Raw genomic sequence first — 57,181 nt, 5'->3', positions numbered from 1 at the left:
CGCTGACGGTGCTATTTCGAGCGTGAAGGCGACAGGTTTACCTGCCGCCTGAAGGCGCTCCTGTCACTCAAGCGCGATTTGAGCCTGCCCGCATGCTGCCCAAACCCAGCATCAAGCCTGTGCGGCAAACGCCGGGCGGGTGAGGTTGTCCGCTTCGCCGTCGGTGCACAACACTTCGTCTTCGATACGGACACCGCCGTAGGGGCGGAAGAAGTCCACGCGGTCCCAGTTCACGCTGGCCGCGTTGCCGGCCTTCTTCACTTCATCCAGCAGCATGTCGATGAAATACAGTCCCGGTTCAATGGTCACCACCATGCCCGGCTCCAGTACGCGGGTCATGCGCAGGTACGGGTGGCCAGTGGGGCGCTCGACGCGGCCGCCGTTCTCGCCTGCGGCGAAGCCAGCCACGTCATGTACCTGGGCGCCGATCAAATGACCGATGCCATGCGGGAAGAATGCCGCGCTGACGCCGGTGGCCAGGGCGGCTTCCGGTGAGACGTTGATCACCCCGAAATCCTTGAGGATGCCCATCAACGACAGGTGTGCATCGACGTGCAGCTGCTTGTAGTCGAAACCAGCGCGCACCGCCTGGCACATCTTGAGCTGCGCGGCGTCCACCGCGTTGATCAAGGCCTGGAACTCGTCATGGCCGGTGCTGGCATAGGTGCGGGTGATGTCGCTGGCATAGCCATACGCCGAGGCACCGGCGTCGATCAGGAAGCTGCGCAGCGGCTGCGGTGCCTGCTTGCCCAGGTCGGTGTAATGCAGCACGGCCGCATGCTCGTTGAGGCCGATGATGTTGCCGTAGGGCAGTTCATTGGCGTCCTGGCCAACGGCGCTGCAGTACGCCATGTGGATATCGAACTCGCTGGCGCCTGCACGGAACGCTGCCTCGGCTGCGCGGTGGCCGCGTACTGCGTGCACCTGGGCCTGGCGCATCAATGCGATTTCGTAAGGCGTCTTGTAGCCGCGGTGCCAATCCAGGTAGTTGATGACCACGTCAGGATTATTCGGCGCATAGCCGCCCAGTGCGCTTTGTGCTTCGCCAAGGATGGCGCAGCGGCTGGGGTCCTTCGGCAACAGCGCCAGCGCTTCTTCCGGCTTGCGGATGATATGGATATCGAAATGCTCCACCCACCAGCCGCTGGGCGCATCCGGCACCACGTGCCAGTAGTCGAACGGCTGGTAGAACACCAACGTCGGGCGCTTGCCGGGGGTGTGGATCAGCCAGCTGTAAGGCAGCTTGGTCAGCGGCAGCCAGGTCTTGAACTGCGGGTTGACCGCGTAGGGGTAGTCGCGGTCGTCAAACACCTGGTAATGCTGGGTGCCACTGGGGATGACCAGATGGTCGAAGCCGGCGCGCGCCAGTGCCGTGTTGGCGCGGTCGGTGAGCACGCCCAGGTGCTGGGAATACAGGGTGCCGGGATCTTGCTGGTTCATCGCGGTGGCTCGCTTGCAGGTGCGTGATGCGGAGCGCTGATTTTGCCGCAATCGCCCGCCTGCCGCTGTGCCGTTTTCGGCACTCAGGCTGGCGGTAGGCGATCCTCTATCCAGCGTTGGAGCTGCTCGCGCTGGCCTTTGTCCAAGGTCAGGAAGCGGAAGCCAGCCCACGATTGGTCGGGCGCATGCGTGGGTTCGCACCACAACAGATGAACGCCGACGTCGATCTGCAGTTGCCCGCCGCGGCCATCGGCAATAGCGAACTGCAGCTGGTACAGGGCATCTTCCTGCAACGCCACGGAGGTGATCAGCAGCATGCCGGTTTCGGATATGTTGCCGAGCCGGCCGATCTGGGCGCCGGTCATCTGGTCGCGTACCGGCACCATTTCAGGGACCTGCAATCGCGGCGCGCGGCGGGTGTTGGTGATCATGCGGACTCCCCGTCATTGGAGGCTTGGCCGGCAATCGAGCGCAATGCGCGCACGGTGGCCTGCCAGGCACGGTCGATCAGGCGGCCACGGTCTTCGGTGACGATGCGCAGCTGGCCCTTGGCCATCAATCGCGACAGCGAATCGAGGGAGTGTTCGGAAACCTTCTGGCCGCGTTGGTTGACGAACAGGGCGTTGTCGGTAATCAGGCTGTACCAGGACAGGCGCTGGCGGCGGTTGTCGCCCTGTTGGTTGACGGTGAATTCAAACCAGGTGCCGAACGGCAACGTACGCAGTAGGCGGTGGTGCGCCTCTTCCTCGTCGCTGCGCATCGGCTGGGCTTTTTTGCGGCGGCCCTCTTCTTCGTCAGGGTCGCCGGCTTCGCCCAGGCGCGCGCGCGCCTTGAGCCTGGCGGCCAGTTCGGTGCGGGAGACAAGCGTGTCTTCGCCACCGGGTGTGGAAAGCCGCCGCGAGATCGCCGCCGCCTCGTCCTGGTGGTAACCCACCTGCAGCAGTGCTTGTTCGATTTCTTCGCCGAAGGCCGCGTCAGCCGCGCCGCCGGGCGCCATGCCGGTGATTTCGCTGATGCGGCGCGTGGCCTGCTCGCGCTGCAGCCATTCGTTCGAGCCTTCGCCCTGACGCAGCAGCGTGAGAGTGAGCACGTCGGCCCATGCCTTGCGCAGCAGGGTCTGCACGAACTTCGGCAGCTCGGTGGTCTGGCACAGCTCGTCGATGGTGTGATTGGCCAATTGTTTGGCCGCTTCCAGACGTTCCTTGCCACGCGCGGCTTCTATCTGCCGGCGCTCGGCCATCTCAGCGCGTCGTGCCGCAGCGCGCAGATGCCCCTGAATGTGATCGTTGGCTTCGACAAAGACTGCTTCGTCGCCCTGGTAGTCGGTGACCACCTTGTTGACCGCATCTTTGAGCTTGAGCAGCAGCAGCGGATCGCTGTCTTCGTCGCTGAGCCAGACCGCGCCGGACTCGGCCACCGCGTTGAGCAGCTCACGTGCCGGGTGCTGGTCGCGCAGGAAGAATTCCTGGTCGCCAATGGCGGCGCGGGCCAGGGGTACCTGCAAACGTTGCAACAGATCGGCGGCCGGGCCTTCGGTACGGACTTCGCGCTGCAGCTGGGAATACAACATGCCCAGCAGATCCATCGTGTCGGCGTCCTGCACCGAGAGCGTTGCGGCCGGGCCGTGTTCTGCCTTGACCTGAGACAGCAGTGCGTCGCGGATGTCGGCAATGCTGTGGCGGCTACCAGATGACGCTGCTGGCGCCTGCAGTTTGCCCAGCACGCTCATCGCCACCTGGCTGGACACGGGCACCGCCGGTGCGCTTGCGTTGGTCGCCGGGGCATGCCCGGTGCCGGATTGCAGCTGCGTGCCGCCGTGCTGCGGCATTGAACCGCCGGTGCCTGCAGCCCCCAACATTCCTGCTGAACCGGCAACCGCGCCTACGGCTGCGGCAGCGCCCATGGTGCCGGCTCCCACCGAACCACCGGCGGCCATCGTCAGTGCGTGACGGGCGGCATCCAGCAAGGTGTGCAGGCCGTCCATGTTTGCGGGATTGGCCCCGCTGCCCGTTGCGGCCGACGGCGGCGCAGCCTGAGCTCCACCGTGTCCGGCAGCACCGGGTTGGATGGCGCCTTGGAGTTCACTGGAAATGCTGGCCCATGACGCGGCCGGTGCTTGGCCTTGCCAGCTGGTCAGCGGTGCCTGACCGGCGCGGGCCGGCGCACCACTGGCATCGGTATGACTGCCCGCAGCGCCTGCACCGCGCGGTGCGGAAGGGCGGGGCAGGTGCGGGCGGTAGATCAGGCCGGGCAGCACGCCCTCGCGTTCGAGCAGGATGTTCAGGCGATCGATCAACTCGGCATGGCGTGCCATGACCATGCGATCAAAAACTTGATACAGCACCAGCTGAGCATCGAGGTTGAGCTGCATCTGTTCGCCGCAATCACGCAAAGCGCGGCACAGTGCGTACGGGCCCAGCGGTAAACGCTCGGGATCGAACGCCGGCTGCGCCGCCAGCACTGCGAAACGTTGGCCGAGCAGCAGCAACGGGCTGGTGACGCGGAAGGATTCGCGCCGTGCCATTTCGTGCAGCACGATGTCACGGTCGATATCGGTGTCTTCGACCAGCGTCATTGATTTGAACGTGGCCGCATGCGCTTCGGCGCTGGGCTTGGGCGGCTCTTTGAATGCCGCCAATTGCCCTGCCAAGGCGTCCAGGAAAATGTCCGGCAACTGTTCGGCATGCTCACGCAGCACCCGCAGTTGCGCGTAGACATCGGATTGGGTCTGGCTGTTGTGGGCCATCTCCGCGCGCTTGAACAAGGCGCGCTCAAAGTCGATGGCGGTCAGCTGCAGCGGTGTGCGCAGGACTTCGTCGGTAACCTGGAACGTACTTTCCAGTAGTTGACGTACGCGGGCAGGCGCCGGCGTAGCCGCGACCCGAGCCATTGCCTGGCTGGATGAACGTGGTGCAGTCCCTGACATCCTGGTTCCTTCCCCCTTAATGGGCGAGTTCTATCATTTTTGTGATGCGATCACCACTTTGGTGGTGTGCTCACGCCAAGAATAATTCCACCACATCATTGGTGAAGCGGCGGCCGAGATCGGTGGGTGTCCAGTGGTCATTGCTGTTTGCAAGCCAGCCACGGGCGATTGCGGTGTCCAGTGCTGGCTGCAGCACGCTGCGCTGCAAACCGGTGCGGGATTCAAAATCGCGCAGGGTGAAGCCTTCGTGCAGTCGCAGCAGGTTGAGCATGTACTCGAACGGCAGGCGGTCCGCGCTGATCACATCGTCGCCTCCGATGGACGCTGCCGTGCCGGCGGTATCCATGAAGGTTTGCGGGTGCTTGTGCTTCCAGCGGCGCAGCACGTGCTGCTCGGCGCCGGAGCTGATCTTGCCGTGCGCGCCGGCACCAATGCCGAGGTAGTCGCCGAAGCGCCAGTAATTGAGGTTGTGCGCGCACTGGTAGCCGTCGCGCGCATAGGCGCTGACTTCGTAGTGGCCATAACCGGCCTGGGCAAGCAGGGCCTGGCAGTGCTCCTGGATATCCCACGCGCTGTCTTCGTCGGGAATGCCCTGCGGCGGCCGTGCGAAGAACACCGTGTTCGGCTCCAGCGTGAGCTGGTAGTGCGAGATGTGAGTGGGGTTCAGTGCGAAGGCGCGCTCCAGATCGTGCTCGGCTTGCGCCAACGTCTGCTGCGGCAATGCGTACATCAGGTCGATGTTGAAGTTGTTGTAACCGGCGTCCTGCGCCAGCTTCACCGCGCGCTCGGCTTCGCCACTGTCGTGGATGCGACCCAGGCGCTTGAGCGCCTCATCATTGAAGGTTTGGATGCCGAAGCTGATGCGGTTCACCCCGGCTGCGCGGTAACGGTCGAAGCGGCCATGCTCGGCGGTGCCCGGGTTGGTCTCCAGCGTCACTTCCAGATTCGGTGCGAAACGCAGCCGTGCGCTGGCCGCTTGAAGGAAACGATCGATGGCTTCCGGCGGGAACAGGCTGGGCGTGCCACCGCCGAAGAAAACGCTGCTGACCACTCGCCCCCAGACCAGTGGCAGATCCTGATCCAAGTCACGGATCAGCGCGTCGATGTAGGCATCGAAAGGAAGCTCGCCTTTGGCGGCATGCGAGTTGAAATCGCAATACGGACATTTGCGCACGCACCAGGGCAGGTGCACGTAGAGCGACAACGGCGGCGGCACCAGCCGCAGGCCGGCGTCGTGGCCGTGATCGTCCGAACAGCTTTCGCCGGGAAGGTGGTTGCAGTGGTCGTGGGAGTGCGGCATGGCTGGCAGGGTGGACGAAGGAGTGGAAAGCCGTGGTGACGCTGGCGTCATTGCCCGCTCAGCAGGCTTGGATCGACGAGCGAGCGCGGCTGCACACGCAACACCGCCGCAGCGACGTCACGGAACAACGTCGATGGCCCTTGGTAGCTGCCAATCTCGTTGTCCATGAGGCGGTGGCGAGCGGGCCGGGTGCCGTTGCGCATGTGCAGATACAGACCAGAGACCATGGCTTTGCGTTTATCGGCGAAGTTGTCGTGGCGGACTTCGAGTACGTCGTGCAGTGGCACCTGACGCCAGCGGTGCAAGGTGGCGATGTTGTGATAACGCAGGTGCCCAGCGCTTTCATCGAGCACGACGCGTTGCCAGATGATGGGGGCGGCAATCAATGAAATGGCCAGCGCACAGCCCAGTGCCCAGAGGGGGAGTGCCAGCCAGGACTGTTCGCCGTCATAGGCAAGCAGGCCTCCCACGATCGCACCGCTGATGCCGCCCAGAATGGCGACCAACTGCACGAGTGCCATGCGGGTCCGATAGTGACGTGCCTTCATGCGTTGATCTCCTGAGTCAACCGAGTTTGAGTTGGGCCAGCCGTTGCTTGAATTGTTGCAGGGCGATGGCGCGGTGGCTGAGGGTGTTCTTCAGCACCGGCTCCATTTCTGCGGCGGTCAGGCCGTGCACCGGATCGAGAAACACCGGGTTGTAACCGAAGCCGTTGCTGCCGCGCAGTTCATCGATGATGCGGCCTTCCCAGCTGCCTTCGCAGATCAGCGGTTGCGGATCGTTGGCATGGCGCAGTAGCACGATCACCGCGTAAAAACGCGCAGTGCGGCGCTCGGTCGGCACATCACGCAATGCATCCAGCAATTTGGTGTTGTTGGCAGCATCGTTGGTGGGGCTGCCGGCATAGCGCGCGCTGTACAGGCCGGGCGCGCCATCGAGTGCGTCAACGATCAGGCCCGAGTCGTCGGCCAGTGCGGGCAGGCCGGTGACGTCACAGGCGTGACGCGCCTTGATCAGCGCGTTCTCGACGAACGTCAAACCGGTTTCCGGCACGTCACTGACGCCGAGCTCAGCCTGCGGCACGATCTGCAACGGCAGCTCGGCGAGCATGGCCTGCAATTCCTTCAATTTGCCGGCGTTGCCGCTGGCCAGTACCAGTTTCATTGCTTGGGCTCCAACAAGTCCCAGGTATTGCCGTATAGGTCACGGAACACGGCGACCGTGGCATAGGGTTCTTCGCGCGGGGCTTCGAGAAATTCCACGCCGCGCTCGGTCATGGCGGCGTGGTCGCGCCAGAAGTCATCGGTGTTCAGAAAGAAGCCCACGCGGCCACCGGTCTGGTTGCCGATACGGCTGCGTTGCTCCTCGTCGCTGGCGCGTGCCAACAACAACGCAGCAGCATTGTTGTCAGTCGGGCCAACTACGATCCAGCGCTTGCGGCCCTGGTCGATGTCTTCCAACAACTGGAAGCCCAGTTTCCCGGTGTACCAGGCAATCGCCTCGTCGTAATCGGCGACGACCAGCGTAACCAGGGCGATGCGTCGGCTCATGCCTGCGTCAGTGCTGCCTGCTGCGCGTCGAACAGCTCGCGGATGCCTTTTTCAGCCAGCACCAGCAGCGCGTCCAGTTCATCGCGACGGAAGGCGTGGCCTTCGGCGGTGCCCTGCAGCTCGATGAAACCGCCGCCATCATTCATGACGACATTCATGTCGGTATCGCAATCGCTGTCTTCGGCGTAATCCAGGTCCAGCACCGGCTGGCCCTTGTACACGCCAACCGATACCGCCGCGACCGCGCCGAAGATCGGGTTGCGCTTGATGTCGCCGCGCTTGAGCAGCACGTTCACCGCGTCCACCAAGGCCACGTAGGCGCCAGTGATGGCGGCGGTACGGGTGCCGCCATCGGCCTGCAGGACGTCGCAGTCCAGGGTGATGGTGCGCTCACCCAGCGCATTGCGGTCGATGCAGGCGCGCAGGGTGCGGCCGATCAGGCGCTGGATTTCCAGGGTGCGTCCGCCCTGCTTGCCACGCGCCGCTTCGCGGTCTGAGCGGGTGTGGGTGGCGCGCGGCAGCATGCCGTACTCGGCGGTGACCCAGCCTTCGCCCTTGCCGCGCAGGAAACCCGGTACGCGGTTTTCGATACTGGCGGTGCACAGCACGCGGGTATCACCGAAGCTCACCAGCACCGAGCCTTCGGCATGGCGGGTGAAGGCGCGTTCGATGGTGACGGTGCGCAGCTGATCGGCCTGGCGGCCGCTGGGACGGGAAAAGGTCATGGGAAGTCCGGATTGCGTAGGTGTGCAGGGGGCGCCCGGGCGGTCAATTGGCCAGCGTCCGGGGGCGCCTAGGGTACCATTCGCCCTTTGCAACGCACCGGAATTCCACATGATTCGAAGCATGACTGCCTATGCCGGCGGTGAACGTGTCACGCCCTGGGGCACCCTCGGCTGCGAGATGCGCTCGGTCAACCACCGTTTCCTTGAAGTGGGGGTGCGGCTGCCGGAAGAACTGCGCGCACTGGAGCCGCAGCTGCGCGAGCGCGTGGCCGGGCGGATCAGCCGCGGCAAGCTGGACCTGGTGATGCGCCTGCGGGTGCCCGAGGCGGCCACGACGCTGAACGTCAACAACGCGCTGGTCGAGCAGCTGGGCGACTTGGCCCTGCGCCTGCACTCGCGCTTCCCAGGCATGCGTGTGCAGTTCACCGAGTTGTTGCAGTACCCCGGCGTGCTGCGGACAGAGGCCACCGACGGGGCGGCGTTGCAGGTCGAGGCGCTGGCGCTGCTGGACGAGGTGATCGACGGCTTCGTGCAGTCCCGCGAGCGTGAAGGCGACAAGCTGGCCACGGCCATCAGTGAGCGCGTGGACAGCATCGAGCGCATCGCTGCCGACGTGCACGAGCTGATCCCGCTGATCCGTGAAGGCCAGCGCGCCAAGTTGGCCGCACGTCTGGCGGATCTGCCGCACCCGGTGGACCCGGGGCGCGCCGAGCAGGAGCTGGTGATGTGGCTGCAGAAGCTGGATGTGGACGAAGAGCTGGACCGTTTGAACAGCCACATCAGTGAAATCCGCCGCGTACTCAAGCAGCGCGAGCCGGTCGGCCGTCGCCTGGACTTCCTGCTGCAGGAGTTCAATCGCGAATCCAATACGCTGGGCTCCAAGTCGGTGGACAGCCGCACCTCCAACGCCTCGGTGGAGCTGAAAGTGCTGATCGACCAGATCCGCGAGCAGGTGCAGAACATCGAGTAAGTGCGTCCTGCGCGAGTGCAGGGGTTGATTGCCAGCGTGCAGGAGCCGAGCTTCTCTCTCTCAAGCAGGAATAGCGTCCTCTCCAGCCTGTGGGGTTTGAGCCCCCCTCCTGCTTGCGGGAGAGGGGTTGGGGTGAGGGGAAGCTGTTGGCTCCCAAAGCCCCCATCCGCCCTTCGAGCACCTCCCCTGCACGCGGGAGAACGGATGGTTCGCTGCGGGCGGCTGCCTTAAAAGAGTGGCCCCACATTTCAAGTGCCGCCGGCATGCCAGACAGGCCTCCGCCAGCTGCGTGATATCCTTCGCTGCCATTTCAAGTGGCCCAGCAGTTCCATGCGCGGAACTCTTTACATCGTTGCCGCCCCGTCCGGGGCTGGTAAAAGCAGCATCGTCAACGCCACGCTGGCGCGCGATCCGCATATTTCCCTGTCCATCTCCTTCACCTCGCGGGCCATGCGTCCGGGCGAGGAGAACGGCAAGCATTACCACTTCGTCAGTGCCGCCGAGTTCGAGCGGATGATCGCAGCAGGTGATTTCTTCGAGCACGCGCTGGTGCATGGCGACTGGAAGGGCACCGCCAGGCAGTCGGTCGAGCCACAGCTGGCTTCGGGCAAGGACGTACTGCTGGAGATTGATTGGCAGGGCGCCCGGCAGGTACGCGACAAGGTGGCTGGCGCGGTCAGCGTCTTCATCCTGCCGCCATCGCGACAGGCGCTGGACGAGCGCATGCGCAAGCGCGGGCAGGACAGTGAGGCCGTCATGGCTCAGCGTCTGGCCGCCGCCCGAGAGGAAATGCTGCATTACGACGAGTTTGACTACGTCATCGTCAACGAGGATTTCGACACCGCTGTGGGTGAAATGTGCGCGATTTTCGCGGCCAGCCGCCTGCGCCGAGAGCCCCAGCAAAAGCGTCATGCCCAGCTGATTGCCTCGTTGTTGAGCCCCGAAAGCCAAGCAAGCGATTGATTCGAAAGGGGCTGTTCAGACGTCGACTTGATTTCCGACCGGCCCAACCCCTACAATCCGTCCCCTTTCCCTCATTCGTTCGAGCGGCCGTATAGGTCGCCGGGAGCCCGCATGGCCCGCATTACCGTAGAAGATTGTCTGGAAGTCGTTAACAACCGTTTCGAGCTGGTCATGATGGCGTCCAAGCGCGCCCGCCAGTTGGCCAATGGTGTCCAGGCGACCATCGACAACAGCGAAACCGAGGACAAGCCGACCGTGTTGGCGCTGCGCGAAATCGCAGCCCGCAAGATCGACAACACCTTGATCGAGGAAGTCGAGAAGGCCGAGCGTGAGCGCGTTGAGCGCGAAGCGCTGGAATGGGCCGCCGCTGAAGTGGTCGCCGACGAAGACATGTCCAAGAACGACGAGTGATCGTTTAGATCAAACGTGTCGCTGGACAACTGGAACAGCCCGCCTTGTGCGGGCTGTTCTGTTTTGTAGGGTTTGCCGAAGTACGCCCGCTGGCATAGTCTTTCGGCATGAACCCAGGCCCCACCGCCCAGGTAGCCACGCCAGCGGGCGGGGCGGTACCTGACTATGTACTCCAACTCGAACGCGCAGCCAGCTACCTGCCCGCCGAGCAGCTGCCATTGCTGCGTCGCGCCTGGGAAGTGGGTGCCTCTGCGCACGCGGGCCAGACCCGCAAGTCCGGTGAGCCCTACATCACCCATCCGGTCGCCGTGGCGCGCATCCTGGCCGAGCTTGGCCTGGATGTGGAAGCACTGATCGCTGCGATTCTGCACGACACGATCGAGGACACCCCGCTGACCGGCGAGGAGCTGGCCGGCGAGTTCGGGCAGGCCGTGGCCGACCTGGTGGATGGTGTCACCAAGCTGGACAAGCTCAAGTTCCGTGACCGTCAGGAAGCGGCCGCAGAAAGCTTCCGCAAGATGTTGCTGGCGATGTCGCGCGACCTGCGCGTGATCATGATCAAACTGGCTGACCGCTTGCACAATATGCGCACCCTCGGTGCGCAGAGTGCCGAGGCGCGGCGCCGCATCGCGCTGGAAACGCTGGACATCTACGCGCCCATTGCCCAGCGCCTGGGCATGAACCTGATCAAGTCCGAGTTGCAGAACCTGGGCTTCCGCGCGTTGTACCCGTGGCGCCACGCCATCATCGAAAAGCACATCCGCAGCCAGCCGGTGGTGCGGCGTGAGTCGATGGCGCAGGTGGAAGTGCAACTGTCTCAGCGCCTGGCGCGGGAAGGACTGGAGCACCGTCTGATCAGCCGGATCAAGACGCCCTGGAGCATCTACACCAAGATGCACGAGGAGAATAAAAGCTTCGACCAGGTGATGGATGTCTTTGGCTTCCGTCTGGTCGTGCGCAACGTCCCCAATTGTTACCACGCACTGGGCGCGGTGCATGCCACATTCAAACCGCTGGACGGGCGCTTCCGCGACTTCATCGCCATTCCCAAGGCCAACGGTTACCAGTCGCTGCACACGGTGCTGTTTGGGCCGTACGGCTCGCCGATTGAAGTGCAGATCCGCACCGAGGAAATGGACCTGATCGCCGAACGCGGCGTGGCCGCGCACTGGACCTACAAGTTTGGTGGCGATACGCCCAACAGCGCGCAGAGCCGTGCGCATGCGTGGATCGTTGATCTGATCGACTCGCAGCGTACTGCCGGTTCGTCGCTGGAATTCCTGGACAACGTCAAGGTCGACCTGTTCCCGGACGAGGTCTATCTGTTCACGCCGAAGGGCAAGATCCTGGCGTTGCCGCGCAATTCCACCGCGCTGGATTTCGCCTATGCCGTGCACACCGACGTGGGCAACCGCGCGGTGGCTTCGCGCGTGGACAAAAAGCTGGTGCCGCTGCGCACGCGTCTGGTGAGCGGGCAGAGCGTGGAGATCATCACCGCGCGTTCGGCTTCGCCCAAGCCGCAGTGGCTGGAGTTCGTGGTCAGCAGCAAGGCACGTACCGCCATCCGCCACCAGCTCAAACAGCTGGAACACGAAGACGCCGTGCAGCTGGGCCACAGCATGCTCGACCGCGCGCTGGAAGCGATGGACAGTTCCATCGAGCGCCTGCCGAAGGGGCGTCTGGATGCGTTCCTCAACGAACACCGCTACCCGCGTCTGGAAGCCTTCCTGGCCGACGTGGCGCTGGGCAACTGGATGCCAACGCAGGCGGCACAGGCATTGATGGCCTATGCCGAGCTGCGCGGTGGCAACGGCCACGCCAGCCGCATGCAGGAAAAGATCCTGATCAACGGCAGCGAGCGCGGTGTGGTCAGCTTCGCCAATTGTTGTCAGCCCATTCCCGGCGACGACATCATGGGTTACCACACCGCGGGCAAGGGCATCGTGGTGCATCGACTGGATTGCCCCAATCTGGCCGAGTTGCGCAAGACACCTGACCGCTGGGTACCGATTGGCTGGGACACGAGCGTGGTCGGTGACTACGACACCGCGCTGGTGGTCGAAGTGGAGAACGGTACCGGCGTGCTGGCGCAGTTGGCGGCAGCCATCGCGCAGAGCCATTCCAACATCGAGCGCGTGGATTACCTGGACCGCGACTTCAACGCGGCAGTGCTGTGCTTCAACATCCAGGTCCGTGACCGCAATCATCTGGCGGAAGTGATGCGCCGCCTGCGCAGGTTGTCGGTGGTGCAGACAGTGCGCCGGCAGTAAGCCGGTCCGCGCGAAAGGCGCACCTGCGCGACCGGTAAGTGTCGCTGTGCTTCCGTCTGTGCGCCGCTTGGCTGCGTTTTACCGGCAGGGGGGCGATTGCCGCGCGAGCTCCGCATGTTTTCCACAGCGGATGTGCGGCAGTGGGCGCACAAGGTGTGGATAACCCTCGGTAGCCCTTATGGGCTGGGCCTCTTCAGGATGTGGTGAAAATTTGTCCACATGTGCAGATGCGGCAAGGTGGTCTTGATTGGGGTGTGCTTCCGGCATCGCGCCGGGTGATTGCCGCAAGGAAGGAACATCGGATCGCATGATCTTCCCCGTCATCCGCTGAAGCCATTCGGGCACGTGAAGTCCCGGCTGGTCTTTTTGCTGCCACTCGCCCGCCCGCCGGTTTTCCACAGCGCATGTGCGATACCTAGCGCAGAAGCTGTGGATAAGGCGCGCTGGCCCTTGCTGGGTGGGCCTTTTCAAGAGGTGGTGATAATTTGTCCATGTGCATGAATGGCGTGGTCCGGTGCCAGCCGGTGCCATGGGCGGGCGCTACAATGGCCAACCTTTTTCCCAGTGGAGCTGTCCATGTCCCGCCAGATCATCAACACCACCAACGCCCCGGCCGCCATCGGCCCGTATTCGCAGGCCGTGCGCGCCGGCAATACCGTGTACTTCTCCGGCCAGATTCCGTTGGACCCGGCCACCGGTGACATCGTCGCTGGCGACGTGACTGCGCAGGCCCGTCGTGCATTCGACAACCTCAAGGCGGTGGCTGAAGAAGCCGGCGGCTCGCTGGACAAGATGGTCCGTCTGGGCCTGTACCTGACCGACCTGGGTGAGTTCGCCAAGGTCAATGCGGTGATGCAGGAATACTTCCAGGCACCGTTCCCGGCTCGCTCCACCATCGAAGTGTCAGGCTTGCCGAAGGGCGCCGCGTTTGAAGTCGATGCGGTGATGATCCTCGACTGATCGAGGCCTCAGGCCAGATGACGCCGGGTCTCGCTCGGCGTCTGCCCGGTCCAGCGTTTGTACGCGCGCCTGAACTCGCGCGCGTCGTTGAAACCCAGTTGATTGCCGATGGCCGCAATGGCCAGTTCCGGGTTCTGCAGCAGTTCCAGCGCACGTTCGCTGCGCACACGGTCATGCACTTCGCTGAAGCTGGTTTCCTCGTCGGCCAGCTGTCGACGCAGGGTGCGTTCGCTCAGGTGCAGGGCCAGTGCTACCTCACTCATTTGTGGGTTGTCGCGCAGCTGCGGGCGCAACAAGCGCTCCACGGCGGCGGTGGTTTCGCCGCGCGATGACAAGGTGGCCAACTGCGCACGGCACAGCGACAAGGCCTGCTGTGATGTCACCGGGTTGTAGCTGGCGAACGGTAGTTCCATCCAGTGCTGGCCCAGCACCATTGCATGGCGGGGTTGCTCGAATTGGATGTCGCAGCGGAACAGCGTGCGGTACTTCTCCGCATGTGGTGGCGCTGGGTAACCCAGTTCCAGTCGCAACGGGGTGAACGTATCGCCGGCCAGTTCGCGGCCCAGCATCAGGATGCTGGAGAACATTTCCTCGCACAGGAATGGCAGCAGGTCGTGCGCCTCTTCCGGTGCGGTAGCGATGACCGCCAGGGTCTGGTCGCTCAGGTCTTCCAGGCACAGCGCCATCAGCGGGCCGAGGTTGCGCTGGTAGTCCAGCCCGATCCGCACGGCATCGCCGAAAGTGGGTGCCGTCTTCATCGCCAGACCCAGTAAACCGAAGTTGCCGCCGTTCTGGTTGCCGCCCATGGCCAGGCCAACGCCGTCGATGGGAAGGGTGGGGAGGGCGCGGCGGATCACCTCAATCGCCTGCCGGTAGGAAATGCGTGTCAACGGATCGTTGAGTTGCTCGATGCTCAAACGCTGCCCGGCCAGCCAGTTTTCACTGTTGACGTTGTACTCCGCAGCGAGCAGCAGCAGCCCGCACAGCATGTTGGTTGGGACGTTGGCGATGGATAGCCTGTCACCGTTTCCTGATTTCCGTTGCATCGAAGCTCCCTCAAGCTTGTCCGCTATACCCCCCCAAGTATGCCGGTCCTGCCCTTCGCGTGAACACTTCCTGAAGCCCAGACTGCATCCACCATCTGTAGGCGTATGGGGAGAGGATTCATGCAGCGCAGCATTACCTTGGCGATTGCCGCCACATTGAGCGTGTTGGCGGCGGGCTGCCAGAAGCAGGCGCCACAGGTCCCGGAGGTCGCGGCGGCGGACGGGGCATTTGCGGCCACGCTGCAGGAGCGCCTGCTCGATGCCAAGCCGGGCGACGTGATCGAGATCCCCGCTGGCAAGCATCAGTTCGAGCGCAGCCTGAGCCTGCGCGCGGATGGGGTGACCATTCGTGGCGCCGGTAGAGACCAGACCGTACTCAGCTTCAAGGGCCAGAAAGCGGGCGCCGAAGGACTGTTGGTCAACGGCGACAACTTCACCATCGAGAACCTCACCATTGAGGACTCCAAGGGCGACGGGCTGAAGATCAGCGAGTCCGAACACATCACCATCCGCGGCATCAAGGTGCAGTGGACCGGCGGCCCCAGCACCAAGAACGGCGCCTACGGCATCTACCCGGTGCTGACCAAGAACGTGCTGATTGAAGACACCATTTCCATTGGTGCCTCCGACGCCGGCATCTATGTGGGCCAGTCCGACGGGGTGATCGTGCGCAACAGCCGCGCCGAGCAGAACGTGGCCGGCATCGAGGTGGAAAACACCCGCAATGCGGATGTTTACGACAACGTGGCTACCGGCAATACCGGCGGCATCCTGGTGTTCAACATGCCGGGCCTGTCGCAACAGGGCGCCAACATCCGCGTGTTCAACAACAAAGTCATCGCCAACAATCACGCCAACTTCGGTGCCAAGGGCACGCCGGTGGCCAGCGTGCCGGCCGGGTCGGGCATCGTCATCAATTCCAACGATGACATCGAGGTGTTCGACAACGAGGTGCGCGACAACGCCACCACCAACATCATCATCTCCAGTGTGTATTCCACCGGCTACAAGGACAGCAGCGCATCGCCCAACTTCGACCCGTACCCGGAGCGCATCTACGTGCACAACAACAGGCTGTCCGGCGGTGGCGATTCACCGGATGGCTTTGACCTGAAAGCGCTGAAGGTGGCGATGTATGGGTTGACCGGAAATTTCCCGGACGTGCTGTGGGATGGCTACTACAACAAGGAGCGCGTGGTGGACGGGGTCAAGGTGGGCCCGCAGATCTGCCTGCGCAACATCAGCGGCGTGATCAATGCCGACGGCCCGGGCGGCTACAAGAACCCGAGCAAGGATGCCAAGCCGTTCGACTGCGAGTTGCCGCGTTTGCCGGCCATCGACCTCAAGCGTGGTTGAGGGCCCGGCATGCAGAAGCTGATGGTGCGGATGGGAGTATTGGCCGGGCTGCTGTTGGCGCTGGCCGGTTGTGGCAAGCCGCAGGTGCATTTCTTCGCTGACGGGCAACCGCCGACGCTGGATGAGTGGCATGTGCTGCGCATCGACGGCGGTAAGTTGCGGCTCAATGAAGGTGTGGTGCCCTATGACCTGAACACGCCGTTGTTCAGCGACTACGCGCACAAGTTGCGAACCGTGTGGATGCCGAAAGGTGAGGCCGCTGGTTACCAACCCGAGCATGCGTTCGATTTCCCGGTTGGCACCATTCTCAGCAAGACGTTTTATTACCCGCTGCCTTCTGGCGGCGCGGCGGATGGCAAGTCGGTCGCACGCACGCCGCCGTCGCAGTCGGTGCTGCAGGATGAAAGTCTGGATCTGTCCAAGGTGCACCTGATCGAAACCCGGCTGCTGGTACATCGCAAGGAAGGTTGGGTGGCGCTGCCTTATGTGTGGAACCGCGAGCAGACGGCGGCCACGCTGCAGCGCACCGGCGCAACCGTGGAGCTGGAGCTGGTGGATGACGCCGGTGCGCGCGAAGCGTTCTCGTATCAGGTGCCGGACCAGAACCAATGCGCCGGTTGCCACATCACCGACAACCGCTCGCGAAAGCTGTTGCCGATCGGACCGAAGGCGCGTCATTTGAACCGCGATTTCGACTATGCCGATGGGCGTGAGAACCAATTGGCGCATCTGACACGGGTGGGGTATCTCGCGGGTGTGCCGGCTGCGGCGCAGCTGCCGCGTCTGGCCGATGCCACCAACCCGCAGGCACCGCTGGAAGCGCGCGCACGTGCCTATCTGGACGTGAACTGTGGCCATTGCCACAGCCGTACCGGCCCGGCCATCACCTCGGGGCTGTGGCTGGATGCGCCGACCAACGACCACCTCAAGCTCGGCCTTTGCAAGCAGCCCATCGCGGCCGGCAAGGGCACGGGCAATCGTTTGTATGACGTGCTGCCTGGCGATGCCGATGCTTCGATCATTGCCTACCGCATGGACAGCGATGATCCGGCGGTGATGATGCCGGAGGTGGGCAGGGCGGTGGTTCACAAGGAAGGCGTGGCGTTGATCCGCGAATGGATCAACGCGCTGGAAGGAAGTTGCGATACGACGGCCGGCGCGGTGCCGGTCAACAAGACGGGACCGCCGGCGATTTGAGCCGGCTTTCACCCACTGCTTTGGGAGAGAGGCGATGCGAGTGAAACAACGGAGTCTGGTAACTGGGCTGCAGCGGGCAATTGCCGGGCTGATGGTGTTGGGGGCGAGTGGGGTGGCCATGGCGCAATCGGCCAAGGAGGATGCCGATGCAGCCACCACGCTGGATAGGATCACCGTCACCGCGCAGAGCCGCGAGCAGGAGCTCAAGGACGTACCCATCGCTTTGCAGGTGCTGGACCAGAACCTGCTCAGCGATGTGGCGGCGGAAAACCTCGGTGACATCGACGCGTTCGTGCCGGGCCTGGTCATTGATGCGGTGCAGCCGACGCAGCCCTCATTCCGCCTGCGCGGCGTGGAGACCAGTGATTTCGGCATCGGCACGGATCCGGCGGTGGGGATCTTCGTTGATGGCGTGTACGGCGGGCGCGGTGGCGGCGTGTTGTTGCCCTTCGTTGATGTCGAACGCATCGAAGTCTTGAAGGGGCCGCAAGGCACCTTGTTCGGCCGCAACACCGCTGCCGGCGCTATCTCGCTGGTCACGCGTCGGCCGCAGGCTGAAACCGAAGCGCGCGCCACGGTGCGGGTGGGGAATTACGGCAAGAAATACGCCGATGCGATGTGGAACATCCCCACTGGCGATCACTCGGCGTTGCGCTTCAACGCGCTGATCAACACCAGCGACGGTTGGTTCCAGGACGGTGCCACCGGCAAGGACCTGGGCGGCGAGAACGTCTGGGCCACGCGCGCGGCCTGGCAGGTGACCTTCGGTGACAACACCACCGCCTACGTCAGCTGGGATCACGAAAGCCTGGACCAGAACGGCCGCGTCACCACCGGCATCGTCGAGCTGCCGCCGTACCCGCAGCGCCCGACGGTGCCGGCGAATTCGGACGACTTCCTCGACCCGCGCAAGACACCCACCTACAGCGATGCCGACAACGCCGAGTGGCGCACCTTTGACGGCGTCAACCTGATCGTTGACCACGCGTTGAGCTGGGGCAACCTGACCTCAACCACGGCGTGGCGTCAGTACGACTCGACGAACCACACCGAGGAAGACGCCACCAACCGCTTCGACCTGTACGTGGATTCGGTCAACACCGAGAGCAACGAAACCTTCTACCAGGAGTTCAAGTTCTCCGGCAGCAATGAGCACATCGATTGGGTGGGCGGGGTCAGCTATTTCAAGGAGGACGCCGACCAGACCAGCCAGGTCAACACCAATACCGAGGCGGTGGACAACATCGTGCGAAATCTCGGGATTGCCCCCACGCCTGATGGCAGTCTGTTTGGCTTCACCTCGATGCTCGCGCAGATGAATGGCATCCCGATATCGCTGGTGGGCGAGCGCTGGAACGAGCGCTTCACCAATACGCTGGCGACCACATCGTATGCCGCGTTCGGTGATGTGATCTGGAAAGCCACGGATCGCCTCAACCTGACCTTCGGCCTGCGCTACACGCGCGATGAGAAAGACTTCACCTGGCTCAACACACCGCGCAACGCACCGGGGCTGGAAGGCAAGCTGGACACGCTGGAAGCCATCGGCTTCTTCCAGGCGCTGGAGAGCATGGGCATCCCGATTACCCGCGAGTTGCTCACCTTCGACATGGCTTTCATCGACCCACCCGCCATGGTCAACAAAGGCCAGAAGGTGCGTGACAAGAAGAGTTGGAGCGACTGGAGCCCGCGCTTCGTCATCGACTACCACCTCAACGACGACACCATGGTGTTCGCCTCGTTGGCCAAGGGCTACAAGGCCGGCGGATTCAACGCACTGCAGATCGGCCCGGCGTTCGAGAACGAAGATGTCTGGAACGTGGAAATGGGCATCAAGCAGGCGTTCGACCGCTTTTCGTACAACGCCTCGCTATTCCACTACCGCTACGACAATCGCCAGGCGATCCGCTTGATTGATCCGGACCCGAACAATCCGGTGGACATCCCGCGCTATGTCTTCGATACCGGTGACCTGGAAGCGACCGGCATCGATTTCGACATGCGCTGGAAAGTTACCGATGGCTTCACTTTGGACGCGCAGGCAGAGTGGATCGACTCCAAGTACAAGAACTACATCACGCCGGAAGGCACTGACCTGGATGGCGCAGCAACCGGCGAGCCGCGCTTCAGCGCATCGGCGGGTGCGGCTTACCAAGTGGAGTTGGGCGAGAACGGCAGGTTGCGTCTGTCGGCCCGTCACGCCTATCGCGGTCGCACGCGTTGCAATGCTGCGTCCGATCTGCAGGGCGATTGCGGCGTGAACAAGCTGCTGGATGTGGGGGAAGCGCGTGAGCGCACCGACCTGCGCATCAACTGGACGTCACCGCAGGGCTATTGGAACTGGGCGGTGTACGGCAACAACGTGTTCGACAACCAGTACGTGCGCGGCCTCAATACCTACGGCCGTGGCCCGCTGGGCGTCGTGGGCGCCACCATCACCGAGCCACGCACCTACGGTTTGGAAATGACCGTGAAGTTCTAACGCAGCAATGCTTAAGCCCCTCTCCCGTTCATGGGTGAGAGGGGCGGCTTGCGAACCGCCGGTTCGCAGCCGGTCGAACGCCCTTGTGCTGGCGCAAGGGCGGGGGCGCGGAGCGGGGGTTGGGATGAGGGCAACCTCTGACATTTGAAGTAATGCTGCTCAAAGCCCTTCTCCCGTGTGCGGGAGAGGGGTTGGGGTGATGGCAGCCTCTGAAGTTTGAAGCAATGCTGCTCAAAGCCCCTCTCCCGTGTGCGGGAGAGGGGTTGGGGTGAGGGCAGCCGTTGAAGCTTCTCGCGATGCGCTCAGAGAGGGATGAGGTCAGGCTTCCACCACCATTCGGGGAAAGGAAACCCCGGCGTCTTCGGGCGTCGGGGTTTCTGTTTTGCGTCCATGACGGCATCCTTGTCGCATGTCTGCCCGCCGTGATGCTGTTTCCCTTGATCTATCTGCCGAACCCCTCAGTCATCTGGCGGGGGTGGGGCCGCGCGTGGCTGCCAAGCTGGAAGCGCGTGGGCTGACCACGTTGCAGGATCTGTGGCTGCATCTTCCGCTGCGTTACGAGGACCGCACCACGCTGCTGCCCATCCGTGCCTTGAAGGCCGGCATGGCTGCGCAGGTCGAAGGCCGCGTTGAAGCGGTGGAGCGCGGCTTCCGCTATCGCCCCGTGCTGCGCGTTGCGGTGAGCGATGACTCCGGCGCCACCCTGGTGCTGCGTTTCTTCCATTTCCGTGCCGCACAGGTGGCGCAATTCGCGGTGGGCACGCGCTTGCGTTGCTACGGCACGCCACGCCCGGGCCAGCACGGATTGGAAATCGTTCATCCCAGCTACCGTGTGCTGGGCGATGGCGACGATGACGGGCTTGGCGATGTGCTCGATCCCATCTATCCGGCCGTAGAGGGCATAGGCCCGGCCAGCCTGCGCAAATTGATCAGCCAGGCGCTGGACCGGCTACCCGACGCTGCGACCCTGGAATTGTTGCCCCCGGCATTGCTGGCCGATCTCAACCTGCCATCGCTGCGTGAGGCCATGCTGACCATGCATCGCCCACCGGCGGGTGCTGATATCGCTGCGCTGTCAGCGGGCACACATCCGGCGCAACAGCGCTTGGCGATGGAAGAACTACTCGCCCACCATCTCAGCCTGCGTCGCCAGCGCATCGCCCTGCAGAAGCATCGTGCGCCGTCGCTGCGTGGTCGCGATGGACTGGTAAAAGCACTGCTCGACTCCCTGCCATTTCGTCTCACTGGCGCGCAGCAACGTGTCTTTGATGAAATCCGCAAGGATCTGGCACGTGCGCACCCCATGTTGCGTCTGGTGCAGGGGGATGTCGGCTCCGGCAAAACCGTGGTCGCCGCCCTGGCGGGCATGCTGGCGGTGGAACGCGGCAAGCAGGTGGCGCTGGCCGCTCCCACCGAGTTGCTGGCCGAGCAGCATCTGCTCAATCTGCGTGCATGGCTGGAGCCTTTGGGCGTGCGCGTGACCTGGCTGGCCGGCAAAGTCACCGGCAAGGCGCGCAGCAAGGTGCTGGAGGATGTTGCTTCTGGCCATGCGCAGGTCGTGGTGGGTACGCACGCGCTGATGCAGGAGGCGGTGGTGTTCAACGATCTGGCGCTGGCCATCGTCGATGAACAACATCGCTTCGGTGTGCATCAGCGTCTGGCATTGCGGGACAAGGGCGCCAGCGCCGGCATCGTGCCGCATCAGCTGGTGATGACCGCAACACCCATTCCCCGCACCCTGGCCATGGCGGCGTATTCGGACCTGGATGTATCGGCCATTGATGAGTTGCCACCCGGCCGCACGCCGGTGCAGACCATCGTGATCAGCGCCGAGCGCCGCCCTGAGCTGGTAGAACGCATCCGTGTTGCCTGTCAGCAGGGGCGGCAGGTCTATTGGGTATGCACCTTGATCGACGAAAGCGATGAAGTGGTGGCCACCGCCGCGCAGAACACCTTTGAAGCGTTGTCCGCACAATTGCCGGAACTGCGCGTGGGCCTGGTGCACGGCCGCATGAAGGCCGCCGAGAAACAATCGGCAATGCAGTCCTTCAAATCCGCGCAGACCGATCTGCTGGTCGCCACCACCGTCATCGAAGTCGGCGTGGATGTACCCAATGCCTCCTTGATGATCATCGAGAATGCAGAGCGCCTCGGTCTGGCCCAGCTACATCAGCTACGCGGGCGCGTGGGGCGCGGTGCGACGGCGTCCAGCTGCGTGCTGATGTATCAGGCGCCGCTGTCCAACATGGCGCGGGAGCGGCTGGAAACGATGCGGCATACCTCCGACGGCTTCCTGATCGCCGAAAAAGACCTGGAACTGCGTGGCCCCGGTGAACTGCTGGGCACGCGTCAGACCGGTCTGGCTGAATTCCGCGTGGCCGACTTGGCGCGCGATGCTGGCATGTTGCCAATGGTGCATGCCTTGTCCGAGCGGCTGCTGAGTGAGGCCCCGGAACTGGCCGAGCGCATTGTTCGCCGCTGGATTGGCGGCGCGGTGCGATACGCATCGGCCTGATCGTGTGCTTCCCCTGTCATGGTTGAGATGACAGACTCCCTTGCCAACCAGAGTGAAGCAGAAGATGAGCAAGAAGATACCGTTGCTGATTGATACCGACCCGGGCGTTGACGATGCATTGGCGCTGTTGATGGCCTTTGCCGACGAACGCCACGACGTGGTCGGGTTGACGGTGGCGGCGGGCAACGTCGGGCTGGACTACACCGTGCGCAACGCATTGAAGCTGTGTGAGGTGGCCGGTCGTGACGATGTGCCGGTGTTCGCCGGTACGCCTGATCCGCTGGTCTATCCGGCCGAGGACGCAGCCCATGTGCACGGCCGCGATGGTTTCGGTGACGTGGACCTGGCTCCCAGCGCACGCAAGGCTGAAGCCGAGCACGCCGCACTGGCGATCCTGCGTCTGTCACATACCTATGCAGGCGAATTGACACTGGTCGCGCTTGGCCCGCTGACCAACATCGCACTGGCGCTCAAGCTCGACCCGACCCTGCCGCAGCGGCTGAAGCGCTTTCTGGTAATGGGGGGGGCAATCAACGGCCACGGCAACATCACCCCAGTGGCCGAGTTCAACATCGCCTTTGATCCGGAAGCGGCGCACATCGTGTTCACTGCATTTCCGCATACCGAAGTCGCCGATTGGGAGGCAACCATCGCCCACGGTCTGATGCATCGCGATGTGGAGAAGTGGCTGGCCGCCGATACCGACAAAGCGCGTTTCTACGAACTGATTTCGCGCAAGACCCGTTTGTGGTCGGAAGACAGCCGTGGTGAGCATTGGTATGCGGCCGACGCTCTGGCCATGGCCTGGGCGCTGCAGCCGGAAGGCGGCATCCACGTGGAGCAGCGCCCCTTGTCGATCGAACTGACTGGCAACCGCAGCCGCGGCGCCACGGTGGTGGACTGGAACCGCCAGACCGGTGCCCCCGACAACACCACCTTGTTGATTGGCTACGACCAGGGCCGGTTCGAGGCCCAGGTGCGCGGCGCATTGGGGCTTTGAGGTCCCGCGCAAATTCCGGCTTGCCTTCCCGAGCAAGCCGGGACTATAATGCCGCTCTTGACCACCAGCCCATACGGTGCGAGCCCATGAAGGCCGATATCCATCCTGATTACCATAGCGTCGTGTTTCATGACGTCACTTCCGATTTCAAGTTCCTGACCCGTTCGACCATGTCCTCCAAAGACACGGTCAAGTGGGAAGATGGCGAAGAGTATCCGCTGATCAAGGTGGAAATCTCCTCGGCTTCGCATCCGTTCTATACGGGCAAGCACAAGGTCATCGACACCAGCGGTCGTATCGACAAGTTCCAGAAGCGCTACGCGCGCTAATAGAGCTGTTGTTGTCCGCAAGAGCAACGGCCGCGATTTTCGCGGCCGTTGTTTTGTGCCATCTGCAATAAATCTGAATCCTTTCCAAACATTGCCGGCTACGGTTGCGACGCTGTGTCGCATCGGTACGCGATCTATAAGACTTTGGTCTTCGCAATCTGGAAATGTTGCTGTGCGATAATGGCGCGTACCGCGGTGGAAAACTGCGGATTTCATTCACGCGTCTGCCCATCACCTCTCTACCTGGACAGGCGCCTTTCACTTGAGGAGCGCACACTGTGTCCGATCTTGATCAGGTCACGCTCAACGCCGGCGACACGTCGGTCGTTCTGCCTGTCGTCAAACCCGTTCTGGGCAATAACTGTGTCGATATCTCGAAGCTGACCAAGGAAACCGGTCTCTTCACCTACGACTCGGGCTATACCGCCACCGCCAGCTGCAAGTCGGCCATCACCTATATCGATGGCGACAACGGCGTGCTGCTGTATCGCGGTTATCCGATTGAGCAATTGGCCGACAAGTCCAGCTTCGTCGAAGTTTCCTACCTGCTGATCAACGGCGAGCGTCCGAGCGCCGAGCAGCTGAAGGCCTTCGAGGCCGAATTGAGCGCCGAAGCTGGTGTGGATGAATCGATCAATACGCTGATCGGCAGCTTTGCCAAGGACGCGCATCCGATGGCGATCCTGGCTGCCTCGATCGCGCAGCTGTCGGCCAAGTACCACGGCTCGCTGGATCTGTCTGACGCTGAGCAGCGCCGTCAGGCGGCTGTGCGCCTGATCGCCAAGGTGCCGACCCTGTCCGCACTGATCTATCGCCACGGCAAGGGCCTGCCGGCCAACACGCCGGACACCTCGCTGGACTACGTCAGTCGCTTCCTGAAGCAGACCTTCGAGTCGGCTGATGGCAAGTACGACTTGAACAAGGACGTGGTCAAGGCGCTGGACCTGCTGTTCGTCCTGCACGCCGACCATGAGCAGAACGCTTCGACCTCGACCGTGCGTCTGGTCGGTTCCACCGGCGCCAACCCGTACGCTTCGGTGGCCGCTGGCGTGACCGCACTGTGGGGCCCGGCGCATGGCGGTGCCAACGAAGCCGTGCTGAAGATGCTGGAAGAAATCGGTTCTGCCGACAATGTCGAGTCCGCCGTGCTCAAGGCCAAGGACAAGACCTCGGGCTTCCGCCTGATGGGCTTCGGTCACCGCGTCTACAAGAACTTCGACCCGCGTGCCAAGGTCATCGGCGAGATGACCAAGCAGGTGCTGGGCCAGCTGGGCGTGCAGGATCCGTTGCTCGATGTCGCCATCAAGCTGGAGCAGGCCGCGCTGCAGGACGACTACTTCGTCGCCCGCAAGCTGTACCCGAACGTCGATTTCTACAGCGGCATCATCTACAAGGCGCTGAACATTCCGACGGAAATGTTCACCGTGATGTTTGCGCTGGGCCGCACCGCTGGTTGGGTGTCGCATTGGCTCGAGCAGCAGGTCGATCCGGAAATGAAGATCGGCCGTCCGCGCCAGGTCTATACCGGCCACGACGTGCGCGACTACAAGTAATGGCATCGGCGTAGCGATACGCCGGTTCCATCACAGCAAAGGCCCCGCAATGCGGGGCTTTTGTCGTTTTGGATGTGGTTGTTTGCAGGAATGCTGTAGGTCATGAAGATGGCAGGGTGAGTGTTTCTCGCCATGACTGTCTTCAGTAGGACGCGCGTCTTTTCAATCTGGAGGATTGGTGGCCTCATGGTCATGATGCACGCGCGTGCACAACGCCTGCTATGCATAGCCCGGGGAGGTCACGTGCACCCGCGGTTTTCCGCGTGCTGTTCGATGTGCCGCATGTGCGCTCGTCACGATGTGCCCGATCAATTCCCGCGGCTGACTGATTTCCAGTTTCCCCGGGCATGCACTAGGCAGCGACATCAGCCTGCTTGCGGGAATGACGGTCGGGCGGTTTGCGTTGCTTCTACAGCGATGATTGTTCGACGACCAGCAGCTGCCGCACCTGGGCCAGCGTTGCGCGGGGCAGGGGCTTGCCGTCGTCGCTGGAAACCGGGGGTTGTCGCAGTGCGTCTTCGGGCAGGATGATCAGCTCGAAGGCGATGCCATCGGCGGCGAATTCCCAGCCCGGGAAATGCTGCTTTGTCGCGTGGCCGGCCAGTTGCAGCGACCAGGTGCGTGCTTCGGCGGGGATGCGTTGGTCGTGCAGAAAGTGCTGCACCGTCTCGGCGTCGTCGCAATGCAGATGCAGGATGACCGGGCTATTGTCGTCGGCCAGGCCGGTGAACACCGGCCCGCTCAGGCGTGGTTGGAATGCCTGCAGGAACTGCATTGCCTGCAGGGCGGATTCACGCCGTAACTGCAGCGCGCCGGGTTGGGTGGTGGAGGCAAACAGGCGTTGATGCTCACGCAGGGCCTGTTCGATGTCGGCCAGGCGCGGCCATAGCGATTCCTGATGTATGCCCAGACGGGCAGCTGCCTTGCGACGGGCATGCTCGACATCCTGGATGCCACTTTCGACGATGAGCCGTGCGGCCTCCTGAGCGATGCGCTGGCGGCCGCGTGCGTTGCGCTGGATGGTCTGCGGTGTGGATGGCATCGATCAGCTCCCCGGGGTTGCGGGCCGATTGTAGGCAGACGGCGGGTCATGCGTCCCGCCGCCTGTCAGTGCCGCTTAGAAGATATCGAACGCGGCGTCGTCCGCCTGCTGCTGGTGCTGCTCGAAATCGAACTCCTGAACGCGCTCCAGATCCTCGGTTTTGACCCATTCGGTAGCGCCGTTGAGAGAGGCTTCCACCATGCCTGACGGCGGATCGTTCTTGGCGATCGGGGCGTCCTTCAGTGCGGTGCGCATGTAGTCGATCCAGATCGGCAATGCCGCCTTGCCGCCGTATTCGCGGTAGCCCAGCGAGCGGAAGTCATCACGGCCCACCCACACGGTGGTCGCCAGCGGGCCGCCGAAACCGGAGAACCAGGCGTCACGGTGGTCGTTGGTCGAGCCGGTCTTGCCGCCCACGTCTTCGCGGCCAAGCACCTTGGCCTGCACGCCGGTGCCGCGTTGGACCACGTCGCGCATCATCGACACCAGCTGGTAAGCAGTGCGTTCGTCGATGGCGCGCGGAGCGATACGGGCATCCGGATTGACCGGCTTGGCCGGTTCAGCGGCTACCGGTGCGGATTCGGGTTTGACGGGAGCCGGCTTGGCCTCAGCACCAAAGTTGAAACCGTCCACCACCTGGTTCACCGGCGTGGCGCCGGTACCGCTCGCGCCACCACAGCCGCGGCAGGCCAGGGCAGGGTTTTCCTTGAAGATGACGATGCCGTCGCGGTCCTTGACCTCATCCACCACCCAGGTGTCCACGCGCGACCCACCGTTGGCAAATACGGCATAGCCGCGTGCCACCGACAGCGGGGTCAGCGAAGCGGTACCTAGCGACATCGACAGGTTCGGCGGCAACTCGGCTTCCTGGAAGCCGAACTCGCTGATGTATTTGCGCGCGTAGTCCACGCCGATGCTGTCGAGCAGGCGCACCGAAACCAGGTTGCGTGACTGCACCAGTGCCTCACGCAGGCGCATCGGGCCGCGGAAGCCGCCGCCGTCGTTCTGGGGCTGCCAGGTCTTGCCGCGACGGTCGCGGAACACCACCGGCGCATCGAGCACGATCGAAGCCGGGTTGAAACCCTTGTCGAACGCGGCTGCGTATATAAACGGCTTGAAGCTCGAACCGGGCTGGCGACGTGCCTGCGTGGCGCGGTTGAATTTGTTACCGGCGAAGCTGAAGCCGCCCACGAGTGCGCGCAACGCACCGGTGTCGACATCCAGTGACACCAGCGAGCCCTGGCCGCGCGGGATCTGGTCAATCAGCCATTCGCCTTCCTTCGCACCGGCCCGTACCCGGATCATGTCGCCGCGGGTGACCAGCTTGGCCGGCGTGCGGTTGGTCCAGCGGCTGGAAGCAACCGGCAGTGCGAGTTCGCTACGGTCAGCCAGGACCACGGTGATGCTGCCATCGGCATGCGTGGCCGAGACTACGGCCGGTTGCAGGCCGGACTGCGCCGGAATGCTGGCGATGTGCCGTGCCAGCGCTGTCGCGTCGGCATCGGCCGTGACGTCGAAGTGCTGCTCCACGCCGTGCCAACCATGGCGGTGGTCATACAGGATCAGGCCGTCACGAATGGCGGTCGTGGCGGCCTCCTGCAGGGTGCCGTTGATGGTGGTAGTGACGTGGTAGCCCTTGTTGAGCACGTCGCCGCCGTACTTGGCGATCATCTCCTGGCGCACCATTTCAGCCACGTACGGCGCGTAGATCTCCACCGGTGGCTCATGTGGCGTGGCGTGCATCGGTACGGCCTTGGCTGCATCAGCTTCGGCCTGGGAAATGAATTTCAGCTCCGCCATGCGTTGCAGGACGTAATTGTCGCGGCGTTGACGGGCGCGCTCGGGGTTGCTGATCGGGTTGCCGCTGGAGGGGAACTTGGGAATGCCGGCCAGCGAGGCCATTTCGTCCAGGTCCAGCTCGGCCAGCTTCTTGCCGTAGTAGTACTCGGCAGCTGCACCCACGCCATAGGCGCGGTTGCCGAAGAAGCTCTTGTTCAAATACAGCTCGAATATCTCGTCCTTGCTCAGTTCCTTCTCGATCTTACGAGCGAGAAGGATTTCGGCCACTTTTCGGGTGTAGCTGTATTCGGAACTGAGAAAAAACTGGCGCGCCACCTGCTGGGTGATGGTCGAACCGCCCGGAACGCGCTTGGCATCGGTGGTTGCCAGCAACCAGATCGCGCGGCCCACGCCTTTGTAATCGACGCCGTCGTGCTCGTAGAAGCGGGCATCCTCGGTGGCGAGGAAGGCTTGCTTCAGGCGTTCGGGGACGTCCTTCATCTGGATGGGATAGCGCCGGGTCTCGCCGAACACCGCCATCAATTTCCCTTCACTGTCATAGACATACATGGGCTCCTGCAGCTCGACATCGCGCAGGGTCTGTACGTCAGGGAGCTTGGAAGAGACAACGTAATAGAGAGAGCCGGCGGCAATCGCACCCACCAGAGACAGGGCGATGAAGATGGCCAACAGCCAGCGAAGCCAGCGACGGAAACGTGGCATCCAAAAGTTCCCAATTGCGGATTTTGTGGCCGCAGAGTATAGATTACGCAGGGGAACGGCTGGGGCCGTGTCCTGGGGAGAGTAGGGGGAAGCCGCTTAGTGCGTGATGCGTATCGCGTCTCGTGCTCTGAACGGTTGCCAACTGCTGAAATTCAGTTATTAATGCGCGGGCGCAACAAGTGCGCCCAAGTGCCCGTCGGCAGGGGAGAAACCGTGGGGCTTATCCCAAAAAGTCAGACGCCAATCATTGGTGTCGACATCAGCTCGACTGCGGTCAAGCTGCTTCAGCTTTCCCGCAATGGGAATCGGTTTCGCGTGGAACATTACGCCGTGGAACCGCTTCCGCCCAATGCGGTGGTAGAAAAGAACATTGTTGAAGTCGAGGCCGTCGGAGAGGCAATCCGCCGCGCTGTGGCCCGTTCTGGCAGCAAGGCAAAGAACGCGGCTGCCGCAGTGGCCGGTTCGGCGGTGATCACCAAGGTGATCCCGATGCCGGCGGACCTGGACGAGAACGACATGGAAGCGCAGGTCGAGCTGGAGGCGGTGAACTACATCCCGTATCCGATCGAGGAAGTGAACCTCGATTTTGAAGTGCTCGGTCTGGTTCCCAACAATCCGGAAATGGTGCAGGTGCTGTTGGCTGCGTCACGTTCGGAGAACGTCGAGCTGCGCCAATCGGCGCTGGAACTGGGCGGTCTGGTTGCCAAGGTGATGGACGTGGAAGCGTTCGCGGTCGAGAACGCATTTGCGCTCGTGGCCAGTGAATTGCCGGTCGCCAGTGATTCGGTGGTGGCGTTGGTGGATATCGGCGCGACCATGACCACGCTCAATGTTCTGCGTGGTGGCCGTAGCCTCTATAGCCGCGAGCAGGTCTTCGGTGGCAAGCAGCTCACCGATGAAGTGATGCGCCGTTATGGCCTTAGCTACGAAGAAGCCGGTCTGGCCAAGCGCCAGGGTGGCTTGCCGGAAAGCTACGAGGTCGAGGTGTTGGAGCCGTTCAAGGAAGCGACGGTGCAGCAGATCAGCCGCCTGTTGCAGTTCTTCTATGCCGGCAGCGAGTTCAACCGCGTTGATCACATTGTCCTGGCCGGCGGCTGCGCTGCGTTGACCGGGTTGCCGACGATGGTGGAAGAGCAACTGGGTGTGGCGACGTCGGTGGCCAATCCGTTGGCGCAGATGACGTTGGGCCCGAAGGTGCAGGCGCACGCGCTTGCCCAGGACGCACCGGCTTTGATGATCGCAACGGGTCTGGCCATGAGGGGGTTTGACTGATGGCACGGATCAATCTTCTGCCGTGGCGCGAAGAGCGCCGCAAACAACGGCAGCGCGAGTTCTACGGCATGTTGGGGTTTGCGGCACTGGCAGGCGTGATCCTGTCGGGCCTGCTGTGGTTCTACTACAGCCAGCAGATCAGCGGCCAGAACGACCGCAATGCGTTCCTTGAGACGGAAATTGCCAAGGTCAAGGAGCAGAACAAGGAAATCGAGCGCCTCGACAAGCAGAAAGCACGTCTGCTTGCCCGCAAGGCCGTGATCGAAGAACTGCAGGGCAAGCGTTCGCAGATGGTGCACCTGTTCGACTCGCTGGTACGCACCATCCCCGATGGCGTCGTGCTCACCGCGCTCAAGCAGGAAGGCGACATCCTCACCCTGGAAGGCCGCACCCAATCCAATGCACGTGTCAGTACCTACATGCGCAATCTGGAGGGGTCTGGCTGGATGAGTAGTCCGGAGCTTTCGATCATTGAAGCCAAGGCACAGGAAACCGGCGGTGCGGTGATTGATATCAAGTCGCTGCCCTACGTGTTCACGCTGAAGGTGAAGTTGCCGGCGCCAGGTGAAAACCTTGCACAACAGCCCGCCGCCGATGGTGCAGCAGCGGTTGTTGAACCCGCAGCGGCTACCCCGGCCACGCCTGAGGCGCCCAAGGCAGCAGCGGAGCCGGCGGCAGCCGAGCCGAAGGAGGCTCGCTCGTGAGCAAGAAATTCAACACCAAAGAACTGGATTTCAACAACATCGGCAATTGGCCACAAAAGGCCAAGATGATCTTCTGCGCATTGTTGGCTCTGTTGATCGTGGTGCTGTCGTTCCTGCTGGTGGTTCGCGGTCAGATGAATGACCTGGAATCGCTGGAAAGCAAGGAAGTCACGCTGCGTGGCGATTTCGAACGCGAACAGCAGCGTGCCGCCAATCTGGAACCGTTGAAGCAGCAGCTCGCGCAGATGGAGCAGGTGTTGCAGCAGATGCTGCGCCAACTGCCCAGCAAGACCGAGATGCCGGACCTGATCATCGACGTCTCGCAGACGGCGCTGTCCAGTGGTCTGAACAACGAGTTGTTCCAGCCCGGTGCCGAATCGCTGAAGGAGTTCTACGCCGAGAAGCCGATCGCATTGCGCCTGGTGGGCAGCTACCACCAATTCGGTGCATTCGTCAGCGGCGTGGCATCGCTGCCGCGCGTGGTGATCCTCACCATGCACGACATCAACCTCAAGCCGAAGGACCCCAAGGGCGTGATTGCCCGAGGTGGTGCGCTGGAGCTGTCGGGTACGGTCAAAACCTACCGCTACCTGGACGACGCCGAGTTGGAGGACCAGGAAAAACTGGCCGAAGCAGCGAAGAACGCTGAGAAGAAGGGAGGCAAGTAAGGCATGAGCAGAACTTCTTCTCTCGTCCTGGGAATGGTGTGCATGGCGGCGCTTGCCGGCTGCACACGGGGAGTGACCAGTACACCTGGTGACGCCCCCGACCTGGAAAAATACGTGGCCGACGTGCGTGCACGTGAGGCCGAGGCGTTGCCGGCATTGCCGGTGATGCAGCAGTTCGAGACTTTCGAGTACGCCGCGCAGGGCATGCGTGATCCGTTCAGTGACGCCTGGGTGTCTGCCGATGGAGGCAACCAGTTGCGGCCTGACCCGGACCGTCGCAAGGAGCCGCTGGAGGCGTTCCCGCTCGACAGCCTGGACATGGTGGGCACGATTGGCGGCGGCGCGGGTGCCGTAGCCCTGGTGATGGGGCCGGACAAGGTCACCTATCGCGTGCGTCCCGGGGTGTACATGGGCCAGAGCGATGGTCGTGTCACCGGTGTCCGTGAAGACGGGATTGAACTGATTGAACTGGTGCCCGATGGCGCTGGCGGCTGGCTGGAACGTCCTGCGTCTTTGGCGCTGGACGATCGTTGATTGATTAGGGGATAGCACGATGACTTTTACCAAAGCCCTGAGCCGGCGTCCCATTCGGCGCCAAGCACTGGTCCACGTCTGCGCCTTGGGAGTGGCGTTGGCAGTGGTGTGCGGCTCTTCGTATGCGGCACAGCCGCTGGCTGCCGGTGGCGTACCCGCCGCAGGTACCCAGCAGGCGGCTTCTGCGATTTCAGTAACCAAGATCGACTTCAAGCGGGGAGAGGACGGCGCGGGTCGTTTGATCCTGCAGTTCGATGGTCAGGGGGCAAGCCCGGACCTGCGCACTCAGGGCAACAGCGTGGTGGTGGACGTGGGCAATGCCACGTTGCCAGCCGAGCTGCAGCGCCCGCTCAACGTCGTGGATTTCGCCACGCCGGTGCAGCGCATCGACGCCAAGCCTTCGGGCCAAGGCGCGCAGTTGGTGCTGAGCACCACCGGTTTGTTTGATTCGCTGGCTTACCAGACCGGCAACGAGTACGTGGTCGAGATCTCGCCGCGTCAGCCGGAACTGGCAACCGGTGCAGTCACCGCCAAGACCGTGGCACAGGCTGCCGCGACGGTTGCGGCCCGTGGCTATAGCGGCCGTCCGGTGACCTTCAACTTCCAGGACGTGCCGGTGCGTACCGTCCTGCAGTTGATTGCCGAGGAATCCAACCTCAACGTGGTGGCTTCTGACACGGTGCAGGGCAACGTGACGTTGCGCCTGGTCAACGTGCCGTGGGATCAGGCCATGGACATCGTGTTGCGGGCCAAGGGCCTGGACAAGCGCCGCGATGGCGGTGTGATCTGGGTGGCACCGCAGCCGGAGTTGGCCAAGTTCGAGCAGGATAAGGAAGACGCACGTATCGCGATCGAGAACCGCCAGGATCTCATCACCGATTACGTGCAGATCAACTACCACAACGCCGAAGCGATCTTCAAAGCGCTGACTGAAGCCAAGGGTATTGGCAACAACAGCGGTGGCAGCGGTGGCGGTGGCGGTAGCGGTAGTAATGACAAGCAGGAGAATGGTTTCCTGTCGCCGCGCGGCATGCTGGTTGCTGACGAGCGCACCAATACGCTGATGATCAGCGACATCCCGAAGAAGGTCGCGCAGATGCGCGAGCTGATCAAGGTGATCGACCGCCCGGTCGACCAGGTGCTGATCGAAGGCCGTATTGTCATTGCGTCGGATACGTTTGCGCGTGATCTGGGTGCGCGGTTTGGTATCCAGGGACGGCGCATCGGTGATCGTTCGCAGGCCATCAGCGGTTCGTTGGATGCGCACAAGGACATCATCGAAAATGGCGAAGTTTCGACCAAAGGTCTGAACGTCAACCTGCCCGCCAAGATCTTTACCGAGAATCCGGCCGGCGCCATTGCTTACACCCTGCTGGGGCGTAACTTCTCGCTGGACGTGGAACTGTCGGCGATGCAGGAAGAGGGCCGTGGTGAGGTGGTGTCCAACCCGCGTATCGTCACTGCCAACCAGCGTGAAGGCGTGATCAAGCAGGGTAAGGAAATCGGCTACGTCACCATCACCGCCAGCGGCGCTGGTGGCGTCGCAACGCCGAACGTGCAGTTCAAGGAAGTGTTGCTGGAGCTGAAGGTCACGCCGACCATCACCCAGGACAACCGCGTCTTCCTGAACATGAACGTCAAGAAGGACGAGGTTGATCGCTACATGGAGGTGGATAACTTCGGTGTGGTGCCGATCATCAACCGCCGCGAAGTGAATACGGCGGTGCTGGTGGAAGACGGCCAGACCGTGGTCATCGGTGGCGTATATGAGTTCACCGACCGCAGCAGCGTGGCCAAGGTGCCATTCCTGGGCGATATCCCGTTCCTGGGCAATCTGTTCAAGAAGCGCGGCCGCCAAAAGGACAAGGCTGAGCTGCTGGTGTTCGTGACGCCGAAGATCCTGCGTGTGGCCAAGGCTGCCGAGTAATCCTTTGCGTATGTGTTGAGAAAGGGCCGCCCAGTGCGGCCCTTTTTCGTTGTCAGCTGCCGTTTGAACCATTTCATCGAAGATCGGTCAAACTGCGCCTATGAACCTGCCTCCCCAGTTTCCCTCACAGACGGAGGTGCCGGCCCTCGACACGGGCCTGCACCAGGAATTCACCGCGCTGCGCGATGCGCTATCCAGCGAGATCGTCGGCCAGTCGCTGCTGGTCGAGCGGCTGCTGATTGCGCTGTTGGCCGATGGCCACCTGTTGGTCGAGGGCGCCCCGGGATTGGCCAAGACCACGGCGATCCGGGCATTGGCGTCGCGGGTGGATGCCTCCTTCGCGCGTATCCAGTTCACGCCGGACCTGCTGCCAGCCGATCTCACCGGTACCGATATCTGGCGTGCGCAGGAAGGGCGCTTCGAGTTCCAGGCCGGTCCGATCTTCCATCCGATCCTGCTGGCCGACGAAATCAACCGTGCGCCGGCCAAGGTGCAGTCCGCGTTGCTGGAAGCCATGGGTGAGCGGCAGGTGACGGTGGGGCGCAGCACCTATCCGCTACCGGACGTGTTTCTGGTGATGGCCACGCAGAATCCGATCGAGCAGGAAGGCACGTTCCCGTTGCCTGAAGCGCAGTTGGACCGCTTCCTGATGCATGTCCGCATCGGTTACCCCGATGCCAGCGCGGAAACCGAAATCCTGCGCTTGGCTCGCGAGCGGGCCCTGCAGGCCATCCAGCACAAGCCGGCGACGCTACAGAAACTGTCCCTGGAGAAGATCCAACAGGCCCGCAGAGCGGTGCTTGAACTGCACATGGCGCCTCAGCTGGAGCGTTATCTGGTGGCATTGGTATTGGCGTCGCGCGATGCCAGTGGCTATGACGCCGGCCTCGCAAAGCGCATTGCGTGGGGTGCAAGCCCACGTGGGTCCATCTCTTTGGAGCGCTGCGCGCGGGCCCGCGCCTGGTTGGCCGGGCGCGACTTCGTGACCCCAGACGACATCCGCGCTGTGGCGCCCGATGTACTGCGGCACCGCGTACTGCCCAGCTACGAAGCAGCGGCGGAAGGCTGGGACGGCGAGCGGCTGGTTGCGGCCCTGCTCGATTGCGTGCCCCTGCCTTGAGGCATGCCCGGTGTGCGGTGTTTCTCCTTTGAATCTGCCTGACTCCCCAAGCGAGGCCTGTGATGACTAAGCAGGCCTCTGGCGTGTCTGTGCGCGCTGACCATAGCGACGAGCTGCATGCAGGTATCCGCCCGCAGCTGGCTGAATTGATTGCCCTGCGCCGGGCGGCGATGCAGGGGCGACAGGCGCGGCGTGGGCACTACGCGGTGAGCGGACGTGCGGCATCGACGATGCGCGGACGCGGCATGGAATACGCCGAGTCACGGGAATATGTGGCAGGCGACGATGCGCGCCATATCGATTGGAAACTCACCGCGCGTACTGACGCCACACACACCAAAACGTTTCAGACCGAGCGCGAACGGGTCACCTTGTTGGTGGCCGATACCGCCGCTGCGCTGTACTTCGGAACCCGTGTGCGCTTCAAATCGGTGCAGGCCGCTCGCGCGGGTGCTGTCGCGACATGGTCGGCGCTACGCGACGGTGATCGCTTGGCCGCGTTGCGCGGCAGCCGACAGCAATCGCTGGTGCCGCCTGCCGGTGGAACGCGCGGGGCATTGCGTGTGCTGGATGCCCTGACGCGCTGGTATGCCGAGCCGCAGGCCGACGATGCCGGACTGCAGTTTGCGCTGGAGCGTGCCGCGCGGGTGTTGCACCCGGGCGCGCGTGCGGTGGTGTTGGCCGATCCGGCCAGCGCTTCTGCGGTACCGGCTGCGGTGTGGTCGGCATTGTCCATGCATGTGGAAGTGCAGTTGCTGCTGCTGGTGGATCCACTGGAAATATCGCCGCCGCAATGTGTGTTGCCCGTGGCAACCTCCGCGGGGCGGATGCGCTTTGACCTGGGCTCTGAGGCGGTGCGTAGCGCGTGGCATGAAGCATTGATCGGGCCGGTGGAAGCACTGGTGCGGCAGCTGCCCGGCCGCCGCATTCGCGTCAGCACCTTGTGCAGCGATGACGCCAGTGATGCCTGGTTGGGCACTGCTGGCCTCCGGAGTCCCGCATGATCGCCGCGCAACTGCCACTACGGGATGTGCACTTGCCTGCGTCACCAGGTTGGTGGCCGTTGGCGTCGGGTTGGTGGCTGGTGATTGCGGCGGTGCTGTTGATCGTGTCGGTAACTACCGCGTTGTATTTGATTCGGCAACGACGGTTGCGACGTTGGGCACAGGTGTTTGATCAACAACTGGCGGCGACCGAAAACGGCCCCTCCCGCTTGGCTGCCGCCTCTGAATTGTTGCGTCGTGCATCACGCTGGGTCGATACGCAGGCGGTATTGCTGCACGGAGATGCGTGGCTGCGTTTCCTCGATGGGGCCAAGGGCACGGCCTTCAGTAATGGCGAGGGGCGAGTGCTGCTGGAAGGCGGCTTCCGTCCACAGATGGACGCAGAGACGGTTGAGCGTGCGTGCCGATTGGCGCGGACACGTTTTCTTGAATTGATGGCGGGGAAGCGCTGATGCAGGCGTTGCTCGACATGATGCCGGGTTGGTGGCCGGAGTTTGCCTGGCCCTGGTTGTGGCTGCTGCTGCCCTTGCCAGTGTTGATGCGCTGGTGGCCGTTACGCGATGAGAATACGCCGGCGTTGCGCGTGCCTTATGACCCCGCTCGACTGCAGTTGCAGGATGCGCAGCGGCGCGGCGGTGCCTGGTTGGGCGCGATGCTGCTATGGCTGGCCTGGGTGTTTCTGTGTGCAGCGGCGGCGCGACCGCAGCAACTGGGTGAACCGGTAGAGCCGCCACGCGAAGCGCGGCAGATGATGCTGGCGGTGGACCTGTCCGGCAGCATGGAAGAGCCGGACATGCAGCTCGGCGGCCGCATTGTGGATCGCCTCACCGCGGCCAAAGCGGTGCTCGCCGACTTCCTGGATCGCCGTGAGGGCGATCGCATCGGCCTGGTGGTATTCGGGCAACGCGCCTACGCGCTCACTCCGCTGACCGCCGACCGGGCCACCGTGCGTGAACAACTGCGCGACAGTGTGGTGGGGCTGGCTGGTCGCGAGACGGCGCTGGGTGATGCAATCGCACTGTCGGTCAAACGCCTGCGTGAGCAACCGGAAGGGCAGCGTGTGGTGATCATGCTCACCGACGGTCTCAACACCGCCGGCGTTCTGGAACCGCTGAAGGCAGCGGAGCTGGCCAAGGCCGAGGGTGTGCGGGTTTACACGGTGGCCTTTGGTGGCACCGGGCAGGCGTCGTTGTTCGGGGTGCAGTTACCCGGAGGCGAAGACCCGGTGGATGAAGAAACGCTGTCCAAAATCGCCAGTGAAACCGGCGGTCGTTTCTTCCGTGCCCGCGATACCGACGAACTGGCCGGTATCTACGTTGAACTGGATCGCCTGGAGCCGGTGCAAAGTGCGGGCCCGGCAGTGCGCCCGCGCATCGAGCGCTACGGCTGGCCATTGGCCGTGGCCCTGTTGCTCGGTGTACTGGGGCTGGCATGGCGGGGGCTGCGCGCATGAATCTTTGGCAGCAGCTGCACTTTCTGCGTCCGGAATGGCTATGGGCGCTGTTGCTGGTGCCGGTGGCCTTGCTGGGTAGCAGTTACCTGCAGCGACGTCGCAGCCGTTGGCATGAAGCGGTGGACGCACACTTGTTGTCACATCTGCTCACCGGAACTGGCGGGCGTCGATGGTGGGGGCGCGTGGCGTTGTCGCTCGGTTTGCTGCTGGCGGCGCTTGCACTGGCTGGGCCGAGTTGGCGACAAGTGGAGCAGCCGTTATGGGAAACGAAGACGCCGTTGGTCATTGTGTTGGACCTTTCCAGCAGCATCCGCGCCACCGATCTGCCACCGTCACGACTGCTGCAGGTGCGGGCCAAGCTCGCCACGTTGCTGCGTGAACGCAAAGGTGGCGAAGTGGCGTTGATTGCCTATGCATGGGAGCCCTTCACCGTGGCACCCCTCACCGACGACGCGGCCAATGTCGCGTTGTTTCTGGATGCATTGGCGCCGGAAGTAATGCCGTTGGACGGGCAGAAGACGGACCGCGCCTTGGCATGGGCGGGCGATCTGTTGAAGCAGTCCGGTGCGCGCAATGGTGACGTGCTGTTGCTGACCGATCATGCCGATGCAGCCGCCGTGGCTGCAGCAGCACAGTTGCGTGCGGCCGGTCATGAGGTTTCGGTACTGGGTCTGGGCAGCCTGCAGGGCGCCTCTTACCGCGATTCGCGCGGTGGCATCGAGCATGCGCATCTGGATGAGACATCGCTGCGGGCGCTGGCAGTTGCCGGTGGTGGCCGCTACCAACGTATCGCCAGTACCAATGCTGACCTGCAGGCGTTGGAAGTATTGCAGCCGCAAGAACAAAGCAGCGGCCGGCAGCAGAGCGAGCAGGGAAAATCCTGGCAGGACGAAGGCTATTGGTTGTTGTTGCCGCTGTTGTTGCTGGCGTTGTTCGCCTTCCGACGCCCGCGTCGGGTGCTGCCGATGCTCGCATTGTGCGCGTTGCTGCCGATGATGCAGCCGGCGTCCGCTGCCGAGCAGGGCGAGTGGTGGCAACGTGCGGATCAGCGCCAACATCAGCGGCTGAGCGAAGGCGTTGATGCGTATCGGCAAGGTGATTTCGCTACCGCGCAGAAGCGGTTCGAGGGCATCGACTCTGACCAGGGGTGGTACAACCTCGGCAATGCGCTGGCGCGTCAGGGCCGTTTGGATGACGCCATCAAGGCCTATGACCGCGCGTTGAAGCTGCATCCGGGCATGGAAGATGCCGTTGCCAATCGCGCAGCGGTCGATGCCGCGCGCAAGCGCAAGTCGCAGCAGGATCAGCAGCAGGGCGACAAGGGCAAGCAGAAGCCGCAGCAGGGTCAGGACTCCCAAGGTCAACAGAAACCGAATCCACAGCAGGGCCAGCAGCAACAAGGCCAGCAGCAGCAAAGTCAGCAGAATCCCTCCCAGCAGGGCCAGCCACACTCGTCTGACAGCAACGATCCCGGTCAGAAAGGGCAGCAACCGCCCGCAGGTGCAGAAGGCAAGCCGCGCCAGGAACAGGGCGAGCCGGAAGGCGAAGACGCAGGCAAACAGCAGCAGGCTGACCAAGCCCAGCGTGAGCGCATGCAGGAAGCCATGCGCCAGCGCCAGGCACAGGAAGGAAAGGAAACAGATGCCGCTGCCGCGGCACGCGCGGCGATGACGCCGCAGCAACGCGAGCAGCAACAGGCAGTGGAGGCATGGATGCAGCGCGTACCGGATGAACCGGGCGATTTGTTGAAGGCGAAATTCCAGCTCGAATACGAGCGACGGATGCGGGAACGGCGATGAGCACAGGCAGCAGGTACCGGCAATTCAACCGATGGGCGCTGTTGTGTCTGCTCGCCTGGGTGAGTGTGGGCATGGCACATGCGCAGACGCGCGCGTGGCTGGACCGGGACAGCGTCAATCAGGGCGAAACCGTCACCCTCAATATTGAAACCGACCAGAGTGCAGCGCCGGACTACACCCCGCTGCGTGCGGATTTCGCATTGAGCAACCAGAGCAGCAACCGGCAGATGCAGATGCGCAATGGTGCGGTCAGCAACACGTCGCTGTTCGCGGTTGCGCTGTCGCCACAACGCACCGGTACGTTGGTGATTCCCGCATTGCGTGTGGGCAACGCGCAGACCGCGCCGATGCAATTGGTGGTGGCGCAGGCGCCTATCGCCAGCCGTGACAGCAATGCGCTGGCCTTCATTGAAACCGAGGTAGACGTCACGCAGCCCTACGTGCAGCAAAGCGTGGGCGTGGTGGTGCGTTTGTTCTTCGCCACCCAGCTGGCTTCCGGTGAACTGGTGTTGGATACGCCAGCCGGCGCCTCGCTGCAGCGGGTGGGCGATGACCGAACCTCAACGCGTGAGGTTGGCGGCCGTCGTTACAACGTGGTCGAGCGTCGCTTCCTGTTGGTACCCGAACGCAGTGGCCCACTACAGGTAAAGGGCGCGCGTTTCAGCGGGCAGGGTGTGGGCGGTTTCTTTGACGATTTCTTTGGTCGTGACAGCGGCCAGCTCAGTGCGCGCGGGCCGGATCAGACACTGAACGTGCTGGCCACGCCGGCGAATGCGCCGCAGCCATGGCTGCCGCTGAAAGGCCTGCAACTGCGCTACACCGCCGCGCCAAAACAGGGCCGCACCGGTGAAGCGACCACCATCGTGGTCGAAGTCACGGCCAACGGCGTGACCAAGGCGCAGTTCCCCGAGCTGCCGGTGCCCTCGCTGGGCGACAGCGCGCAGGTATTTGCTGAGCCACCGCAGTACGACGAAACCTTCAACGGTGGTAGTCCGCAGTTGAAGCTGACGCGGCGGTATTCCGTCGTGCCGCAACAGGCGGGCACGCTGACTGTGCCGGGTATCGCCATGGATTGGTGGGATGTGCAGGCCGGGCAGGCACGCACCGCCACGCTGCCCGACCTGCAACTGGAAGTGACGCAGGGCGCTGGCGGCATTGCTGCGCCGCCGCTGGTGCAGCCGGCACCGGCCGCTTCGGCGGTGCCGGACGAAGCCCTGACCGTTGCGGGGTCTGCAACGTCAGCGATGCGGCCATGGTTGTGGCCGGCACTGGCCGCAGGCTTCGCCTTGTTGTGGCTGGTCACCCTTATCTGGGGACTGTCACGGCGGAGCGTGGCTGCTGAGGGCGAGCGTGATGTCCCGCGCAACGCCGACGCGCATGGCGCGCGTTACAGCCTGGCCGATCTACGTCGTGCCTTGGATACGGGTGGTCTGGATGAGGTTGTCCACATTCTTGCGGCAATGGCAGGCGTGGAGAACCTGGATGCAGTGATGGCCAAGTTGGACGATGAATCGCAGCGTCAGGCGCTGGAGCGCATGCAGCGGGCGCGCTGGGCGGGCGAGGGCGATGTGGCCGCAGCCCGGGCACGCCTGCGTGAGGTTTTCCGACAGGGGCCGCAGTGGCGCGGCAGGGTAATGGCGGAAAAACCCGTGCTTGACCCTCTATATCCACGATGAAAGCGGAAAAGACCGCTGTATAGCGTCTGTTAAGCTGAATAATTCTCTGGAGGGAAACCCACGATGGCCAATGCAGCAACGCCACGCGCGAAAATGCCGTTCCACTGGAAGATCGGGATCGGCTTCGGCATCGGCCTGCTGTTAGGTCTGATCGTGCATACGCTGAGCCCGGGTGCGCCGTGGGTGCACGCGGTGACCACATATCTGACGACACCGGTATCGGGGTTGTTCCTGAGCCTGATCTTCATGCTCATCGTGCCGCTGATCTTCTCGGCACTGGTGATGGGTGTGTCGGAGATGGGCGACATCCGCTCGCTGGGCCGCATCGGCTGGAAGTCGCTGGCTTACACCATTGTGTTGTCCGGCGTGGCGGTGCTGATCGGACTGGTGCTGGTCAACCTGTTCAAACCCGGTGCGGGCGTGGACCCGGCCGTGGCGGCGCAGCTGTTGGCCGAGAACGCTGAGCGCAGCAAGGAGATCGTGGCCGGTGTGGGCTCCCAGCCCAAAGGCCTGGAGATGCTGCTGTCGATCGTGCCGAACAACGTGCTCGAAGCGGCCTCTGACAACGGCAAGATCCTGTCGCTGATGTTCTTCGCCTTGATGCTGGGCATCGGCATGGTGCTGTCGCCGGCCGAAAAGGTAGCCACGCTGCGCAAGGCCATCGAGGGTTTGTTTGAAATCTCGATGACCCTGATCAACCTGGTCATCCGCCTGGCGCCGTATGCGGTGGCCTGCTTCATGTTCAACTTGGCAGCCATCTTCGGCTTCAGTCTGTTGATCAAGCTGGGTGCCTACGTGGGCGTGGTGGTACTGGCGCTGGCGTTGCATATGTTTGTCAGCTACGGCATTGCGGTGAAGTTGGCCGGGCGTTCGCCGCTGAAGTTTTTCCGGCAGACGCAGGAAGCCACCTTGATGGCGTTTTCCACGGCGTCATCCAATGCCACCTTGCCAACCGCGCTGCGGGTGGCTGACCAAATGGGTTTCCCGCACAAAGTTTCGCGCTTTGTACTGACCGTGGGTGCCACCGCCAACCAGAACGGTACTGCCCTGTTCGAGGGTGTGACGGTGATCTTCCTGGCGCAGTTCTTCGGCGTGGACCTGAGCATCGGCCAGCAGTTCATGGTGATGGTGGTCTGCATCCTGGGTGGTATTGGCACGGCCGGCGTACCCTCGGGCTCGCTGCCGGTGGTCGCGCTGATCTGTGCGATGGTCGGCGTGAATCCGGTGGGTATCGGCCTGATCCTGGGCGTCAACCACTTCCTGGACATGTGCCGTACCGCGCTTAATGTCACGGGCGATCTGGCCCTGACCGCGTTGGTGGCGCGTGGTGAAAGCGATGAGAACATGGCTCGACAGCCTTCCAGCGACTGAGTCCACCGCCCGATTGCGAGCCGGAATGGCCACCTGAACAGGTGGCCATTCTGCTTTGTGTAGATGCCGGAAGGAGGCGCTTTGGGCGGGCGTTTTGGCCTGAACCGCGCGGTGGCTTGTGGGACAATAGGCCGCCCGCAGTTCCGCGGGAGCCTCCCGATTCCGACGAAACCATGACGCAGCCCTCCCGCCGCCAGTTGGCGAACGCCATCCGTTTTCTTGCCGCTGATGCGGTCGAAGCCGCCAAGTCCGGTCATCCCGGCATGCCGATGGGCATGGCCGATATCGCCGAAGTGCTCTGGAACGACTATCACCGCCACAACCCGAACAACCCGAACTGGTTCAACCGCGACCGTTTCGTGCTGTCCAACGGGCACGGCTCGATGCTGCACTACGCATTGCTGCACCTGAGCGGCTACGACCTGCCGATCGAGCAGCTCAAGGCCTTCCGCCAGCTGGGCAGCAAGACCGCCGGTCACCCGGAGCATCACGAAACCCCGGGCGTTGAAACCACTACCGGTCCGCTGGGCCAGGGTCTGGCGAACGCCGTGGGCTTCGCGCTGGCCGAGAAGCTGCTGTCCCAGCGCTACAACCGCCCGGAATTCGAAGTCGTCGATCACCGCACCTGGGTGTTCATGGGCGACGGCTGCCTGATGGAAGGCATCTCGCACGAAGCCGCATCGCTGGCCGGCACCTGGGGCCTGAGCAAGCTGGTGTGCTTCTGGGATGACAACAACATCTCCATCGATGGTGAAGTGGAAGGCTGGTTCACCGACGACACGCCGGCACGTTTTGAGTCCTATGGCTGGAACGTGGTGCGTGGCGTGGACGGCCACGACCCGGAAAGCATCAAGGCCGGCATTGAGCAGGCGCTGTCGCAGTTCGACAAGCCGACCCTGATCTGCTGCAAGACCACCATTGGTTTTGGCTCGCCGAACAAGGCCGGCCAGGAATCCAGCCACGGTGCACCGCTGGGCAAGGACGAACTGGAAGCTACCCGCAAGGCGCTGCAGTGGCCATATGGCCCGTTTGAAATCCCGGAAGAAATCTACGCCGGCTGGCGTGCAGGCGGTACCGGCACGCTGCGTCAGGCCGAGTGGGAGCAACTGTTCGACAAGTATGCCGCGCAGTTCCCGGCTGAAGCCGAAGACCTGACCCGTCGTTCGCACGGTGAGCTGCCGGCTGACTTCATTGCCCAGGCCGATGCCTACATCGCCCAGGTGCAAGCCGAAGCGCCGAACATCGCTTCGCGCAAGGCGTCGCAGAACGCAATCCAGGCCTTCGCGCCGCTGCTGCCGGAAATCATTGGTGGCTCGGCCGATCTGGCCGGCTCCAACCTGACCCTGTGGAAGGGCGCGCAGACCGTGGTCGGCGAAGATCCGAATGCAAACTACGTGCACTACGGCGTGCGTGAGTTCGGCATGAGCGCCATCGCCAACGGTCTGGCGCTGCACGGTGGTTTCCTGCCGTTCGACGCCACCTTCCTGGTGTTCAGCGACTACGCTCGCAACGCGTTGCGCATGAGCGCGCTGATCCCGGCGCACGTCATCCACGTGTTCACCCACGACTCCATCGGTCTGGGCGAAGACGGCCCGACCCACCAGCCGGTGGAGCACGTGTCCTCGCTGCGTTACATCCCCAACAACGATGTGTGGCGCCCGTGCGACGCCGCCGAATCGGCGGTCAGCTGGAAGGCTGCCATCGTGCGCAAGGACGGTCCGAGCTGCCTGATCTTCAGCCGCCAGAACCTGGCGCCGCAGCAGCGTACTGCCGAGCAGGTCAAGCAGATCGAACGCGGCGGCTACGTGCTGGCCGATGCGGCCGGTACGCCGGACGTGATCCTGATTGGCACCGGCTCGGAGATTGGTTTGGCCATGGCGGCCAAGGCGGAGCTCGACGCTGCTGGCATCAAGACCCGTGTGGTGTCGATGCCGTGCACCGACGTGTTCGATCGCCAGGACGCGGCTTACCGTGAATCCGTGCTGCCCAACGCGGTGCGTAACCGCGTGGCAGTGGAAGCCGGCGTTACCGGTTTCTGGCGCCAGTACGTGGGCCTGGACGGTGCGGTGATCGGCCTGGATACGTTTGGTGCCTCGGCACCGGCCGACAAGCTGTACCAGCACTTCGGCATCACCACCGAAGCGGTGGTTGCTGCTGCCAAGGCGAACCTGCCGGGCTGATTCCGGCTGGCGGTGCTGAGGTAAGGAAAAGGCCGGGGATTTCCCCGGCCTTTTTCGTTCCTGATTTTTCGGTAATACGGATCAGGTGTTTGCCGAGGGTGGTTTAACGTCGGCGTGGGGTGGCGCAGCGCTTGTTAGATCGCCGCGCAGAATGCGTATGGAGCACGGGTGAAACGTGCGGCGCCGGAATGTGGCGCGCCGTGTTTGGGAAGTGGCTGCTGCGACGTTGGTGCATTTTTTCTTCTCGATGCCGCTCGTAAGCCGGGCTGGAGTGGAAACGGACGACTCGCGTGCAGCATCAGTGATGCAGGACGTTTGCCAGCGCCAGTCGCAACAAGCGCGCGTTGAGCCGTTCGCTGAAGGTCTTGGGCGACTCCAGACTCATCCGCTGCAGGTACATTGCGTCGTTCTCGCCAGCAGATTGGCGCAGTGCGGCCAGCACGGTATGCAGCTTGGCACGCCGTGTGCGGGTGTTGGCTTTGAGCCAGGTGAGTGCGCGCAGCAAGTCCTGTTCGAGCGGAGTGAAATCACTGCCCAGCGGATAATCCGGCAGGCTGCCATCGGCGCGGAACGGGGCCAATGCAGCGCGAAGGACGCTGGCCTGATTGCGTTGCCAAGCCTCTGGCGAAGCGAACGTACTGTCCAACTTCTTCGCGGCCTTGGCTTGGTCCAGCAACGAAGCCTGGAATGCACTATCGGTAATGCCGGTCATTGCAATGACGCAGTCTTCGTCGGAGCGGTTGCGCAGATCGGCAATGCCGTACTCGTTGATGAAGATGTCGCGGAGGTGGCGTGGGATCGTGGTGTGGCCGTAGTTCCAGCGCACGTTGGATTGCGGTTTGCCTGCATCGTCGCGCACTGCACGGAACATCAGGATGCTGCGTGCATCCGGCAGTGCGTGTGCCATCGCCACGAAGTTGTACTGGCCGCCAACACCGGAGACCACGCGTCCATCTTCCAGCGCATCGGAGGCCGCGGCACCCAGGGCGGTGGCGATCATGCAGGAGTTGAAAAAGCGCGCGTCGCGGCGCTGCAAGCGCTCAAGGGTCTCATTGCCGCCATAGAGTTGATTGATCTCGCTGATGCGGCGCATGCCGATCGCGCGACGTTCGTCTTCAGGCAGGTGTCGCAGCCAATCGTAGAATTCCGGAGAACCGAGATAGAAGGCGCCGTGCAGGTACTCGCCTTCGGCAGCGAGCGTGGCGTAGTCGGAGCCATACGCACTGCCATTGGCCAGACGCTGCATCACTGCCAAGTCGTCATGTACTTTGCGGCGGATCACACCACTCTGTACCAGCACGCGGAAGCCTTCGTTGAGCATTTCGCTGCAGCCGTACAAGCCGATAGTGAAAGGCCCCAGTCCGCCGGCCTCCTGCACCAGTGCATGGTCGGCAAGTTGCGGGTCGAGCGCCCGCAGAATCCGCCGGTAGCGCGCATTGTCGGTGTGCCGCAACACCAGCGCATGGCTGAGTGCGTCGGCCAGCGTACCGATGCCGATCTGTAGCGTGCCGCCATCACGAACCAGAGCACTGGCATGGAAGCCGATGGCGTAGTCAGCATCGCTGACGGGCTGCCGTGGCAGGCCGAACAGATGCGGGTACGGACCGGGGGGCACGACGACCAGGTCGAAGAAGTCCGCCTCCACTGCGGCGGTGCCGCCGAGCCAGGGCAGTAAAGGGTCCACCTCGGCAATGAGCAGCGGGCGCGGCAAGCCACGCGCGTGGATGGCGTCCAGCGTGTCCTGGGTGATGTCGTTGTTGCAGGACAGCGAAAGCTGCGTGCTGCCCTCGCGGAACGCGACTTTCTGCACGATGGCCTGCGGCGCGCGTTGTGCCACCGCATCGGCAGCGTGCGTGTAATTGAGGCTGGTGTAGTGACGCTGTGCCTGGGAGGAGTTGAGTAAGGCGCCGGATTGCATATAGAACTCTTCCACCTGCACGTGTGCGGGCAGGGCATCGCGGGCGACGGCGTCGGCGTAGGCCAGGCGGGGAAAGTCGTTGCCGAAATGACGTTCTGCGAAAGGCCGCAGGAATCGCGCTTCCAGGCCGTCGCCTTTAGCCTGCGGTGGATTCAGAGACAGTGCGGTGTACAGCTGCATCGGACGCGAAGCATCGGCCTCCACCCGCGAATACAGTGCATTGAGCAGGCGATGGGGCTTGCCCAGGGCCAGTGGTGCAGCGATGCGCAGCTGGCCTTGTGTGTGGGTGAGCAGCCAATCCACGGCGGCATCAAGATCGGTGAGGTAGTGCGGCATGGGGTCCGGATCCTGGGGCGTTGAAGCATTACAGCACGGGGCACATTGAGCCCTTGTGCAGGCACTTGACAGTGCGATTGTTTACTTATGTAATCGCAAAAAATTACAGGCGTAAACGATGATCCAGATCAGTGAAGCCGAAGCCGTCGTGATGCAAGTCCTGTGGGGACAGCACCCGCTGTCCGCCGACGAGGTGATGGCGCGTTTGCCACGCGGCAATGACTGGGCGGAGGCCACGGTCAAGACCCTGCTCAATCGCTTGCTCAACAAGGAGGCGATTGGCGCGGAGAAGGAGGGCCGTCGCTATCTGTACTCGCCGCTGGTCGAGCGTGATGCCTGGGTGCTGGAGGAAAGCAGCAGTTTGATCGACCGTCTTTTCGATGGGCGTGTCGCGCCACTGGTGGCGCATTTCAGCCAACATCAAAAGCTCACACGCGATGATGTGGCCGAGCTGCGCAAACTGCTGGAGGGGCTTGATGATGAGCAGCACTGAACTCCTCAAGACGTTGTTGATGACCGCCTTGGCCTCCAGTGCGGCGATGGCTTTGGTGATGTTGCTGCGCCGGCCGGTGCGTCACTGGTTGGGGGCCAGCGCTGCGTATCTGCTGTGGTTGGCGGTGCCGGTGGCGGCAGTTGCGGTGCTGTTGCCTGCGCCGCGTGTGGTCGTCACCGCGATGCACGTCGCCGGTAAATCGCCAAGCATTGGTACGGCAATGGTGGAGCCTCTGCAGTCATTGCCAATGTGGCCATTGTTGTTGGTCGGCATCTGGGCCTGCGGTGCGTTGGTGATGGGGGCGGGATTGATTCGCCAGCAACGCCGTTTCGTGCGAGGTCTCGGGCGCGTCGAGCGGCGTGCCGATGGTTTCTGGCAGGCGCAGGCAGTGCTTGGCCTGCCGGCGGTTATGCAGGTGTGGCGGCCGCGGATCGTGCTGCCTGCGGGCTTCGAGCAACGTTACACGCCACAGGAACAACAACTGGTGCTGCTGCATGAGCAACTGCACGTGCGCCGGGGTGACATCGTCGTCAACGCACTGCTGGCACTGATGCAGTGCATCCATTGGTTCAATCCGTTGTTGCCGTTTGCCCTGCGCCGTTGCCGTGACGACCAGGAGCTGTCATGCGATGAACGCGTTGTCGCCCGCATGGGCGGCGCGCGTCGTAGTTATGGCAACGCCATGCTCAAGACCGGCTTGGCATTGTCCCCATTGCCAGTGGGTTGCCACTGGCAGAGCCCGCATCCATTGAAGGAGCGTATTGCCATGTTGAAGCGTCCGGTTCCCGGAAAAAAGCAGTGGTTGACGATGGTGATGGTGTCGTTGGGTATGTCGTGCGGACTGGGTTACGCGGCATGGGCAGCACAGCCGGCCACGCAGGAGGTTGCTTCCGTAGGCGCGTTGTACGCGGTAGCACTTGAGGTGAATGCAGACGGTGAACGCCAGCAGTTCCAGATCCGCGAACATGCCGGCAAGCCGTTCGCTTTCGCCCTGCAGTCGGGCAAAGGTGTGACCTGGAATGCGGAGTTCACGCTGGAGTCTGCCGACGCCGGACAGCTGCGTTTGAGCGGCGAATTGAAGGCCGATGGCGTTGTGGCGTCACGCCCCATTCTGCTGATTGCTGCCGACACGCCTGCCGGGGTGAAGGTGTCCACGGCTGATGGTCGCTCGGTGCTGGACGTTGAGTTGCAGGTGTCGCTGGCCGCTTCCGCCAACCAGAACGCCACTGCAGGCAAGGGACGCATCTCGGTTGAGCCGCAAACAACGCCAGCCAGCATTCCCAGCTTCGCGACGATGTCGCCGCCGCGCTATCCGCCCAGCATGCATACCGGCGAAGTGTGGTTGAAGATCAATGTGGCTGCCGATGGCGCGGTGACCGGTGTAGTGGTCGACAGCAGTTCCGGTCATGCCGATCTGGACGCCGCTGCGGTGGAAGCCGCGCGTGGCTGGACATTGAATCCCGGCAGCAAAAATGGCGAGGCGGTGGCCGGGCAGGTACGGGTGCCGGTGCGTTTCGACATGGACAAGACCGAGACTGAAACATCGGAAGTGACGTCTTGATCTGGACGCCACATTGGCGTTCGCCATCCGGCCGTTGTGCTGGATGGTGTGGCGCCCGTATTGGATGTGCAGTGGTTTTTATTGCGGCGTTGGCAGGGTGCGTGGCCACGACGCCGGTAATCGAAGAGCCCGACAACCGCTACAACGTTGGCCACCGTCTGCTCACGCCAGAGAGTGGCGGCGGTGCTGCGGGGGCTATCCAGGCGTACACGCTGGCGGCGAGCGAAACCTTTCGCATGCCTGAGCCGGTGCAGTCGTCGCCACCGGTCATGCCCGCAGACTACGTGCGGCAGACCTTGCCGCCGACAACGCTTTGCGTCCGCGTGATCGTTGCGGCGGATGGCGGCGTCGAGCGGGTGGAGCCGCTGCTGGAACACGCCAACTGTGTGGCCGGGCGCGAGCTGGAGCACGCTTCTCTGTTGCAGGCATCGATTGCAGCAGCAACGCAGTGGACGTTCCGGCCGGCAGCCATCTGTCATTTCTCCCCCGGCAGCGAACCCATCGCACAGGGCGACTGTACGGGTGCGGTGCGGGTGGAGGACGTGCCGGTGACGTTGCTGTACGCCTTCACCTTCGAAGTGGTGAAAGGCGAAGCCCGGGTGCGCAGCCAGGGCGGCCTGCGCTAAACCACGTGCGGTACGAATGCCGCCGATGAAGCGCCGCAGCCCTTCATCGGCAGCTCGGCTCAGGGACGGTCGAGCAGCGTGTTCAACAGCGCCGCCAGGCGTTCGCCGGCCAGCCGGACCTGGGCTTCGGCCACCGGTCGCCACGTGTCTGCGTACTGCTCACCCAGCTTGCGTGTGTCCGGGTAGACGCCCGGGCGCATGGCGATATGGCAGGACTCAACTGCCCAACGCGGCGCATCCCGTTGCAATTCGGGGCGGCTGACACCTTCGGGGGAGGGCAGCGCGAGCAGCTGCTGCAGGAACTGCTCGTCGTCCCGGCGCTGGGCGTAGAACATGCCGCTGTCCCACAGTGAGTGCAGGTTGGTACCGCGACCGTCGAACTGCAGCTGATACGTATTGCCGCCGCGGTCGTGGCCGTAACCGGCATGCAACGGCTGATGGATGTCGCCCATCAGGTGGACGACGAACTTCAGTGCCTGCAGGCGTGCGGCATCGGAGTTGCTGCGGTCGGCGAGCAGGGCGGACTGGTTCTTGAGCGCCTCGACCACGCATTTGCCATCCGGGCACTGCTTGGGCTGCACGTAGGTGCAGTCTTCTTCGCCCATATTGATGTAGTGCCAAGTGGCTGAGCGCTTGCCAAGGTCCGGGTTCTGCGCACGCAGCTGGTCAGCCCAGGGGGCGATGCTGTCGAGCGTGGCGCCGGGCTCGGCAGCGAGCAGGTGCTGGATATCGGCCTTGGCCTGCGGGTCCAGCAACGGCTCAGCTACGCGCGCCACCAGCCGGTGACCTTGCGCGCCCCATGCCCAGGCATGCCCGGGGATGAGTGCGGTGGTGGCGACGGCAGCGAGTAGCAGCGGGAATGAGCGGAGCGAAAACGTTTTCATTTCCGCATTCTAGCGGCACCCGCGCGTGCGGTTGCATGCCGCATATGGCGAAACCGCCCCCACCGGGCAGGCCGGGGGAGCGGTGTGGTCGCTTTGCGGATTTACGGCCCGGCTCAGAACTTGAAGACGTAAGCCATGCCGTAGACCAGCGGATCGATCTTGGCGGTGCCCAGGTTGGCGCCGTTGACCTTCACCTTGGTGTCGATGTCAGCCCAGCGCATATCCACGCGCAGGGAGCCCTTGTCACTCAGCGCGAAGTCCAAGCCCGCATGAGCGGCCAGGCCCCACGAGTCTTCCAGCTTCAGCTTGGTGCCGGCGAGCGCCCCCTTGCTGTCGGTGCTGAAGAACTTGGTGTAGTTCACGCCCAAGCCGACGAACGGGGTGATCTTGCTGCTGTTGACGAAGTGGTACTGCAGCGAGACGACCGGCGGCAACTGCTTGGTTTCGCCGACCTTGCCGACGCCATTGATGCTGATGTCGTGCTTGAACGGCAGTGCGGCCAGCACTTCGATGCCCACGTTGTCGGCGACGAAGTACTCAAAGGTGACGGTCGGCTTGACGTCGCTGTCGACCTTGGTCGGCAGGGCACCCAAGCCCAGGGCAGAACCATTCAGGTCGCCGGCATCGGACTTGGGATCGACGGCGTGCACGCCGACGCCCAAGGTCCAGTCGCCCTTGGACTGCGCCATGGCGGGAGCGGCGACCAGGGCCATGGCGGCAGCCAGGCCGGAGAGCAACAGGGCGGAAGTCTTGCGCATGTTGTATTTCCGTTACGTGGTGGAGGTGGCGCCAGTGTCCCGGCAGCGCCCGGATGCCGCTTTGATCCTGATCAAACAAGCGTTTGCGCTCAGTGGGCAGTCAGCCGTGCTGGCGTTTGGCAAGGACGGTGGGAGCGGGCTGTGCTGTTAGAATGGCGGCCCCTTTCCACCCCCGCCGCAACGGGTTTGCGGCTGCAGGAGCTTGTGAACATGGCAATCAAGGTCGGCATCAACGGTTTCGGTCGCATCGGGCGCAACGTGCTGCGTTCGGCAGTGTTGAACTTTGGCAACGACATCGAGATCGTGGCCATCAACGATCTGCTGGAGCCGGATTACCTGGCCTACATGCTCAAGTACGACTCGGTGCATGGTCGCTTCAAGGCGGATGTGGCAGTGGAAGGCAATGATCTGCTGGTCAACGGCAAGAAGATCCGCCTGACCCAGGAGCGCGATCCGTCCAACCTGAAGTGGGACGAAGTGGGCGTTGACGTGGTCATCGAATCCACCGGCCTGTTCCTGACCAAGGACGCCGCGCAGAAGCACATCGACGCGGGCGCCAAGAAGGTGATCCTGTCGGCCCCGTCCAAGGACGACACGCCGATGTTCGTGTTCGGCGTGAACGACAAGACCTACGCCGGTCAGGCGATCATCTCCAACGCGTCGTGCACCACCAACTGCCTGGCGCCGCTGGCCAAGGTCATCAATGACAAGTGGGGCATCAAGCGTGGCCTGATGACCACCGTGCATGCGGCGACCGCTACCCAGAAGACTGTCGATGGCCCGTCCAACAAGGACTGGCGCGGTGGCCGTGGCATCCTGGAAAACATCATTCCGTCCTCGACCGGCGCCGCCAAGGCTGTCGGCGTGGTGATCCCGGAATTGAACAAGAAGCTCACCGGCATGAGCTTCCGCGTGCCGACCTCGGACGTGTCGGTGGTCGATCTGACCGTCGAACTGGAAAAGGAAGCCACCTACGCCGAGATCTGCGCCGAAGTGAAGGCACAGAGCGAAGGCGCGTTGAAGGGCATCCTGGGCTACACCGAAGACAAGGTGGTTGCCACTGATTTCCGCGGCGAGACCCACACCTCGGTGTTCGACGCCGAAGCCGGCATCGCCCTGGACAGCACCTTCGTCAAGCTGGTCAGCTGGTACGACAACGAGTGGGGCTATTCCAACAAGTGCCTGGAAATGGTGCGCGTTGTTGCTGCCTGATTCGCAGGTTGCGTGAGTGAAGAAAGGGCGCCTTGAGGGCGCCCTTTTCTTTTCCCCGGGTAGCCGTCAACAGGAAGCAGGCCACAACGCCGCCGTTTAGCCGGCAGGGCGGTGCCAGGCGTGGCTGGGCCCTGTCGGCAAAAGCCTGCCGAGCTTCGGCCGGCACTGCAAACGCCCCCAGCAACCTTTACGGCATCTTGCGTTTCCATCGCGCGTGGATAAGGTGGTGCGGCACCCCGATGGGGACAAGGACGGCAAATGGACGACACGTTGGTGTTTTGGGGATTGCTGCTGCTGGCCGTGGTGCTGGTGGTGCCGGTGCTGCTGGTGATGGCCCTGTTACAGGTGGCATCGCTGAAGCGGCGGGTATCCCTATTGGAAGCAGCCGCTGCACATTCCCCGCGCAATGCCGAGCAAGCCGAGGCCGCCGCACCGCCGCTTGCCGAACGAGAACCGGTATTCCGCACTGCGCCAGTGACGCCCCGGCCTGCATTTGAGGATAAGCAGGCGCCGACGCCGGCGGCGCCTTCAGTGCCTGTCAACGCGCCGCCTCCGCTGCCAGAGCCAACCCGGCCGGTGGTCGCCCGTGCCGAACCGGCTCCCAGGCAGTATCCACCGCAGGAATGGGCACCGCCCGCGCCGGTCGAGCCGAATCTCATCGAGCGCGGTATCGAACACGTCAAACAGTGGTTCACCAGCGGCAACGTGCCGGTCAAGGTGGGCATGCTGGTGCTGCTGGCCGGTGTCGCGGCGCTGCTGAAGTACGCCAGCGATCAGGGCTGGCTGAGTATGCCCATCGAGTTCCGCCTGGCCGCGATCAGCGCCGCCGCATTGGCCGGACTGGTGTTTGCCTGGCGCAAGCGTGAGAGCCACCGCACCTTCGCTCTGGCACTGCAGGGCGGCGCCATTGGCGTGTTGCTGCTGACCGTGTTCGCCGCGTTCAAGAACTACGGCGTGATCGATGCTGGACCGGCATTCGCGATCAGCATCGTGCTGATTGCCGGGTTGTCGGTGATGGCGGTGCTGCAGGAATCGCGCACCTTGGCCATCCTCGGCGTGCTGGCCGGTTTCATGGCGCCGATCTGGCTGTCCAGCAATAGCGGCAATCATGTCGGTCTGTTCTCGTACTACGCGCTGCTCAATGCCGGCATCTTTGCCATTGCGTGGGTAAGACCGTGGCGCATTCTCAACCTGCTGGGCTTCGCGTTTACCTGGGGCATTGGTACGGCATGGGGCGTGATGGATTACTCGCCGGCCAAGTTCAACAGCACCGAGCCGTTCCTGGTGTTGTTCTTCGTGTTTTACCTGCTATTGCCGTTGTTGTACGCACGCAAGGTGGCCACACCGGGTAGCGCACGCATTGACGGTTGCCTGTTGTTCGGCACGCCGCTGATTGCGTTCTCGCTGCAGGCGGGCCTGCTGCAGGGCGAACGTATGCCGCTGGCGCTGTGCGCGTTGGGCGTGGCCGTGTTGTATGCGGTATTGGCACGTGCCTTGATCAACAAAGAGCGGCTGGATGTACTGGCGCGCGGTTACGCCATCCTCGCGGTGGGCTTCGCCACGCTTGCAGTGCCGTTGGCCTTGTCGGCGCGCGCCACCGCATCGGTGTTTGCGCTGGAAGGTGCCGGGCTGGTTTGGCTGGGCCTGATGCAGGACCGTCGCCTCGCGCGCTGGAGCGGTATCGGCCTGCAACTGGCTGCTGCAGTGGCGTTGTTGATCGGCAGTAGCGCGATAGGGCAGGCGGAGATGGCGGTCGCCAATGCAGCGTTCATGGGCGCGTTGTTGATCGCGTTGGCCGGTTTCGCCACGGCATGGCTGTATCGCGGCGCCGGCAAAGTGCAGGTCGCCACCATTGCCTATGTATGGGGCCTGGCTTGGTGGCTGGGCAACCTCACCATGGAGATCGGCGACTTTGTCACGCACGGCAGCCGTCTGCATGCCGTGCTGGTGATGTTGGGCGTGACCGGCTGGCTGGCGGCCGAAGTGCAGCGCCGCGCGCCGGCATTGGCATTGTCACTGACCACGCTGGGCTGCCTGGTGCTGGCGTTCCCGTTGGCGTTCCTGCAGGTGTCCGAATATGGCCAGCCGTTTGCCGGCCATGGTGTGTGGGCGTGGCCGTTGTTTGCGGTGCTGGGCATGCGCAGCCTGTTGTGCCTGCGTGCCGGTAGCGGCGCGATTGCCGGGCTGGCGCAGTTGGCGTGGCTGTTGCTGTGGCCAACAGTGCTGTCGCTGCTGGCTTGGCATGTCGGTGATCGCTTCACGCTTGCCGAAGGTTGGGTTGGCTTGCTGCTGGCACTGCCGTGGCTGTTGCTGGCGGTGCTGTCGATGCGTCGCTGGACGTGGCTGTCGCAGCCGTTGGGTGCGGCATTTGATCGCTACCGCGCGGCGTTGCAGGCGGTGGTATTCGGTGTGCTGGGATTGTGGTGGCTTACCTCGTTGGCGAGTGCGGGCAGTGCTTCGCCGCTGCCGTGGATCGTGCTGTTCAATCCACTGGAGCTGGCCGAGATCGCCGTGCTGGTGTTGGCCGCGATGCGATTGTGGGAAGGGCGCAGTGCGCACATCCCACCCATGCAGTTGGTGGGCATGGCAGTGGCCGCATTGGTGCTGGTCACGGTGATGACATTGCGTGCCGTGCATCACTGGGGCGGTGAACCGTGGAATGACACGCTGCTGGGTACCCAGTTGGCGCAGACCAGTTTGACCGTGGTGTGGAGCTTGCTCGGCGTGATCGGTTGGGTATCCGGCTCGCGCCGTGGCCAGTGGGGCTTGTGGCTGGCGGGTGCGATCTTGATGGGCGTGGTGCTGGCCAAGCTGTTGCTGGTCGATCGCAGCAATCTGGGCGATCTGCTCGGCATTGGCGCATTCATCGCCTACGGCCTGTTGTGCACCTTGGTGGGCTGGCTGGCGCCGGCACCACCGCGCCGCGCAGCGGCCATCCAGAACAACAATGAGGAAGCGTCCGCATGATCAAGCGTTTGCTGTGGCTGGCCCTGCTGCCGTTGAGTGCGCAGGCCGCCGATGATTTCGCCCAGCAATGGCCGTTGCAGTTGTCCCAGCCCGATGCCGGTGCCTACCGGGTGCCGCTGGAGGCGTCGGTCTATGCCGCTGCGCATTGGCGTGACCTGCGCGATGTGCGGGTGATCGACGCCGATGGCAAGCCGGTGGCGAGCGTGGTGTACGCAGCGGCCACGCCGCTACCGGGGCCGTTGCGCACGGTGGAACTGCAGTGGTTCGCGCTGCCGGTGAGTGCCGCGACGGCCGACGACGACCTGAGCGTGGTGGTACAGCGTGATACCCAGGGCAAGGTAGTGTCGATCCGCAATTCCGTCGCCAGCGCCGGTGCAGCGGGAACAGCTGACCCGGTATGGCTGGTGGATCTGGGAGACGACGCAGGCAAGCTGCGTGCGCTGTTGGTGGACTGGGCCGATGCAGGTGCGACGCTGGATCTGGGTTATCGCCTGGAGGGCAGTGACGATCTGCGCGGCTGGCAGGTGCTGGACCCGCAAGTACGCCTGGTGCAGTTGAGCAACCAGGGCCGCGAGCTGCGCAACAACGCTATCAAGGTCGAAACCGGGTTGCGTTACCTGCGGCTGGTACCGCTGCAGCGCAGTGGCGCACCTGTGCTGCGTGGTTTGCGCGGTGAAATGGCCGACGTGGTCGATGCCGGCGATTGGCAATGGCAGGAGCTCAAGGCCGACGCCGGCGGCAGCGCGAAGGAGGGCTATTTCTATGCGTTGCAGGGGCGCTTGCCGATCCAGCGGCTGGACGTGGTGATGCCAGCCAACAGCGCTGTGAGCTGGAGTGTCTACAGTCGCGATGCAGATCGCCCCGGTGCTGACGGCAACACGCCGGATTGGCAGCTGCTGACACGGGGTTGGAATGCCTGGAATCTGAGCGAAGCCGGTAAACAGCAGCGGTCGGTGCCACTGGAAACGTCGGGGACCATCACGGATCGGCAGTGGCGCCTTCTCGCCGAGCCCGGATCCGTGCCTTCAGAAGCGCCGCTGCTGCGGCTGGGTTATCGCCCCGGCAGCGTCGTGTTCCTTGCGCAGGGGCGCGCGCCATATCTGCTGGTAGCGGGCAGTGCCAACGTGGTCGATACGCAGGCCGCACTGGATCCGATGTTGGATGCACTGCGCGCACGCAACGGTGCGCATTGGCAGCCGGCGGTCGCCAGGCTGGGCGCCAATGCAGTACGCGCGGGTGATGTGGCCTATCAAGCGACCAAGGCACCGCGCGACTGGAAGAACGTGTTGTTGTGGGCAGTGTTGGTGCTGGGTGCACTGGCCGTTGCCGGGTTTGCTTTCAGCCTGTTGCGCAGCAGTCGCGTGGAAAAGAAAGAGCCTTGAGGTCGTGCCGAGCGATGCTCGGCACGGCGGTAACAATGGCGCTTCAGCGGAGCATCGCTCCGCTTTAGAGCGTCAGCCTATTTTGAAGTCATGCCGCAGCAGGCCGTAAAACGCGGTGTCGCAGATTTCATTGTTGACGTTCCAGCGCTCGCGCAGGAGGCCTTCTCGGACGAAGCCCAGCTTTTCCAGCAGGCGGCATGAGGGTTCATTGCGTGGGTCGGCATCGGCTTCAACCCGGCGCAGCTGTAACGCATCGAATGCGTACCGCAGGATCAGGCGCAGCGCCTCGGTGGCCAGTCCACGGTGTTGCCAGTCCGGGTGCAGGCTGTAGCCGATCTCTGCGCGGCCCTGCGTGAGATCCAGCGCGAATAGCGCGCTTGTACCGATCAGCTGGTCACTGTCTGCATCGGCAATGGCCCAGATCAGAATGTCGAGTTCGCGCCGCTGGCGTTGGATGTCGGCCACTTTCTGCTCGGCCTGTGCCAGCTCGGTCCAGGCCGGGTAGCTCCAATAGCGCATCACTTGCGGGTTGGAATGGATGGAGAACAGTGCCGAGGCGTCGTCGTCACGCACGTCGCGCAGGCGCAGCCGGTCGCTATGCAATTCAGGTTGGGGCAGACGTGTTTGCATCGGATTGAGCCTTTGGTTTGCCCCCAGCGGACGGGGCGGGCGAAAATGGCGGTTTCCCACCCCCAGCGGAGCAGATCCTGCCATGTCCATCGTTCGTATGACCGACCTCGACCTTTCCGGCAAGCGTGTATTGATCCGCCAGGATCTGAACGTGCCGATCGACGACAGC

Annotated in this window: 48 protein-coding genes (1 of these 48 running past the window's edge); 33 read left to right on the top strand and 15 right to left on the bottom strand. The window is 63.3% G+C overall.

Translation table 11 applies throughout. The features are described from left to right. Positions 1-111 precede the first annotated feature (111 nt). The 8 genes from pepQ to rph all read right to left on the bottom strand — a co-directional run bounded on the left by pepQ (position 112) and on the right by rph (position 7,941). Positions 112-1,440, bottom strand: a complete 1,329-nt coding sequence (pepQ, locus tag PAN08_RS13675; protein WP_269792060.1) for a Xaa-Pro dipeptidase — start codon at positions 1,438-1,440, stop codon at positions 112-114. An 83-nt stretch (positions 1,441-1,523) separates the two neighbouring features. Continuing rightward, positions 1,524-1,871: a PilZ domain-containing protein gene (locus PAN08_RS13670; protein WP_269792059.1), complete on the bottom strand. Its 348-nt coding sequence runs from the start codon at positions 1,869-1,871 to the stop codon at positions 1,524-1,526. Beyond that, entirely contained in the window at positions 1,868-4,330 is a 2,463-nt protein-coding gene (locus tag PAN08_RS13665) for a DUF1631 domain-containing protein (RefSeq protein WP_269792058.1), read from the bottom strand. The genes PAN08_RS13670 and PAN08_RS13665 overlap by 4 nt, the downstream gene beginning before the upstream one ends. Before the next feature lie 106 nt (positions 4,331-4,436). Further along, entirely contained in the window at positions 4,437-5,666 is a 1,230-nt protein-coding gene (hemW, locus tag PAN08_RS13660) for a radical SAM family heme chaperone HemW (RefSeq protein WP_269792326.1), read from the bottom strand. A gap of 47 nt (positions 5,667-5,713) precedes the next feature. Further along, positions 5,714-6,214 carry a hypothetical protein gene (locus PAN08_RS13655; RefSeq protein ID WP_269792057.1) on the bottom strand — a complete coding sequence of 167 codons (501 nt, stop codon included), beginning with the start codon at positions 6,212-6,214 and terminating at the stop codon, positions 5,714-5,716. A 16-nt stretch (positions 6,215-6,230) separates the two neighbouring features. After that, positions 6,231-6,830 (bottom strand): RdgB/HAM1 family non-canonical purine NTP pyrophosphatase, encoded by a 600-nt coding sequence (gene rdgB / locus PAN08_RS13650; RefSeq protein WP_269792056.1) that lies wholly within the window; start codon positions 6,828-6,830, stop codon positions 6,231-6,233. Then, positions 6,827-7,216 (bottom strand): VOC family protein, encoded by a 390-nt coding sequence (locus PAN08_RS13645; protein WP_269792055.1) that lies wholly within the window; start codon positions 7,214-7,216, stop codon positions 6,827-6,829. The genes rdgB and PAN08_RS13645 overlap by 4 nt, the downstream gene beginning before the upstream one ends. Then, entirely contained in the window at positions 7,213-7,941 is a 729-nt protein-coding gene (rph, locus tag PAN08_RS13640; protein WP_269792054.1) for a ribonuclease PH, read from the bottom strand. The genes PAN08_RS13645 and rph overlap by 4 nt, the downstream gene beginning before the upstream one ends. A 109-nt stretch (positions 7,942-8,050) precedes the next feature. On the opposite strand from rph, the gene PAN08_RS13635 reads away from it, so the two are divergent. The 5 genes from PAN08_RS13635 (at position 8,051) to PAN08_RS13615 (ending at position 13,515) form a co-directional block, all read left to right on the top strand. Beyond that, entirely contained in the window at positions 8,051-8,911 is an 861-nt protein-coding gene (locus PAN08_RS13635; RefSeq protein ID WP_269792053.1) for a YicC/YloC family endoribonuclease, read from the top strand. A 330-nt stretch (positions 8,912-9,241) separates the two neighbouring features. Next, positions 9,242-9,874, top strand: a complete 633-nt coding sequence (gene gmk / locus PAN08_RS13630; RefSeq protein ID WP_269792052.1) for a guanylate kinase — start codon at positions 9,242-9,244, stop codon at positions 9,872-9,874. Between the two features lie 111 nt (positions 9,875-9,985). Further along, a complete protein-coding gene (gene rpoZ / locus PAN08_RS13625) occupies positions 9,986-10,285 on the top strand; it encodes a DNA-directed RNA polymerase subunit omega (protein WP_269792051.1) in 300 nt (99 codons plus the stop codon). A 107-nt stretch (positions 10,286-10,392) separates the two neighbouring features. Next, on the top strand, positions 10,393-12,555 hold the full coding sequence (locus tag PAN08_RS13620) for a bifunctional (p)ppGpp synthetase/guanosine-3',5'-bis(diphosphate) 3'-pyrophosphohydrolase (protein WP_269792050.1): 2,163 nt from the start codon (positions 10,393-10,395) through the stop codon (positions 12,553-12,555). Positions 12,556-13,131: 576 nt separating this feature from the next. Continuing rightward, complete coding sequence (locus tag PAN08_RS13615) at positions 13,132-13,515, top strand: RidA family protein (RefSeq protein WP_269792049.1); 384 nt, start codon at positions 13,132-13,134, stop codon at positions 13,513-13,515. 8 nt (positions 13,516-13,523) lie between these two features. Here the strand turns inward: PAN08_RS13615 and PAN08_RS13610 are convergent, their stop codons facing one another. Continuing rightward, positions 13,524-14,561, bottom strand: a complete 1,038-nt coding sequence (locus PAN08_RS13610) for an AraC family transcriptional regulator (protein WP_269792048.1) — start codon at positions 14,559-14,561, stop codon at positions 13,524-13,526. A gap of 120 nt (positions 14,562-14,681) precedes the next feature. Between PAN08_RS13610 and PAN08_RS13605 the strand changes: the two genes are divergently transcribed. The 7 genes from PAN08_RS13605 to PAN08_RS13575 all read left to right on the top strand — a co-directional run bounded on the left by PAN08_RS13605 (position 14,682) and on the right by PAN08_RS13575 (position 24,993). After that, complete coding sequence (locus PAN08_RS13605) at positions 14,682-15,917, top strand: parallel beta-helix domain-containing protein (RefSeq protein WP_269792047.1); 1,236 nt, start codon at positions 14,682-14,684, stop codon at positions 15,915-15,917. Positions 15,918-15,926: 9 nt separating this feature from the next. Beyond that, the gene (locus tag PAN08_RS13600) at positions 15,927-17,114 is read left to right on the top strand and encodes an SO2930 family diheme c-type cytochrome (RefSeq protein ID WP_269792046.1); all 1,188 of its coding nucleotides are present in this window, start codon (positions 15,927-15,929) and stop codon (positions 17,112-17,114) included. Between the two features lie 34 nt (positions 17,115-17,148). Next, positions 17,149-19,596, top strand: a complete 2,448-nt coding sequence (locus tag PAN08_RS13595) for a TonB-dependent receptor (protein WP_269792045.1) — start codon at positions 17,149-17,151, stop codon at positions 19,594-19,596. 409 nt (positions 19,597-20,005) lie between these two features. Beyond that, positions 20,006-22,111, top strand: coding sequence for an ATP-dependent DNA helicase RecG (gene recG, locus PAN08_RS13590; protein WP_269792044.1), 2,106 nt, complete (start codon positions 20,006-20,008; stop codon positions 22,109-22,111). A 64-nt stretch (positions 22,112-22,175) separates the two neighbouring features. Continuing rightward, on the top strand, positions 22,176-23,111 hold the full coding sequence (locus PAN08_RS13585; protein WP_269792043.1) for a nucleoside hydrolase: 936 nt from the start codon (positions 22,176-22,178) through the stop codon (positions 23,109-23,111). An 86-nt stretch (positions 23,112-23,197) separates the two neighbouring features. After that, complete coding sequence (locus PAN08_RS13580) at positions 23,198-23,440, top strand: type B 50S ribosomal protein L31 (protein WP_269792042.1); 243 nt, start codon at positions 23,198-23,200, stop codon at positions 23,438-23,440. Positions 23,441-23,718: 278 nt separating this feature from the next. After that, entirely contained in the window at positions 23,719-24,993 is a 1,275-nt protein-coding gene (locus tag PAN08_RS13575; RefSeq protein ID WP_269792041.1) for a citrate synthase, read from the top strand. A gap of 409 nt (positions 24,994-25,402) precedes the next feature. Here PAN08_RS13575 and PAN08_RS13570 read toward each other — a convergent pair whose 3' ends face one another. Both PAN08_RS13570 and PAN08_RS13565 read right to left on the bottom strand, forming a co-directional pair. Further along, complete coding sequence (locus PAN08_RS13570; RefSeq protein ID WP_269792040.1) at positions 25,403-26,035, bottom strand: hypothetical protein; 633 nt, start codon at positions 26,033-26,035, stop codon at positions 25,403-25,405. A 75-nt stretch (positions 26,036-26,110) separates the two neighbouring features. After that, positions 26,111-28,537 (bottom strand): penicillin-binding protein 1A, encoded by a 2,427-nt coding sequence (locus tag PAN08_RS13565; RefSeq protein ID WP_269792039.1) that lies wholly within the window; start codon positions 28,535-28,537, stop codon positions 26,111-26,113. 213 nt (positions 28,538-28,750) lie between these two features. On the opposite strand from PAN08_RS13565, the gene PAN08_RS13560 reads away from it, so the two are divergent. The 13 genes from PAN08_RS13560 (at position 28,751) to tkt (ending at position 44,245) form a co-directional block, all read left to right on the top strand. After that, positions 28,751-29,809: a pilus assembly protein PilM gene (locus PAN08_RS13560; protein WP_343237808.1), complete on the top strand. Its 1,059-nt coding sequence runs from the start codon at positions 28,751-28,753 to the stop codon at positions 29,807-29,809. Next, positions 29,809-30,513: a PilN domain-containing protein gene (locus PAN08_RS13555; RefSeq protein ID WP_269792038.1), complete on the top strand. Its 705-nt coding sequence runs from the start codon at positions 29,809-29,811 to the stop codon at positions 30,511-30,513. The genes PAN08_RS13560 and PAN08_RS13555 overlap by 1 nt, the downstream gene beginning before the upstream one ends. After that, on the top strand, positions 30,510-31,181 hold the full coding sequence (gene pilO / locus PAN08_RS13550; RefSeq protein ID WP_269792037.1) for a type 4a pilus biogenesis protein PilO: 672 nt from the start codon (positions 30,510-30,512) through the stop codon (positions 31,179-31,181). The genes PAN08_RS13555 and pilO overlap by 4 nt, the downstream gene beginning before the upstream one ends. Positions 31,182-31,184: 3 nt before the next feature. Then, positions 31,185-31,715: a pilus assembly protein PilP gene (locus PAN08_RS13545; RefSeq protein ID WP_269792036.1), complete on the top strand. Its 531-nt coding sequence runs from the start codon at positions 31,185-31,187 to the stop codon at positions 31,713-31,715. Positions 31,716-31,734: 19 nt separating this feature from the next. Continuing rightward, complete coding sequence (locus PAN08_RS13540; RefSeq protein WP_269792035.1) at positions 31,735-33,642, top strand: type IV pilus secretin PilQ family protein; 1,908 nt, start codon at positions 31,735-31,737, stop codon at positions 33,640-33,642. 100 nt (positions 33,643-33,742) lie between these two features. Next, complete coding sequence (locus PAN08_RS13535; protein WP_269792034.1) at positions 33,743-34,762, top strand: MoxR family ATPase; 1,020 nt, start codon at positions 33,743-33,745, stop codon at positions 34,760-34,762. 62 nt (positions 34,763-34,824) lie between these two features. Next, the gene (locus PAN08_RS13530) at positions 34,825-35,766 is read left to right on the top strand and encodes a DUF58 domain-containing protein (protein ID WP_269792033.1); all 942 of its coding nucleotides are present in this window, start codon (positions 34,825-34,827) and stop codon (positions 35,764-35,766) included. Continuing rightward, positions 35,763-36,218, top strand: a complete 456-nt coding sequence (locus tag PAN08_RS13525) for a DUF4381 domain-containing protein (protein WP_269792032.1) — start codon at positions 35,763-35,765, stop codon at positions 36,216-36,218. The genes PAN08_RS13530 and PAN08_RS13525 overlap by 4 nt, the downstream gene beginning before the upstream one ends. Then, complete coding sequence (locus PAN08_RS13520; RefSeq protein WP_269792031.1) at positions 36,218-37,219, top strand: VWA domain-containing protein; 1,002 nt, start codon at positions 36,218-36,220, stop codon at positions 37,217-37,219. Before PAN08_RS13525 ends, PAN08_RS13520 begins: the two co-directional genes overlap by 1 nt. Beyond that, positions 37,216-39,018: a VWA domain-containing protein gene (locus PAN08_RS13515; RefSeq protein WP_269792030.1), complete on the top strand. Its 1,803-nt coding sequence runs from the start codon at positions 37,216-37,218 to the stop codon at positions 39,016-39,018. The genes PAN08_RS13520 and PAN08_RS13515 overlap by 4 nt, the downstream gene beginning before the upstream one ends. Positions 39,019-39,089: 71 nt before the next feature. After that, positions 39,090-40,694 carry a BatD family protein gene (locus PAN08_RS13510; protein ID WP_332840109.1) on the top strand — a complete coding sequence of 535 codons (1,605 nt, stop codon included), beginning with the start codon at positions 39,090-39,092 and terminating at the stop codon, positions 40,692-40,694. A 63-nt stretch (positions 40,695-40,757) separates the two neighbouring features. Further along, positions 40,758-42,065 carry a dicarboxylate/amino acid:cation symporter gene (locus PAN08_RS13505; RefSeq protein WP_269792028.1) on the top strand — a complete coding sequence of 436 codons (1,308 nt, stop codon included), beginning with the start codon at positions 40,758-40,760 and terminating at the stop codon, positions 42,063-42,065. Between the two features lie 173 nt (positions 42,066-42,238). Then, entirely contained in the window at positions 42,239-44,245 is a 2,007-nt protein-coding gene (tkt, locus tag PAN08_RS13500) for a transketolase (RefSeq protein WP_269792027.1), read from the top strand. 298 nt (positions 44,246-44,543) lie between these two features. Here tkt and PAN08_RS13495 read toward each other — a convergent pair whose 3' ends face one another. Next, the gene (locus PAN08_RS13495; protein WP_269792026.1) at positions 44,544-46,499 is read right to left on the bottom strand and encodes an acetyl-CoA hydrolase/transferase C-terminal domain-containing protein; all 1,956 of its coding nucleotides are present in this window, start codon (positions 46,497-46,499) and stop codon (positions 44,544-44,546) included. Between the two features lie 121 nt (positions 46,500-46,620). Between PAN08_RS13495 and PAN08_RS13490 the strand changes: the two genes are divergently transcribed. From PAN08_RS13490 to PAN08_RS13480, 3 genes are all read left to right on the top strand, one after another. Further along, positions 46,621-46,992, top strand: coding sequence for a BlaI/MecI/CopY family transcriptional regulator (locus PAN08_RS13490; RefSeq protein ID WP_269792324.1), 372 nt, complete (start codon positions 46,621-46,623; stop codon positions 46,990-46,992). After that, positions 46,979-48,553 (top strand): TonB family protein, encoded by a 1,575-nt coding sequence (locus tag PAN08_RS13485; RefSeq protein WP_269792025.1) that lies wholly within the window; start codon positions 46,979-46,981, stop codon positions 48,551-48,553. The genes PAN08_RS13490 and PAN08_RS13485 overlap by 14 nt, the downstream gene beginning before the upstream one ends. 101 nt (positions 48,554-48,654) lie before the next feature. Beyond that, a complete protein-coding gene (locus PAN08_RS13480) occupies positions 48,655-49,179 on the top strand; it encodes a hypothetical protein (protein WP_269792024.1) in 525 nt (174 codons plus the stop codon). 59 nt (positions 49,180-49,238) lie between these two features. Here the strand turns inward: PAN08_RS13480 and PAN08_RS13475 are convergent, their stop codons facing one another. Next, positions 49,239-50,063: a S1/P1 nuclease gene (locus PAN08_RS13475; protein WP_269792023.1), complete on the bottom strand. Its 825-nt coding sequence runs from the start codon at positions 50,061-50,063 to the stop codon at positions 49,239-49,241. 113 nt (positions 50,064-50,176) lie between these two features. Continuing rightward, positions 50,177-50,821 carry an OmpW family outer membrane protein gene (locus PAN08_RS13470; protein WP_269792022.1) on the bottom strand — a complete coding sequence of 215 codons (645 nt, stop codon included), beginning with the start codon at positions 50,819-50,821 and terminating at the stop codon, positions 50,177-50,179. On the opposite strand from PAN08_RS13470, the gene PAN08_RS13465 reads away from it, so the two are divergent. From PAN08_RS13465 to PAN08_RS13450, 4 genes are all read left to right on the top strand, one after another. After that, complete coding sequence (locus PAN08_RS13465) at positions 50,820-50,972, top strand: hypothetical protein (protein ID WP_269792021.1); 153 nt, start codon at positions 50,820-50,822, stop codon at positions 50,970-50,972. The genes PAN08_RS13470 and PAN08_RS13465 overlap by 2 nt on opposite strands. A gap of 59 nt (positions 50,973-51,031) precedes the next feature. Beyond that, complete coding sequence (gap, locus tag PAN08_RS13460; protein WP_269792020.1) at positions 51,032-52,033, top strand: type I glyceraldehyde-3-phosphate dehydrogenase; 1,002 nt, start codon at positions 51,032-51,034, stop codon at positions 52,031-52,033. A 258-nt stretch (positions 52,034-52,291) separates the two neighbouring features. Beyond that, positions 52,292-55,000 (top strand): DUF2339 domain-containing protein, encoded by a 2,709-nt coding sequence (locus PAN08_RS13455; protein ID WP_269792019.1) that lies wholly within the window; start codon positions 52,292-52,294, stop codon positions 54,998-55,000. Then, a complete protein-coding gene (locus PAN08_RS13450; protein ID WP_269792018.1) occupies positions 54,997-56,382 on the top strand; it encodes a DUF3999 domain-containing protein in 1,386 nt (461 codons plus the stop codon). Before PAN08_RS13455 ends, PAN08_RS13450 begins: the two co-directional genes overlap by 4 nt. Before the next feature lie 72 nt (positions 56,383-56,454). Here the strand turns inward: PAN08_RS13450 and PAN08_RS13445 are convergent, their stop codons facing one another. After that, entirely contained in the window at positions 56,455-57,012 is a 558-nt protein-coding gene (locus tag PAN08_RS13445; protein WP_269792017.1) for a GNAT family protein, read from the bottom strand. Positions 57,013-57,094: 82 nt separating this feature from the next. On the opposite strand from PAN08_RS13445, the gene PAN08_RS13440 reads away from it, so the two are divergent. Next, positions 57,095-57,181, top strand: partial view of a phosphoglycerate kinase gene (locus PAN08_RS13440; RefSeq protein WP_269792016.1) — the 5' end (the start) only. 1,092 nt of this gene lie beyond the right edge of the window; 87 of the gene's 1,179 nt are visible here — the first part of the coding sequence; the start codon lies at positions 57,095-57,097; its stop codon lies beyond the right edge, outside the window.

It is taken from the genome of Stenotrophomonas sp. Iso1 (assembly GCF_027497995.1).
Taxonomy (GTDB): domain Bacteria; phylum Pseudomonadota; class Gammaproteobacteria; order Xanthomonadales; family Xanthomonadaceae; genus Stenotrophomonas.
The sequence above is the reverse complement of the archived record's forward strand: the minus strand, read 5'-3'. Positions and strand labels throughout refer to the sequence as shown.

What these genes read in the sequence shown, in the direction of transcription:
- PAN08_RS13655 (WP_269792057.1), bottom strand. Translation starts at nt 6,214, where the DNA reads ATGAAGGCACGTCACTATCGGACCCGCATGGCACTCGTGCAGTTGGTC.
- PAN08_RS13595 (WP_269792045.1), top strand. Translation starts at nt 17,149, where the DNA reads ATGCGAGTGAAACAACGGAGTCTGGTAACTGGGCTGCAGCGGGCAATT.
- PAN08_RS13485 (WP_269792025.1), top strand. Translation starts at nt 46,979, where the DNA reads ATGAGCAGCACTGAACTCCTCAAGACGTTGTTGATGACCGCCTTGGCC.
- PAN08_RS13515 (WP_269792030.1), top strand. Translation starts at nt 37,216, where the DNA reads ATGAATCTTTGGCAGCAGCTGCACTTTCTGCGTCCGGAATGGCTATGG.
- PAN08_RS13600 (WP_269792046.1), top strand. Translation starts at nt 15,927, where the DNA reads ATGCAGAAGCTGATGGTGCGGATGGGAGTATTGGCCGGGCTGCTGTTG.
- PAN08_RS13450 (WP_269792018.1), top strand. Translation starts at nt 54,997, where the DNA reads ATGATCAAGCGTTTGCTGTGGCTGGCCCTGCTGCCGTTGAGTGCGCAG.
- PAN08_RS13570 (WP_269792040.1), bottom strand. Translation starts at nt 26,035, where the DNA reads ATGCCATCCACACCGCAGACCATCCAGCGCAACGCACGCGGCCGCCAG.
- PAN08_RS13615 (WP_269792049.1), top strand. Translation starts at nt 13,132, where the DNA reads ATGTCCCGCCAGATCATCAACACCACCAACGCCCCGGCCGCCATCGGC.
- tkt (WP_269792027.1), top strand. Translation starts at nt 42,239, where the DNA reads ATGACGCAGCCCTCCCGCCGCCAGTTGGCGAACGCCATCCGTTTTCTT.
- PAN08_RS13495 (WP_269792026.1), bottom strand. Translation starts at nt 46,499, where the DNA reads ATGCCGCACTACCTCACCGATCTTGATGCCGCCGTGGATTGGCTGCTC.
- PAN08_RS13665 (WP_269792058.1), bottom strand. Translation starts at nt 4,330, where the DNA reads ATGGCTCGGGTCGCGGCTACGCCGGCGCCTGCCCGCGTACGTCAACTA.
- PAN08_RS13620 (WP_269792050.1), top strand. Translation starts at nt 10,393, where the DNA reads ATGAACCCAGGCCCCACCGCCCAGGTAGCCACGCCAGCGGGCGGGGCG.
- PAN08_RS13635 (WP_269792053.1), top strand. Translation starts at nt 8,051, where the DNA reads ATGATTCGAAGCATGACTGCCTATGCCGGCGGTGAACGTGTCACGCCC.
- PAN08_RS13505 (WP_269792028.1), top strand. Translation starts at nt 40,758, where the DNA reads ATGGCCAATGCAGCAACGCCACGCGCGAAAATGCCGTTCCACTGGAAG.
- PAN08_RS13610 (WP_269792048.1), bottom strand. Translation starts at nt 14,561, where the DNA reads ATGCAACGGAAATCAGGAAACGGTGACAGGCTATCCATCGCCAACGTC.
- rpoZ (WP_269792051.1), top strand. Translation starts at nt 9,986, where the DNA reads ATGGCCCGCATTACCGTAGAAGATTGTCTGGAAGTCGTTAACAACCGT.
- PAN08_RS13455 (WP_269792019.1), top strand. Translation starts at nt 52,292, where the DNA reads ATGGACGACACGTTGGTGTTTTGGGGATTGCTGCTGCTGGCCGTGGTG.
- PAN08_RS13585 (WP_269792043.1), top strand. Translation starts at nt 22,176, where the DNA reads ATGAGCAAGAAGATACCGTTGCTGATTGATACCGACCCGGGCGTTGAC.
- PAN08_RS13555 (WP_269792038.1), top strand. Translation starts at nt 29,809, where the DNA reads ATGGCACGGATCAATCTTCTGCCGTGGCGCGAAGAGCGCCGCAAACAA.
- PAN08_RS13520 (WP_269792031.1), top strand. Translation starts at nt 36,218, where the DNA reads ATGCAGGCGTTGCTCGACATGATGCCGGGTTGGTGGCCGGAGTTTGCC.
- gap (WP_269792020.1), top strand. Translation starts at nt 51,032, where the DNA reads ATGGCAATCAAGGTCGGCATCAACGGTTTCGGTCGCATCGGGCGCAAC.
- PAN08_RS13670 (WP_269792059.1), bottom strand. Translation starts at nt 1,871, where the DNA reads ATGATCACCAACACCCGCCGCGCGCCGCGATTGCAGGTCCCTGAAATG.
- hemW (WP_269792326.1), bottom strand. Translation starts at nt 5,666, where the DNA reads ATGCCGCACTCCCACGACCACTGCAACCACCTTCCCGGCGAAAGCTGT.
- gmk (WP_269792052.1), top strand. Translation starts at nt 9,242, where the DNA reads ATGCGCGGAACTCTTTACATCGTTGCCGCCCCGTCCGGGGCTGGTAAA.
- PAN08_RS13470 (WP_269792022.1), bottom strand. Translation starts at nt 50,821, where the DNA reads ATGCGCAAGACTTCCGCCCTGTTGCTCTCCGGCCTGGCTGCCGCCATG.
- pepQ (WP_269792060.1), bottom strand. Translation starts at nt 1,440, where the DNA reads ATGAACCAGCAAGATCCCGGCACCCTGTATTCCCAGCACCTGGGCGTG.
- PAN08_RS13510 (WP_332840109.1), top strand. Translation starts at nt 39,090, where the DNA reads ATGGCACATGCGCAGACGCGCGCGTGGCTGGACCGGGACAGCGTCAAT.
- rph (WP_269792054.1), bottom strand. Translation starts at nt 7,941, where the DNA reads ATGACCTTTTCCCGTCCCAGCGGCCGCCAGGCCGATCAGCTGCGCACC.
- PAN08_RS13645 (WP_269792055.1), bottom strand. Translation starts at nt 7,216, where the DNA reads ATGAGCCGACGCATCGCCCTGGTTACGCTGGTCGTCGCCGATTACGAC.
- PAN08_RS13445 (WP_269792017.1), bottom strand. Translation starts at nt 57,012, where the DNA reads ATGCAAACACGTCTGCCCCAACCTGAATTGCATAGCGACCGGCTGCGC.
- PAN08_RS13540 (WP_269792035.1), top strand. Translation starts at nt 31,735, where the DNA reads ATGACTTTTACCAAAGCCCTGAGCCGGCGTCCCATTCGGCGCCAAGCA.
- PAN08_RS13565 (WP_269792039.1), bottom strand. Translation starts at nt 28,537, where the DNA reads ATGCCACGTTTCCGTCGCTGGCTTCGCTGGCTGTTGGCCATCTTCATC.
- PAN08_RS13465 (WP_269792021.1), top strand. Translation starts at nt 50,820, where the DNA reads ATGTTGTATTTCCGTTACGTGGTGGAGGTGGCGCCAGTGTCCCGGCAG.
- PAN08_RS13530 (WP_269792033.1), top strand. Translation starts at nt 34,825, where the DNA reads ATGACTAAGCAGGCCTCTGGCGTGTCTGTGCGCGCTGACCATAGCGAC.
- PAN08_RS13535 (WP_269792034.1), top strand. Translation starts at nt 33,743, where the DNA reads ATGAACCTGCCTCCCCAGTTTCCCTCACAGACGGAGGTGCCGGCCCTC.
- PAN08_RS13605 (WP_269792047.1), top strand. Translation starts at nt 14,682, where the DNA reads ATGCAGCGCAGCATTACCTTGGCGATTGCCGCCACATTGAGCGTGTTG.
- PAN08_RS13580 (WP_269792042.1), top strand. Translation starts at nt 23,198, where the DNA reads ATGAAGGCCGATATCCATCCTGATTACCATAGCGTCGTGTTTCATGAC.
- PAN08_RS13475 (WP_269792023.1), bottom strand. Translation starts at nt 50,063, where the DNA reads ATGAAAACGTTTTCGCTCCGCTCATTCCCGCTGCTACTCGCTGCCGTC.
- PAN08_RS13525 (WP_269792032.1), top strand. Translation starts at nt 35,763, where the DNA reads ATGATCGCCGCGCAACTGCCACTACGGGATGTGCACTTGCCTGCGTCA.
- PAN08_RS13545 (WP_269792036.1), top strand. Translation starts at nt 31,185, where the DNA reads ATGAGCAGAACTTCTTCTCTCGTCCTGGGAATGGTGTGCATGGCGGCG.
- rdgB (WP_269792056.1), bottom strand. Translation starts at nt 6,830, where the DNA reads ATGAAACTGGTACTGGCCAGCGGCAACGCCGGCAAATTGAAGGAATTG.
- recG (WP_269792044.1), top strand. Translation starts at nt 20,006, where the DNA reads ATGTCTGCCCGCCGTGATGCTGTTTCCCTTGATCTATCTGCCGAACCC.